The following is a 57,671-nucleotide window of genomic DNA, read 5'->3' as shown; positions in this document are numbered from 1 at the left end:
CACGGTATGCCTGGCACAACGCGGCGGTCTTTTCGCGGATAAATCCGCTCCTACAGGCGCACCTCACCGCCGTAGGAGCGGATTCATCCGCGAAGGCCGCTCTCACGGTATGCCTGGCATAACGCGGCGGTCTTTTCGCGGATAAATCCGTTCCTACAGGCGCACCTCACCCCTGTAGGAGCGGATTCATCCGCGAAGGCCGCTCACGGTATGCCTGGCACAACGCAGCGGTCTTTTCGCGGATAAATCCGCTCCTACAGGCGCACCTCACCCCTGTAGGAGCGGATTCATCCGCGAAGGCCGCGCCACGAATATCAGCCCGTAACATCGGTCACTGAAATCTTCCTGTCCTTGCGGCCACTGATCCACTCATCCACCTGGCCTGCAAATTCGGCTGGTGCCTTGCGGCCCAGCTTGCGGGCCAGGTCCAGGATGGTCTGCTGGGCCAGGGCCTCTTCCATGCGCTTTTGCGCGGTTTGCATGGCGCCATGCACCGCGCAGCCGCCGTCCAGCGCCCAGGCGGGCGGGGCGCCTTCGAACAACGCGCAACGGCCACGAATTTCCCGGCAATCAAAGATCAGCTTCTGCCCGTCGATGGCATTGACGATGTCCAGGATGCTGATTTCATCGGCCGGCCGGGCCAGCCTGAAACCGCCTTTGACGCCTTCAGTCGCCGCTACCAGTTTGGCCTTGGCCAGCTTGGTGAAAATCTTCGCCAGGTAATCCTGCGGCACGCCTTGCAGTTCGGCCAGGTCGCGCACGCTGGCTTCACGGCTCTCGCCACCGCTGCCGACCAAAAACAACAGGCAATGAATGCCGTACTCAACGCCCGCGCTGTAAAGAGACATTTTAATCTCCGACTAATCAAGTCGCCATTCTAGCAACAGCCCTGCGCGCTGGCAACGAACCACCGGTCACCTCGATTTCAACCTAACCGCGCCATGATCATTGGGGTAGAGCATTTACACAAGCGGATCTGAGGGTGTGGCAGTCGCGTGCTGAAAAAAACCATTGCCACGAATAACTACGACAATTATAGTCGTAGTTGCTGGGCCGGCACAGGCCATCCATTTCGGGAGTCAACAATGAAGCAGCACATCTTGGTTATCGGCGCAGGTTTTGGCGGCCTCTGGACGGCATTGAGCGCCACCCGCCTGTTCGACCTGCACGGGCACACCGACGCGACGGTGACCGTGCTGGCCCCTCAAGCCGAACTGCGGGTGCGCCCGCGTTTCTACGAACCACAGGCCCACACCCTGGCAACGCCACTGGGCGAGTTGTTCGAGGCGGTCGGGGTTAACTTCATCAAGGGCGCGGCGCACACCGTGGACGTTGCGCACAAGCAGGTAGGCTACGTGGATGCGGCAGGCGCCGAGCAGGTTTGCGCGTACGACAAACTGGTATTGGCCAGCGGCAGTGGCCTGGCCTTGCCCAACACCCCGGGGGTGGCCGAGCATGCCTTTGACGTCGACCAGATCGAGCAGGCCGTGCGCCTGGAAAGCCACCTCAAGGCCCTGGCCGACCAGCCCGCCAGCAAGGCGCGCAACACGGTAGTGGTGGCCGGTGGCGGCTTCACCGGGATCGAAACCGCGACCGAAATGCCGGGGCGCTTGCGCGAGATTCTTGGTGAACAGGCCGACGTCGAGGTGTTCATCGTCGACCGTGGGCAAAAGGTCGGCGCCTCCATGGGCGCCGAGATCAGCCAGTACATCGCCCACGCCAGCGAAACCTTGGGCGTGCAATGGGCGTTGGGCGCTTCGGTGGTGGCGGTGGACGCCCACGGCGTGAGCCTGAGCAACGGCCAGCGCATCGAAGCCAGCACCGTGGTCTGGACCACCGGTGTGCGCGCCAGCGCCTTGACCGAGCAGATCCCCGCCCAGCGCGACGCCTTAGGCCGCCTGCATGTGGATGAGCACCTGAAGGTCATTGGCCAGGACGACATTTTCGCCACCGGCGATGTGGCTTACGCCGCTACTGATGACCTGGGCAACCACGCGCTGATGACCTGCCAGCACGCCATCGTGCTGGGCCGCCATGCCGGCAACAACGTCGCCGCGCAACTGCTGGGCGTGCCCCCTACGGCGTACCGCCAGCCCAAATACGTGACCTGCCTGGACCTGGGCGCCTGGGGCGCGGTGTACACCGAGGGTTGGGATCGCCAGGTGAAATTGACCGGGCAGGAAGGCAAGGCGTTGAAGACCCAAATCAATACCGTGTGGATCTACCCGCCGGCGGCTAACCGCGAAGCAGCGTGGGCGGCGGCGGATCCGTTGATACCGATTGCCTAGAAGAATAGGTCGGTAGGGCGCAATGCATCGGCATAGGGCGATTGAGCATTGCGAGCGTGCTGCTTGATCACCTGCTTGAGGATGTCGATGAACGCGCTGGCCGCCTTGCTGCGGACATTGCCCCGCCGGGCGGCGATGCCGAAGATGCGCGAGGTGGAGCTTTTGAAGGCACTGAAAGGCTCGACGATCGAGGCAAAGCTGGGGGCTTTGAGCAACACCCCGGGCAGCACCGTGAGGTAGTCGGTCTGGGCCAGCAGGGGGAATAGCAAGCCGGCGGACTGGATGCTGACAATATGGCTGGGCTGCGGCGACACCCGGAAGTCGCGGTGCAGCTCCTTGATGAAATTAATGTGCCAGGCAGCGGGAAAATTGGCCAGCCACCTCATGGAGTTGAGCGTGTCGATGGACGTGGCATCACGCTGCGGGTGCCCCTTTCGCCCAACCACGTGGCTTTGGTAAGACAGCAACGGTTCGATGGAAAACTCATTCTCGCTGATAAACCGGCTGGCCTGGATAATCGCAAAATCCAGGTAACCATCGCGCAGGTGCGGCAGTGAAATACCGTGCAGGCCTTCGTAGATCTCCAACTGTACGTTGGGGTATTGCGCCTGAAACAGGCTCAGGCATTCGGGCAGGAAGGCAAAGTTGATGGTGGGCGTCAGGCCGATGCGCAGCCGCTCGACTTGCCCGCTGCGGATCAACGCCAGGTCGGCGTTGGCTTTTTCGATTTCGCTCAGTATCAGCCTGGCATGATGCAGCAGGCTTTTACCGGCATCCGTGAACCGCACGCCGGTGTGGGTGCGCTCCAGCAACTCCACCCCTTGTTGCAGTTCCAACTCTCGCAGCGTACGGGTGATGGCGGCCTGCGTGAGCCCCACCGATTTTGCCGCCGCGCGAATACTTCCTGTTTCTGCTACGGCCACAAGGGCCACGAACTGGTTGGTTTTCATGGTGCCTGATGACAAGGAAAAGTTGTCACCAAGCCTAAACGTTGTCTTTTCGCGGCGTCAAGGATGGTCAGAATGAAGCCTGACTTGATAGGGAAGGGCACCATGACCGTACTAGCGGAAATTGAACACATTCGCGATGAAATGATCGCCATCCGGCAGCACATTCACGCGCACCCTGAATTGGGCTTTGAAGAGTTCGGCACCAGCGACCTGGTGGCCAGCAAGCTTGAGGCTTGGGGCTACACGGTGCATCTGGGGCTGGGCGGCACGGGGGTGGTCGGCCAGTTGCGCCGCGGGCCAGGCCCGACCATCGGGCTGCGGGCCGACATGGATGCACTGCCCATCCACGAAGAAACCGGTTTGAACTACGCCAGCGTGAACGAAGGGAAAATGCATGCCTGCGGCCACGACGGGCATACCGCGACCTTGCTGGCGGCGGCCAAGGTACTGGCCACCAGCAGGAACTTCAGTGGTACCGTGAACCTGATTTTCCAACCCGCCGAAGAAGGCTTGGGTGGGGCGCGCAAGATGGTGGAGCAGGGCCTGTTCGAACTGTTTCCCTGCGACGCCATCTTTGCGATGCATAACATGCCGGGGCACCCGCTGGGCAAGTTCGGCTTCCTGGCGGGCCCGTTCATGGCCTCTTCCGACACCGTCACGGTGACCGTGCTGGGCAAGGGTGGCCACGGCGCGGTGCCTTACAAGGCGATCGACCCGGTACTGATTGCCTCCAGCATTGTGCTCAACTTGCAAAGCATCGTGTCGCGCAACATCGACCCGCTGGACATGGCCATCGTCAGCGTCGGCTCGCTGCAAGCGGGCAAGGCGGCCAACGTCATCCCGTCCACCGCCAAACTGGAAATCAGCGTGCGCTCGCTCAGCGCTGCCACGCGGGACTTGCTGCAGGCCCGCATCACCGCGCTGGTGAAAATGACCGCGCAAGGCTTGGGCGGTGACGCACAGGTGCATTACAACCGTCGGTACCCGGTGCTGGTCAACCATCAAAAGGAGACGGAGCTGGCCATCGCTGCGGCGTTGGACTGGGTGGGCGAGGACGGGCTGATCCAGAACATGCGCCCGCTCACCGGCAGTGAGGACTTCGCCTTCATGCTGCAACATTGTCCGGGATCGTACTTGATCGTAGGCAATGGTGATGATGAGGGCAGTGTGATGTGCCACCATCCCGAGTTCGATTTCAACGATCAATGTTTGCTGATGGGCGCTTCGTATTGGATCAAGCTGGTTGAAAAAATGCTGCCTGCCCGGCCATCGGTTCTCTCGTGAGGCTCACCCCCATGGACAACACCACACTCATGCCGCCAGCCGTGTCGGCACAGCCCAGTGCACCACTGGCCGGGCGGCGCAAGAACATTGCCGCCGTGACGATCGGCAACGGTCTGGAGTTCTACGACTTTACCGTCTACAGCTTCTTCGCCACGGTCATCGGCAAGCAGTTTTTCCCGGCCGAAGGCGCCAACCAATTGCTGTTGGCCTTTGCCACCTATGGCATTGGTTTCTTTATGCGCCCATTGGGCAGCATCCTGTTGGGGCAGTACGCCGATCGGGTCGGCCGCAAAGCCGCCATGCTGCTCACACTGTGGCTGATGGCGATTGGCGCATTGCTGTTCGTGCTGACCCCCAGCTACCAGCAGATCGGCATCGCGGCGCCCTTGTTGATTGTGTTCGCGCGGCTGCTACAAGGCTTTGCCATTGGCGGCGAGGTGGGCGCTTCCACCTCTTACCTGCTGGAAAAAGCCGGCAAGCACGAACGCGGCTACTTCACCAGCTGGCAGTTTTTCAGCCAGGGCCTGAGTGTGCTGCTGGGCGCAGTGGTCGGGCTTTCGGTCAATTACCTGCTGACCCCCGAGCAGGTTCAGAGCTGGGGCTGGAGGCTGCCGTTCGCACTGGGGTTGTTGGTGATTCCGGTAGGGGCCTACATGCGCCGACACCTGCAAGAGAGTGACCAGGTCAAGCATCAGGCCAGCCATCGCTTGAGTTGGAATCTGCATCGGCGCCCGTTGCTCGCAGGCGTGTTGATTGCGATTGGTGGTACATCGGGGTCGTACGTGATTTTGCATTACCTCTCCAATTATGCCGTGGCACAACTGCACCTGCCGTTGACGGTGGGTATCTGGACCGGCTGCGCCGCCGGTGCCGTGCAGGTTGCGCTGGCGATCAGTGCCGGCCGGGCCTGTGACCGAGTGGGTCGCAAGCGCCAGATCCTCTGGTCGCGCCTGGCATTGCTGGCGTTGATTTACCCGGCGTTCATGCTGCTCGAGCACTTCCCCGGGTTACCCATGCTGGTCGCGGTGGCCAGCACGCTGTCAGCCCTGTTGGTGTTCAACATGGTGCCCTCGCTGGCGCTGCTCGCCGAGATCTTCCCGCCTGCAGTACGGGCGACCGGCCTGTCGGTAACTTACAGCGTGAGCAGCATCATTTTCGGTGGCTTCGCGCAGTTCTTCTGCACGTTGTTGATCTCCCTCACCGGCAACCCCAGTGCGCCCGCGCTGTACTTGATGGGCTGCGGGTTGCTGTCGTTGATAGGCCTGATGCTGGTCAAAGAGCCGGTACAACGCTAAATCCCTGTGTTCTCACCCTGGACAAGAAGAATGAATAACACTGTTAAGCGGCGTGCGTCGTCGTGCCGGTCAGGTTTGCGCGTCTCACTTCTGGCCACTTCGATTTTTTGTGCGGCGGTGTCAGATGCCGCGATGGCCGATGAAAGCCAGGTTCGCCCGGTGGCCAACGAGGCGCGGGTCAATGCGTTATTGCAGAAGATGACGGCGGACGAAAAATTCAACGTCATTCGCGGCCTGACCGAGGATGACAGGACCAATCAGGGCCAGGCGGGGTACTTGCCCGGTGTCCCGCGGCTGGGGGTGGCCGCACTGCGGCTGGCCGATGGGCCGCCCGGCATCCTGACCCGCAAGGCGTCGATCATCCCGACCTCGACCATGGGGCTTGCGGCCACCTTCAGCAAACAGGACGCCTATGACAACGGCGTGCTGATCGGCACCGAGGCCAAGCGCCTGGGCATCGACATCGCGCTTGAGCCCTTCATCAACATGTTCCGCGACTCGGGCTTTCGGCGCGGCTGGAACACCTTTGGCGAAGACCCGCTGCTGACCGGCGCGATGGGGGCCGGCATCATCAAGGGCATCCAGGCCCAGGGCGTGATGGCCCAGGCCAAGCATTTCGTCGGCTATGACATGACCGGCTTCGACGTGACGATCCCCGAACAGGCGCTGCACGAGGTTTACCTGGCGCCGTTCCAGGACGCCATCGACGCCGGGGTGGCCTCGATCATGTGCGCCTACAACAAGGTCAACGGCGAGTTCGGCTGTGGCAATGCGCAGTTGTTGGAGCATGTATTGCGCGGCCAAATGGGCTTCAAGGGCTTCGTGACCTCCGACTGGGGCGGCGTGCACAGTGCCCAGTACATCAAGCGCGGCATGGACATGGAAATGCCCGGGCGGATCGATGAGCACCACCCGTTCTGGGACATCATGCGCTCCTACTACGACAACACCGCGCAGCAGCAACCGGCGTTGCATACCTCCATGGGCAGCATGAAAAAGGTCTTCGCCCGGCCCATGCCCGAGGAGTGGATGGTGGGCAAGCGCCCCGTGGTGCTGTTGGGGCAGTTTCCCAACGACGAAAAGCCCAGCAATATGTTCGAGGCCCTGCGCGACCACACCGTGGCGCAAAAGGACATCGACACCGCTGCTGGGCGCATCCTGGGGCAAATGGAGCGGTTCGGTTACCTGGATCACCCCGGGCATCAACCCCAGGCTACGCCCGTGACGCTCGCGATGATGGAGATCGCCCGGCGCACCAGCGAACACTCGGCGGTGCTGCTGAAAAACGATGACCACGTGCTGCCCCTCACGAAAAAAGACCTGGGCGCACTGGCCATGATTGGCCCCGGTGCCGTGCAACCGGTCGCCCTGGGCATCTCGGCCGAGCACGCAATCGGCATACCCGCCTTGCAGGTAGGGCCGGCGAAGGCACTCGGCACCCTTGAGCCTGATGCCGTGATCACCGTGGCGGTTGCCAATGACATGACCGGGGTGGCCATCGCTGCCGACAAGGTATCGTTCCAGGGGCAGCCGGGCTGGGTGCGCAGCGAAGCGGGGCAAACCGTGCGCGACCGCCAGTTGGCCTTTGCCGACAGCACCGGCAACGCGCTCAAGCCTGGGGCTCTGCCTGTGTGGCAAACCCATCTGAACATCGACCAGGCCGGTGATTACGACCTCAACCTGCAGATGCTCGGCGCCGGTGCGGTGTTGAAGGTGGATGGGGTGGTGGTCGGCGAGAGCAGTTCGTTGAAAAACGCATTGCACGGCGATGTGGTGCACCCGGGGCAAGACGCCTTGATGCCCACCACCGACGGCCTGAACAACGTGCGGCGCAGGGTGACCCTGAGCCAGGGCGAGCATTTGCTGGAAGTCTCGACCTACAGCGACACTTCCCAGGCACCGGTGCAGGTGCGCTTGAACTGGGTGACGCCGGCCATGCGCGCAGACACCCGGGCCAAGGCGATTGCCGCTGCCAAGGGCGCCAACAAAGTGGTGGTGTTCGCCTGGTCGCGCAGTGACCCGCAATTTGGCCTGCCGGGCGACCAGGATGCGCTGATCGAGGAGATCGCGGCCATCAACCCCAACACCATCGTGGTACTGAACACCAGTACCCCGGTCGCCATGCCGTGGTTGGGCAAGGTCAAGGGCCTGGTGCAAATGTGGTGGACGGGTGACGAAGGGGGGCAGGCCACCGCGAATCTGTTGGCCGGCAAGGCCAACCCCGGCGGCCGCTTGCCCTTTACCTGGGGCAAAACGCTGCAGGACTACCCGGCGACAGACCCGCGTTTTCCCGAGCGTGGCCAGCAACTCGATGGCGTGGTGCATTACACCGAGGGGCTCAATATCGGGTATCGCTGGTTCGAGGCGCAACACAAGGCACCGCTGTTTGCTTTCGGCTATGGCCTCAGTTACACGCAGTTCGATTATGGCGATCTGAAAACCCGGCACCTGGCCAATGGCGATCTGCAGGTCGACTTTCAGCTGACCAACCACGGCAAGGTCGCCGGTGACGACGTGCCCCAGTTGTACCTGGGGCCGCCGCAGCGCTTGATCGACGGCGCCGAATTCGCGCCGAAAACCTTGGTGGGCTTCGATCGGGTGACGTTGGGGGCAGGGCAGACGCGGCACGTCTCGATCCAGGTGCCCCTGCGCAAACTGCAGTACTGGTCCGTGAAAGACCAGGCCTGGCGGCTTGCGGCAGGCACGCGGGACCTGATGCTGTCGACCTCGGCGGATCAGGCTGCGGTGACTCAGGCGGTCCAGTTCTAACAGGCGGCACTCCTAAAAATAAAAACAACCATTCCAGGGCCGCTGTTCAGGCGGCTCCTCCAAGAAAGCGCAGTACCCGTGCCTGCGGGTATTGCCAGGGCATGATCAATGAAGTCTTCGTCTTTACGCACGGTATTGCGCGGCGCAGCCGTGCGCCATTTTTGCCTGTTGATGGGCTGCACGGCGCTGGGTGGGGCGGCGCCGGCCTGGGCCATCGACCTGATCAACAACGGTACCGATCGCCTGGAGCTGCACGCCCAGGGCATCTTTGCCTCCAATGACAAGGTCTATATCCAGGGCCGGCACACCGGCAGCATCGGGCACCGTATCAACATGATTTACGGCCGCAAGCTTAACGATGACTGGACACTGGGCATGCGCCAGGAGTGGGCGTACGACCCTTTCTATTACGACGGGTCCAATGCCCACACCAAGCGCTTCCAGTACGTGTTTCTGAAAAGCGCCCGGTGGGGGCAGTTGAACGTTGGCCAACAAAAGTCGCTGACGTTCGACATGGTCGGGTCGATCACCGATTGGTACCTGGGTTACGGGACCAAGGGGCAGGGCACGTTCAATGGTTATGGCGGTAATCAGTTGCTGGGTTTTTCCCGACCTAAACGCACCGTGTATTACCGGGTCAAGCGCGGCGCGTTCGAACTCGGGGTGATGGCGGGGGGCAGCACCGGCCCCGTGCACAACTCGGTGAGCAGTGCCAGCGTGGGCTCCAGTACGTTTTTGGACAGTACGCGGGATGGCTTGTACCAGGTCGGCACGATCTGGCACCCCTCGTCCAAGTGGTCGTTGCGCCTGGCCTACGGTCATACCGACATGACCGAACGCGGAGTCAACGCGCAGGGCGATATCACCACTCGGCATCCGGATGCAGAGGGGTGGTTGTCGGGTATTACCTACACCAGCCACCCTTGGTATCACGCCTTGGTGTATGGCCAATACCGTAACTTGAATGCCTCGGCGGCCGGTGCCAGCGGATACCAGAAAGCGACCGCACTGGAGAGTTACAGCAGCTATTCGTTCCCGGAAATGGGCGAGCTGGGCTTCTTCAAGGCCTACGGTGGCATCAACTTGCTCTCGGATAAAACCAGTGCCGGCCAGAGCGGCTATTCGGTGGCAGGCTTCGCGCTGATTACCTTGCATGACCATTTGGCCATTGGGTTGGAACGCAAGTTCGACATGGCAAAAAACAAGGCGGGTCAGGCCACGGGCGAGGACGAATACGAGCTGGTCGCCAAGTATTACTTTTGAGTGGAGCGCCAGGCGTTGTCAGTGTTCACCGGCAGCCCTGGCGTGCGACGGAATGTCACGGTAAAGGTAGTCTTGCTCAGTGTTGTACGATAACGTATGTCAAAACTTTACGCCGTACATCCCTGACAAGAAAACCGATAGAGAGATGCGCTTGTGAACATCCGCAGTATCGAAGTCATCCGCCTCAGTATTCCTTTCACTGCCGGCACCGCCGAGCGCAAGACCCAAGGCCAGGTGCAGGACGACGACGCGTTCAACGCCGCGTCACCACGGCACCGGCGCATGGAAAGCCTGATGCTGAAAGTCACCACCGACACAGGTTTAGTGGGATGGGGCGAGGCTTTTGGCCATGGCGCCAACCCGGCGACCTTCACGGCGCTGACCGACATGGTGGCGCCGCTGTTCATAGGCAGCGCCGTGGCCGACCACCTGCACAGCATGGAGGTGGCGCGCCGGGCCTTGCACGGTTTCGGCAGCACGGGGCCGGTGCTGTATGCGCTCTCCGGCATAGACATTGCGCTGTGGGACCTGGCTGCCCAGGCTGCGGGGCAACCGTTGTATCAATACCTGGGCGGTACGCTCAGGCCGTTGGAACTCTACGCCAGCCTGGTGAGCTACGGCGGCGACCCGCAAGAGGTTCACCGCCAGGTAAGCCGGGCCCGCGCCCAAGGCTTTCGCAAAATCAAACTGCACGAAACCCGCGTCGAGGCCATTGCCGCCGCGCGCGCGGCGCTGCCCGTGGCCGAAGGCGAATTGATGGTGGACGTCAATTGCCCCTGGACAGTGGCGCAGGCGAGCGAGGTGGCCGAACAGCTGCGGGGGCTGGAGCTGACCTGGCTGGAAGAGCCCGTGTGGCCGCCTGACGATGCCCATGGCCTGGCCACGGTTCGCCGCCAGGGCGTGCCGTTGTCGGCGGGTGAAAACGCGGCCGGGGTAAATGGCTTGCGGGCGCTGTTCGAGCAACAGGCGATCGACGTGGCGCAACCCAGCGTTGCGAAGATTGGCGGCATCGGCGCGATGCTGGAGGTGTTCCAGTTGGCTCGCCAGTACGGCGTGCGGGTGGTGCCGCACTGTTTCTACTACGGCCCGGGGCTGTTGGCCGTGGCGCACTTGTGCACCTTGCTGCCGCAAGACGTGGCGGTGGAAGTGCCGTTCATCGAGTTCGAGCGGTTGCTGTACCCGGCGCTGGATTTCAAGCCGGCCCTGTCACTGGAGCCGCTGCCGGGGCTTGGGTTCACACCCGACCAAGCCGTCATCGACCACTACTGCAGCGCCCGCACACTGATCGACTGAGCTGCACCCTCATTACAATAAAGGCCATATAAAAATGATAGGCAACTACCGCTGGAGAATCGCCGGGCTGCTGTTTTTTGCCGGCATGCTCAACTACCTCGACCGCGCGGCACTGTCCGTGGTGGCGCCACTGCTCAAGACTGAACTGCACATTGATGACGCCCAGATGGGTTTTATCTTCAGCAGCTTTTTCATCGGCTATTGCGCGTTGTGTTTCATTGGCGGTTGGGCCGCCGACAAATACGGGCCCAAGCGGGTATTCGCTTGGGCAGCGGGCACCTGGTCGATCTTTTGCGGCCTCACGGCCTTGATCACCGGCTACCTGCAACTGCTGGTGTTCCGGGTGTTCTTTGGCATGGGGGAGGGGCCGATGGGCACCACCACCAACAAGGCGATTACCAATTGGTTCCCCCGTGAAGAGGCGGGCCGGGCGCTGGGCTTCACCAACTGCGGGCAGCCCCTGGGCGCGGCGTTGGCCGGGCCGGTGGTGGGTTTGGTGGCATTGAATTTCGGTTGGCGCGTCTCGTTCGTGGTCATTGCCGTACTCGGTGCGATGTGGCTGGCCGCCTGGCTGGTGATGTTCAAGGACACCCCGGACCAGCACCCCAAGGTTAATGAAGCCGAGCGCGAACTGATCCGCACCAGCCGCGCGGAACCGGTGGTGGAAGGCGTGAAGGAGGGCCGCAGCCTGGCCAGCTACATCTTCTCGGCCCCGGTGCTGGCGGTGGCCACCGCGTTCTTTTGCTTCAACTACGTGTTGTATTTCTTCCTGACCTGGCTGCCCAGCTACCTGATGGATTATCAGCACCTGGACATCAAGAGCATGAGCATCATCGGCGTGATCCCTTGGCTGGGCGCGGCGGTGGGCTTTTTGGGCGGCGGCTTTGTCACCGACTGGCTGGGCCGGCGCCTGGGCAGCGTGATCCTGGCGCGCAAGCGCATGTTGATGGTAGGCCTGGGCGTGGCGGCGGCCTGCGTGCTGCTGACCACCCAGGTGTCGAGCCTGGGCTTGGCGGTGGCCTGCATCACCGTGTCCAGCGTGTTCCTGTTCGTGACGCCGCAGATCTGCTGGTCGCTGATCCAGGACATCGTGCCGAAAAACCGCGTGGGCGGTACCGGGGGGTTCGTGCACCTGCTGGCCAACTGCGCCGGCATCATCGCGCCGTCGTTGACCGGGCTGGTGGTGCAGTACGGCGGCGGTTACAACGTGGCGTTCGTGGTAGCGGCGGGGGTGTGTGCATTGGGGATGGTGGTGGTCATCGTGGCGGTGAAGGGGCCGTCGAGCGGAGCACCGGCAACCGTGAATTGTAGCCAGGGCTCTTGAAACTCCCGCGAAAGGTTGTAAGATGTCGTCACAGTCATACGACATCGTACAACTGTACGGTAACTTTCAATCCAGCTCTGCAACAGGCGAGGCGCGAACAACAATGAATCCACAAGAACTCAAGTCCATCATCTCCCAGGGTCTGCTGTCTTTCCCGGTGACCGATTTCAACGCCCAGGGCGACTTCCATCGCGCAGGCTACATCAAGCGCCTGGAGTGGCTGGCCCCCTACGGCGCCAGCGCGCTGTTCGCCGCCGGCGGCACCGGTGAGTTCTTCTCGCTGGCTGCCAGCGAATACAGCGAAGTGATCAAGACGGCGGTCGACACCTGCGCCACCAGCGTGCCGATCCTGGCAGGCGTGGGCGGTGCCACCCGCCAGGCCATCGAATACGCGCAAGAAGCCGAGCGCCTGGGCGCCAAAGGCCTGTTGCTGCTGCCGCACTACCTGACCGAAGCCAGCCAGGACGGCGTGGCCGCCCACGTCGAAGCCGTGTGCAAATCGGTGAAGATCGGCGTGATCGTCTACAACCGTAACGTCTGCCGCCTGAACGCCGTGCAGTTGGAACAACTGGCCGAGCGCTGCCCTAACCTGATCGGTTACAAGGACGGCCTGGGCGACATCGAACTGATGGTGTCCATCCGCCGTCGCCTGGGCGACCGTTTCAGCTACCTGGGCGGCCTGCCGACCGCCGAAGTGTACGCGGCGGCCTACAAGGCCCTGGGTGTGCCGGTGTACTCCTCGGCGGTGTTCAACTTCATCCCGAAAACCGCGATGGACTTCTACCACGCCATCGCCCGTGAAGATCACGCCACCGTCGGCAAGATCATCGATGACTTCTTCCTGCCGTACCTGGACATCCGCAACCGCAAGGCCGGCTACGCCGTGAGCATCGTCAAGGCAGGCGCCAAGATCGCTGGCTACGACGCAGGCCCGGTGCGCACCCCGCTGACCGACCTGACGGGCGAAGAGTACGAAATGCTGGCTGCACTGATGGACAAGCAAGGTCGTCAGTAATCCAAAACGCACCGCTCCCCCCTGTAGGAGCGGATTCATCCGCGAAAAGCACAACACGGTCATTCAGTAATACCGTGGCGTGATCTTCGCGGATAAATCCGCTCCTACGGTCTGAATTGCGGTGAGGCTTTCCCAGGCACGCCTGAGAATCACCCCAGTAGGAGCGGATTCATCCGCGAAGCCCACGCCGCGGAATGCCTGATTCACCGTGGCCTATCGCAAGCAAGCTTGCTCCCACATTGGCTGCAACTGTGGGAGCAACTGTGGGAGCAAGCTTGCTTGCGAATGGACGCTGAAAACCTCAGCCGCACTATTTGTCTGTAGGAGCGGATTCATCCGCGAAAGCCGTGACGCGGTATGCCTGATGCACCGCGGCGGGCTTTTCGCGGATGAATCCGCTCCTACCGGGTGGCTGCTACTTATTCGCCAAGCTGCTCACGCCGAAACTGCCCCGGCGGTAGCCCGTGGATCTGGCGGAAGCGCCTTGAAAAATACGCCTCGTCGGCAAACCCGCACAAGCGGGCTACCTCGCCAACGGGGCGTGTGCCGTTGAGCAGTTGGCTGCGGGCCATGTGCATGCGCCGTTCCAGCACCAGTTCGCTGAAGGTCTTGCCGATTTCCTTGCGCAACCAGTGGGTCAGGTAGGTGGGTGACAGGTAGGTGGCGGCGGCCACGGTCTTCAGGCTCAGGTCGGGGTCGGCCAGGTGCTTGCGCACGTACTCCGACATCCGCGTCAGCGCATCGCGCCGGCTGGCCTGGGCGGCGTTGCTGTCCGCCAGGGTTTTGAGCGGTTCGGCGTACAGCCCGCACACCGTGCCAATCAATTGCAGCAGCAAACCCTTGAGCACTTCGCGGGTGCCGAACTGGCGGTCGCGGTCCAGTTGCGCCATGCGTTGTAGCAGGGTGCAGACCTCGGCGAACGGGCCATCCTCCAGAATGAAATCCAGGTGCTCCTGAAAACGAAAGGGCGACAGCTCTGGCGCCAGCAAAATCGACACGTCCTCCAGGTCCAGCGGGTCGCACGGCAAATGCGGCAACAAGAAGGTCTGCGAGAAGTTGATCACCATGAAGTTGCCATCGGCCGGGTGCGGGATCAGGTGCATGCGGTGCGGCAAAATAAAGGCCAGGGCATTGCGCGGGAAGGGCCGCTCCACGTGGCCGATGTGCTGCACTGTATCGCCGCCCAGGTTGATCTGGATCTGAAAATATTCGTGGCGGTGCAGGGCGGTTTCGGCGCTGCGCGCGCGTTTGTCGCGGATGTAAAAGTCAGCCCGCTCGCTGCGTTGTTGCATGCCATAGGTCGGCACGCGGGGGGATGAGGGCATGGAAGGCATCGACGGCAGCTCCACCTTGAAAGCTAAACCCAGTATGGCGCGGATTGCGTCACCGGGTAGGTTTGATTTTTTGGGTAATCGTACGATGACCGCGTCTTAATTTCAAAATTCTCCTGAAAAAACCCGAACAGGCGAAGTCCAAAAACAGTCGCACCTTACAAATCATCGGGGCCGCTCTAGTACGGCATTTTTGCAGAAAATCAGCGCGAAAATACCCTCATCAAAGGCCGTGCGAATTTTTTGGATTATTGCGTTTAGCTCGCTCGCTTATGCATCAATCGATCTAACCGCGTGATTGATTTTTGATGGTTGTACGATCACCTTGGAAGTCGCTACCGATCGACATCTTCCAAAAATAACTAAAAGGTGCTCGTACAATGACGCCCCGTATCGACAGCTTTGCCAGTGTCCCCCCCGCCAAGGCCGCACACGCCAACCCCACCCTGGGCAGTACCGATGCGGCTCCCTCGCACCGCCTGCCTTCGCGCCGTCGCTGGTTCATGTTGTCGCTGCTGCTGATCGCGACCATCATCAACTACGTCGACCGCGTCAACATCTCGATCGCCGCCCCCTTCATGGCCAAGGACCTGGGCCTGGATAAGATCCAGATGGGCCTGGTGTTCTCCGCGTTCGCCTGGACCTACGCCCTGGCCCTGGTGCCGGCGGGGTTCGTGGCCGATCGCTTTGGCTCGCGCTTCACCTACGGCATCTCGTTGATCAGTTGGTCGGCGGTAACCGTCAGCCAGGGCCTGGTCGGCGGTTTCGCCTCTTTGTTCGGCTTGCGCCTGGCGGTAGGGGCGTTGGAGGCGCCCGCTTTCCCCGCCAACAGCCGGGCCGTGACGGTGTGGTTCCCGGCGCGTGAGCGGGGCCTGGCCAGCAGCATCTACGTGTGCGGTCAGTACCTGGGCACGGCGCTGTTCACCGGCGTGCTGCTGTGGCTGGCCACCACCTACGATTGGCGCCATGTGTTCTACAGCACCGGCGCCGTGGGCATCGTATTTGGCATCGTCTGGCTGTACGTGTACCGCGACCCGCTGAGCTGCAAGAAGGTCAGCAAGGAAGAACTCAAGTACATCGAGGATGGCGGTGGCCTGGTCAAAAGTAGCCAGGAGCGCACCAAGTTCAACTGGCGGCAGATTGCCGAGCTGTTTCGCTATCGGCAGATCTGGGCGATTTGCATCGGCAAGTTCGCCAGCACCTCGGCGTTGTATTTCTTCCTGACCTGGTTTCCCACTTACCTGATCGAAGAGCGCCACCTGACCATGATCAAGGTGGGGATCTTCGCCGTGCTGCCCTTCATCGGCGCCACGGTAGGCATCCTGCTGGCCGGTATCGTCTCCGACCTGATGATTCGCCGCGGTTGCTCCATGTCCTTTGCCCGCAAGCTGCCACTGGTGGTGGGGTCGATGCTGGGCATGTCGATCGTGCTGGTCAACTTCACCGACTCCAACGTGATCTGCATCGCCGTGCTCACCACCGCATTCTTTGCCCAGGGCATTGCTTCGGCGTCATGGGCGGCGGTGTCGGAAGTAGCGCCCAAGGAGCTGATCGGCTTGACCGGTGGGGTCACCAGCCTTGCGGCCAACATCGGCGGCATCGTCACGCCCATCGTGATCGGCGCCATCGTGCATGCCACCGGCACCTTCGCCTATGCGTTCTGGTTCATTGGCGGCGTGGCCTTGCTGGGCACCCTGTCGTACTCATTGCTGCTGGGCCGGCTGTACCGCATCGAGTTGAAAAGCGCTGCGGCGCAATGACCCTGTTTACTCCAAGACAAAGCGCCTTTTGTCCAACTTCTACCGCGACAACCCACGTACGCTGAACTCACACGCGCAGGTACCGAGGATCACCATGAACAGTTATGTGTTTACCCCCGCCCAACTGCCGACGCTGGCGGTTGAAGGCAGCGACCAGCGCTTCCCGATCAGCCGAGTGTTTTGCCTGGGCCGCAACTACCACTGGGGCGACTCCCAGGGCCAGGTGCGCCAGGCGCCGATTTTTTTCATGAAACCGGCAAGCTCGGTGATCCCGGCCCAGGGCGACATTGCCTTCCCGCCTTTGACTGAAGAGTTTTGCCACGAGATCGAGTTTGTCATCGCCATCGGCGAGGGCGGCTACGATATCCCTGAGGCCCGTGCGCTTGAACACGTATGGGGTTACGCAGCTGGCCTGGACCTGACCCGCCGTGACCTGCAAATGGCTGCCAAAAGCGCCGGCATGCCGTGGGACGGCGCCAAGGCCTTCGATGGCTCGGCGCCCATGACGCCCATCGTGCCGGTCGGCCGCTGCGGCCATCCAGACAGTGGCGAGGTGTGGCTGAGCGTGAACGGCGTAGAGCGCCAGCGTTCCAACTTGCACAGCCAGATCTGGTCGGTGAGCGAGGTGATCAGCCGGCTGTCGCAGTCGATCACCTTGTGCGCCGGCGACTTGATCATGACCGGCACACCGCCGGGCGTCGACGCGTTGCACCCCGGTGACCTCATCACCGCAGGCATTGACGGTGTCGGCCAACTGCAGGTGCGCGTGGCGTCACGCTGACTTATCCATTACCCACCAGGAGGTACAATAACAATGTCCAAACAACTCCCCGCAAAAGTAGCATTGGTCACCGGCGCTGGCAGTGGCATCGGCCGCGCCGTGGCCCTGGGCCTGTTGGAAGATGGCTACACCGTGGTACTGGCCGGGCGCCGCGCCGAGCCGCTGCAAGCGCTGGTGGACAGCGCCCGCGAGCAAGGCCGCAAAGCCCTGGCCGTGCCCACCGATGTGCGTGATGCGGCCAGTGTCGACGCGCTGTTCGCCACGGTGGAGGAGGTGTACGGCCGCCTGGACGTGATTTTCAACAATGCTGGCGTGAATGCCCCGGCCGTGCCCATGGACGAGCTGGACGTGGAGCACTGGCTCAACGTGCTCAACACCAACGTCACCGGCGTGTACCTGTGCTGCCGCGCCGCGTTCGGCCTGATGCGCCGCCAGCAACCCCAGGGCGGGCGCATCATCAACAACGGTTCGATCTCGGCCCACGTGCCACGGCCCTTCACCGCACCCTACACCGCCAGCAAGCACGCCGTGCTGGGCCTGACCAAGAGCCTGGCCCTGGACGGTCGCGAATTCGGTATCGCCTGCAGCCAGATCGACATCGGCAACGCCCTAACCGAACTGTCGGTGCGCATGACCAAAGGCGTGCGCCAGGCCAACGGCGAGATCGCCGTGGAGCCCATGGTCGACGTCAAGCACGTGGCCGACGCGGTGCGCTACATCGCCGGCCTGCCGCTGAGCGCCAACGTGCTGAACATGACCGTGATGGCCACCAACATGCCCTTTGTCGGGCGCGGTTGATCGGCGTGCTTCGCCAATTGAATTGAGGTTGTCATGAAACCAGAAGTCCTGCAGTTGAGCCCCATCCTGATCCCTGAAGTGCGCGCCACGCTTAACCAGTTGTTCACCCTGCACCTTTACTACGAGCAAGCCGACAAGGCCGCTTTCCTGCGCGAGGTGGGCGGCAATATCCGCGGGGTGATCACCGGCGGGCACACCGGCATCACCCAGGCGGTGATGGCGCAGTTGCCCAAGCTTGAGGTGGTGGCCGTCAATGGCGTGGGCACCGACGCGGTCGACCTGGCCTATGCCCGCGACCGTGGCATTCACGTCACGGCCACCATCGGCGCGTTGACCGAGGACGTGGCGGACCTGGCCATCGGCCTGCTGATTTCGGCCTGCCGTGGCCTGTGCACCAGCGACCGCTACGTGCGCGCGGGCCATTGGCCGGCGAGCGCCACGCCACTGGCACCGTTGCCGCTGGCCCGCCAGTTCAGTGGCATGCGCATCGGCATCGTCGGCATGGGCCGGGTAGGGCGGGCAGTGGCCACCCGCGCGGCGGCCTTTGGTTGCCCCATCAGCTACACCGACCTGCAAGCGATGAGCGATGTGCCGTACACCTTCGTCGCCGATCTCAAAGCGCTGGCCCGGGGCAGCGACGCGCTGATCCTGGCTGCGGCCGCCGACAAGGCCGAGGGCCTGATCGATGCCCACGTGCTCGCCGCACTGGGCAGCGAGGGTTACCTGGTGAACGTGGCGCGCGGCAAACTGGTCAACGAGCCCGACCTGGTGGCGGCGTTGCAAACCGGCACCATCGCCGGTGCAGCGCTGGACGTCTTCGTCGATGAGCCGCGCGTGCCTGAGGCGCTGTTTGGCCTGGAGACGGTGGTGCTGCAACCGCACCGGGCCAGCGCGACCGTGCAGACGCGCACGCGCATGGGCGAAATGGTGGTGGCCAGCCTGGTCGACGCTTTTGCGGGCAAGCAGCCAAAAAATTGCGTGACCGGCTAACCCTTCACAAGGAGACGTTTGATGAGCACTAACCAAGGCGATGTACTGATCTGGGGCCCGATGCATGCCAGCCTGATGCAGTCGCTTGAAGCCCACCACCGCGTGCACAAGCGCTGGGAGATCGCTGACCTGCCGGGCTGGGCTGCAGAGCACGGCGCTGCGATCACGGCGGTGGTGACCAGCGGCGTGTATGGCGCAGACAATGCGTTGCTCGATCAGTTGCCCAACCTGCAGGTCATCACCAGCTTTGGCGTGGGTTACGACGGTGTCGACACCCCCTACCTGGCCCGGCGCGGTATCAAATTAAGCAACACCCCCGATGTGCTGAACAACGCGGTGGCCGAAACCGCCCTGGCGCTGATGCTCAGCGTGTCCCGGCGCATCAGCGAAGCCGAGCGCTTCGTGCGCGCCGGTAAGTGGTTGAACAGCAAGTTCCCCCTGGGCCGCGACCTGACCGGCAAGACCTGCGGCATCGTTGGCCTGGGCAAGATCGGCAAGACCATCGCCCGGCGCGCGCAAGCGTTCGACATGCACATTGCCTACTACCGGCCTAGCGGGCCCTACGAGGGCGTGGCGCATACCCATTACGCAGACTTGCAGGCCTTGGCCCGGGCCAGCGACTACCTGGTGGTGATCGTGCCCGGCGGCGATGCTACCCAGCACCTGATCAACGCCCAGGTGCTCAAGGCACTGGGCCCCGATTCGTACCTGATCAACGTGGCGCGCGGTTCGGTGGTGGATGAACCGGCGTTGGTCGCCGCCTTGCTCGAAGGTGACATTGCCGGTGCCGGGCTGGACGTCTTCGAAGACGAGCCCCACGTGCCCCACGCTTTGCTGGGCCTGGACAACGTGGTGTTGCTGCCGCACATCGGCAGTGGCACCCATGAAACGCGCCAGGCCATGGCAGACCTGGTGTACGCCAACCTGAGCGGCTACTTCGCCACCGGTACATTGGTGACACCGGTGGCCTTGTAGGCACTGGGGGTTAAATCGCGCATCATGGGCACAGTCCGCCCAAGGGAGAGTTCGATGCGCGTTCTACCATCCATGATGTGCCTGGCCACCTTGTCATTGGGGCTGGGGGTTGCCGGCACGGCGCTGGCCAGCGACGAGCCGCAACTGGTCGAGTCCATCAATGCCTTCCGCAGCCAGCCGCAAAACTGCGGCAGCCAGGTCTCCCTGGAACTGCCGCCGCTGGCCAGTGACCCGCGCTTGATATTGCCGGCCAGCGGTGGCGGCGACTTGCAGCAGGCGCTGGCCAAAGCGGCGTACCCCATGGTCAGCGTACAGGCGATCACCTTGTCTGGCCCGCGTGATGCACAGGCGGCCATGCTCGCGGTGCAAGAAAGCTTTTGCCAAGTGGTGCTCAACCCACAATTCGTCGACATCGGCGTCAGCCGCCAAGACCGCGACTGGCGCATCGTGTTGGCGCGGCCGCTGTTGACTGCTCGCCTGGGCGCCTCAGAGGATGAAGGGCAAAAACTGCTGGGCCTGATCAACAGCGCCCGCGCCCAGGCGCGCCAGTGCGGCGGCCAACCCTATGCCGCCACCACGCCTTTGGCCTGGAACGCCACCCTGGCCCGCGCCGCCCAGGATCATTCGCGCGACATGGCCAACAACAACTATTTCGACCACAAGGACCGCACCGGCGGCACCCCGGGCGACCGCGCGGAACTGGCCGGCTACAGCGGCCAGCAGATCGGCGAAAACATCGCGGCCGGCCAAGACAGCGTGCGCAAGGTGGTCGATGGCTGGCTGGCCAGCCCCGGGCATTGCGCCAACCTGATGAACCCGGGGTACCGGGAGTTGGGGGCGGGGTATGCGGTAGACCCGAAAAGCGACTCGGGGATCTATTGGACGGGGATGTTGGGGGCGCCGATGTAGGGTGTTGGATTCAGGCCCTCACCCCAGCCCTCTCCCAGTGGGGCGGGGTTGGGGTGAGGGCCGGCCTCAGCGAAAATTTTCGCTCAGATAAAATTTGACATATTTGATTTGTGATCACATATTAGGGCCATAAGAATCACAACAAAGGCTTTGCTCCCATGACAGATCGCCCAACCCCCTTGCCGACCCTGCGCCCGGTGTCCCGCGACACCTTGCAGGACCAGGTCTATCGGCAGATCCGCGAAGCGCTCATGAGCGGTCGTTTCCAACCCGGTCAAAAACTCACCATCCGTGGCCTCGCCGAGGCGCTGGGTTCCAGCCCCATGCCGGTGCGCGAAGCCTTGCACCGCCTGAGTGCCGAAAACGCATTTGAAGTCACCGACACCGCCCGGCTGCGGGTGCGCATGATGACGCCTGCGCGGTTGCGGGAAATCCGCGACGCCCGCGTGGCGTTGGAAGGCTTGCTGGCCGAGAAGGCCGTCGCACTGTTGTGCGACGCTGACCTTGCCGACATCAAGGACCTGTGCCGGCAGATGCAGGAGGCGGCCGACAAGGTCGACGTGTCGCGCTACCTGTGGACCAACTTCGCGTTTCACCGGCGCATTTACGCGGTGGCCCAGGCCGAGTTGACCATTGCCGCGGTCGAGAACTTCTGGTTGCACATGGGCCCCTGCTTTGCCTTGGTGGCGCCCGACAAGGCGCACCTGCAGCGCTCGATGGAGGCCCACGACCGCATCGTCCAGGCACTGGTTGAGCGCGATGGCGCGGCGGCTCGGGCGGCGGTGACCGACGACATCATGCAGGCCGCCGATTCGCTGGCGCGCCTGATCGTTAAAAGCGACCGTTCGCGGTTGCCTGCCTCAGGAGTGAAGAAAGCATGAGTGTTCTCAACCGACTGATTCCCTATGCTGGCCTGCGCGTGCTGATTTCAGGCGGTGCGGCCGGGATTGGCGAAGTGCTCGCGGCGGCCTACCTGGAAGCCGGTGCCAAAGTGCATGTGTGCGACGTCAACGAAGCGGCCCTGGCCTCGTTTCGCGACCGTTACCCGGGCAGCGTTGCCACCCGCGCGGACGTGAGTGACCCGGCGCAGATCGAGGCGGTGTTCAAGGTTCAACGCGAGCAGTTCGGCGGCCTCGACGTGCTGGTCAACAATGCCGGCATTGCCGGGCCTACAGCCGGCATTGATGCCATCACCGACCAGGACTGGCAGCGCACCATCGACATCAACCTGACCGCGCAATACCGCTTCGCCCATCACGCCGTGCCCCTGCTCAAGGCCTCGCCCAATGCCCACCTGCTGCATGTCGCGTCGGTCGCGGGGCGCCTGGGTTACGCCTGGCGCACACCGTACGCCGCCACCAAGTGGGCGATTATCGGGTTGATGAAATCTCTGGCCAGCGAGTTGGGGGAAAGTGACATCCGGGTCAATGCATTACTGCCTGGCATCGTCGAAGGCCCGCGCATGGACGGGGTGATTCGCGCCCGCGCCGAGCAGCTCAACGTGCCCGAGGCCCAAATGCGCCAGGAGTACCTGAACAAGATTTCCCTGAAACGCATGGTCACCGCCGAGGACGTCGCCGCCATGGCGCTGTTCCTCTGCTCGCCAGCCGCACGCAATGTGACGGGCCAGGCGATCAGCGTAGACGGCAACGTCGAATACCTCTGACGACAACCGCCAGGGTTGGGGGCTGAATGCGCCCCGTGCAACCCACACACGATTCTCGCCAAGAACAACAACGGAGAACAGTCATGTCCAAAAAACGTCCGGTGATCATCACGTGCGCCGTTACCGGTGCGATTCATACGCCGTCCATGTCGCCTTACTTGCCCATTACCCCGCAGGAAATCGCCGAGGCCGCCATCGGCGCCGCCCAGGCGGGCGCCGCCATCGTTCACCTGCACGCTCGCGATCCGCTTGACGGGCGCCCCAGCCAGGATGTCGACCTGTTCCGCCAGTTCTTGCCGCAGATCAAGGCCCAAAGCGACGTGGTCATCAACATCACCACCGGCGGTGCGCCGACCATGGGCGTGGAAGAGCGCCTGCAACCGGTGGCGCAACTCAAGCCTGAACTGGCGTCGTTGAACATGGGCTCAATGAATTTTGGCCTGTACGAAATGCTCGACCGTTTCACCGAGTTCAAGCACGACTGGGAGCGGCCTTACCTGGAAGAGAGCGACGACCGCATCTTCCGCAACACCTTCCGCGACATTGCCCACATCCTCAACGCCTGTGCCGAGAACCGCACCCGGTTCGAAATCGAATGCTATGACATCGGCCACCTGTACACCGCCGCGCACTTCCTGCAACGCGGCTTGCTCAAGGCGCCGATTTTTATCCAGTCGGTGTTTGGCTTGCGCGGTGGTATCGGTGGCCATCCCGAAGACCTGGCGCACATGCGCCGTACCGCCGACCGGCTGTTCGGCGATGCCTACGAATGGTCGATCCTGGGCGCCGGCCGTAACCAGATCCCGCTGGGCACCATGGGCCTGGCCATGGGCAGCAACGTGCGCGTGGGGCTTGAGGATTCGCTGTGGGATGGCCCGGGCACGCTGGCGGCGTCTAATGCCGATCAGGTCAAGCGCATCCGTACCGTGATCGAGGCGCTGGGCGCACGCGTGGCGACCCCGGACGAAGCGCGCGAGATGCTGAGCCTGAAAGGGAAAAACGCCGTCGATTTTTAACCACGGCCACACGCTTAACAGCAGTCATCTCCCATAACAACAAGACCGAGGTGAACACATGCGTATCGACATTCTCGTCGATGTGAAAACGACACTGGGCGAAGGCCCGGTGTGGGACATCGAGCAACAACGCCTGTACTGGATCGACAGTTTTGACGGCAGGGTACTGCGCTGCACCGATGACGGCCGCGAGTTGCGCGCCTGGGACGTGGGGCAGAAAATCGGCTCCATGGCCCTGCGCCAGAACGGCGACGCGGCCATCGTCGCGTTGCAGGGCGGCCTCTACAACCTGGACCTGCCAAGCGGCGAGCTGCAACTGCTCGTCGACCCGGAGCCAGGGCACCCGAACAACCGCCTCAATGATGGCAAGGTCGACCGCCAGGGGCGGTTTATCTTCGGCTCCATGGACACCCTGGAAGAGCACGCCAGCGCCAAGCTGTATCGCCTGGACCCCGACCTCAGCCTGCACACGCTGGACGAAGGCATCATCGTATCCAACGGCCCGTGCTGGAGCCCCAGCGGCGAAACCTTCTACTTCGCCGACACCTGGTCCGGGGACATCTGGGCCTATGACTACGACAACGCCACCGGCGCCGTGGCCCGGCGACGGACGTTCGCCAAGGTTGACACCACAGGCGGCGGCGCGGCCGATGGGTGCACCGTGGATGCCGAAGGTTACCTGTGGCAGGCCCTGGTGTATGCCGGGAAGCTGGTGCGCTACAGCCCCGACGGCCAGGTCGACCGCATCATCGACATGCCGGTGAAAAAGGTCACCAGCCTGACCTTCGGTGGGCCCAACCTGGACACCCTGTACGTGACCTCCATGGCCAAGCCACCGCTGCCGCGTTTTCCCGCTGACGGCCAGCAGCGCGGTGCGTTGTTCGCCATTACCGGGCTGGGTGTAAAAGGCGTGGCCGAACGGCGCTTTGCCAGCTGAACCCCCGACCGACCGAACTGACGGTCAAGGACGACACAAACTCCTCCCTATAAGGCGCGCATGGCGCGCTGGAGACCCTCATGCAAAATAATAAGAATGCATCGTTGGGCAAGATTCATCGCTACTCGTGGGTGTCGTTGCTGGTGTGCTGGATGATCTGGATTCTGAACGCCTACGATCGCGAGATTGTGTTGCGCCTGGGGCCGACCATTTCCAAGCACTTCGAACTGTCGGCCGACCAATGGGGCACCGTGGCAACGGTGGTCATGCTGGCGCTGGCGGTGCTCGATATCCCAGGCTCGGTGTGGAGCGACCGCTATGGCGGCGGCTGGAAACGTGCACGCTTCCAGGTGCCCCTGGTGCTGGGTTACACCGCGATATCGTTTTTGTCGGGCTTCAAGTTCCTTAGCGCGCACCTGGCATCGTTCATCGCTTTGCGGGTGGGCGTGAACCTCGGCGCAGGTTGGGGCGAACCGGTGGGTGTGAGCAACACGGCCGAGTGGTGGCCGGTGGAACGGCGCGGCTTTGCCTTGGGCGCGCATCACACCGGCTACCCGATCGGCGCGATGCTCAGCGGTATCGTCGCCAGTTTCGTCATCACCACCTTTGGCGAAGAGAATTGGCGCTACGTGTTTTTCTTCGCCTTCGTGGTGGCGCTACCGCTGATGATCTTCTGGTCGCGTTACTCGACCGCCGAACGCATCACCCAGCTGTACACCGACATCGCCGCCAAGGGCATGACCGCCCCCGACAGCACGCCCTCGCCGAACGTCAAGGGCCAGGCCTGGAGCACTTTCAAGGCCACCCTGGCCAATCGCAACATCGCGCTGACCGCTGGCAATACCCTGCTGACGCAGGTGGTGTACATGGGCGTGAACATTGTGCTGCCGGCCTACCTGTACAACATCCTCAACCTGTCGTTGGCCGAGTCGGCCGGCATGAGCGTGGTGTTCACCCTGACCGGCATCATCGGGCAACTGGTCTGGCCGTCGTTGTCGGACATCATTGGCCGGCGCGTCACCCTGATCATCTGCGGGGTCTGGATGGCGGTGAGCGTGGGCGCGTTTTACTTCGCCAGCACCACGCTGATCATCGTCGTCGTGCAATTGCTGTTTGGCCTGGTGGCCAATGCGGTCTGGCCGATTTACTACGCGGTAGCGTCGGACTCCGCGCAACCCTCGGCGACCTCCACCGCCAACGGCATCATCACCACCGCCATGTTTATCGGCGGCGGCATTGCGCCGGTGTTGATGGGCAGTTTGATCACCATGGGCGGCGGCTGGACCAGCCTGGGCGGCTACACCGTGTGCTTCTTCGTGATGGCCGGTTGCGCACTGGGCGGGGCCTTTCTGCAGCTGTTTTCCCATCGCCCGGAAGTATTGGTGGCCCACCCGGGCATTTGAACTACGGCACCGCAACTGCGCTGTTCCGATTGACGATGTGACTGGAGGCTCGCCCCATGACAATGACAAAAACGCCTGATGTGCAGGCTGCACCCCGCGACACGGCAACCGTGAATAAATTGCTGTTCGCCAAACTCATGCCCCTGCTGATCGCCGCCTACGTGCTGAGTTTTCTTGATCGCACCAACATCGCCTTGGCCAAGCATCACTTGGATGTGGACCTGGGCATATCGGCGGCCGCGTACGGGTTGGGGGCAGGGTTGTTTTTCCTGACGTACGCGTTGTCGGAGGTGCCCAGCAACCTGATCATGCATAAGGTCGGCGCGCGGTTCTGGATCGCCCGGATCATGGTCACCTGGGGGTTGATTTCGGCAGCCATGGCGTTTGTGCAGGGCGAGACATCGTTCTACGTGTTGCGCCTGTTGCTGGGCATCGCCGAAGCCGGTCTGTTCCCGGGGGTGATGCTGTACCTGACCTACTGGTTTGGCCGCGAACAGCGCGCCCGCGCCACCGGTTATTTCCTGCTGGGCGTATGTTTGGCGAACATCATCGGCGGGCCCTTGGGTGCAGCCTTGATGCAACTTGACGGCGTGCTGGGCTGGCGTGGCTGGCAGTGGATGTTCTTGCTTGAGGGGCTGCCCGCCGCGTTCTTTGCCATGGTAGTGTGGAAAAAACTGCCCAACCGCCCCAGCGACGCCACCTGGCTAAGCCCAGCCGAAGCGCAGCAGATCGAGCGCCGGCTGGCAAGCGAAGCGCAAGAGGGCGCGGGGCAGTCGGGTCATTCCTTGAAGCAGTGCCTGACACCGCAAATACTGCTGGCTATCTTCGTGTACTTTTGCCACCAGATCACGATCTACACGGTGATCTTTTTTCTGCCGGGCATTATCGGCAAGTACGGCGATTTGAGCGCCTTGCAGATCGGCTTCCTGACCTCCTTGCCGTGGCTTGCAGCAGCGGCAGGCGCCATCGCACTGCCACGGTTTGCCAATAGCCCGCAGCGCTCGCGGCGCATGCTGGTGACAGGGCTGCTGACCATGGCCATTGGCCTTGGCATCGCTTCGCTGGCCGGGCCTGTGATCAGCCTGCTGGGGTTCTGCCTCTCGGCAGTGATGTTCTTTGTGGTGCAGTCGATCATCTTTCTTTATCCCGCTTCCCGCCTCAACGGCGCGGCGTTGGCGGGCGGGCTGGGCTTCGTCAACTCGTGCGGCTTGTTGGGCGGGTTTGTCGGGCCGTCGGTGATGGGGCTGATCGAACAGACCACGGGCAATGCCATGTATGGCTTGAAGGTGATCGCCGGGGTGCTGGTGGTGGCGGCCATCGCGGCGCTGCGTTTGCGCATGGGGCATGAGCAAAAAGGCCGTGTGGCAACCGGTTCATCCCAGGCGGCCACCGATTTTGGGAAAAGCGTTCATTGAGGGGGGCACCAGGCGTTTGTCACAAAACCCATACCTGATAATTAATCGCTGTAACGTCGTTGTCATCCCTCGCTCCTATATTCCTGCGACACAACCTGTAACGTTTGCCCGGTGTCGCAAATGCCCAGGCCAGACGCTCGCAGCGAATGCGCACGATGTACCCGGCCGGTAGGCCTGGGGGAGGAGAATGACCATGGATGCAACCCTTTCGCCCACGTTGCCGTTACAACCGCTGCCCGCCGGCAGTGCCACCCGCCTGCTGCGTCGCGGCGGTGTGGTGGTGCTGGTGCTGGCGGTGCACGCGTTGGTGTTGAGCGAGCTCAATCGTCCGTCGGCCACGGTGCCAGTCACGCCAGTGACGCGCACGATCTACGCCTCGGTGATCAATGAGCCGGCGCCTGCGCCTGCGGCCAGTGCCGCGCCGACGCCACCGCCACCGGTTGTGCCGGTCACACCTGCGCCGGTCGCTGCGGTGCACCCGGTGGCACGCCCCAAGCCGGTTGCCAAGCCACAGGTCGCGCAGCACCCGGTGGCGCCGGTCGCCACACCTGGCCCTACGGCCATCAGCACCCCGGCCGCCGCGCCCGTCGTGGCCGCCACGCCTGCGCCGCCACCGCAACCCAAGACCCTTACCCGTGGCGTGCAATACCTGCGCGAACCGCAACCGCAATACCCTGAAAGCGCCCGTGAAGACGGCCACGAAGGCACGGTGATTTTGCGCGTGCTGGTGGACGAGCACGGCAAGCCCGGGGCGATCGACGTGGTGCGTTCATCAGGCTTTGGCAACCTCGACGAGGCCGGCAGGGCGGCCGCACGCGGCGCATTGTTCAAGCCTTACCTGGAAGACGGCCATGCGGAGTCGGTCTACGTGATCGTGCCGCTCAGGTTCCAGCTCGACAGCTGATCGCCACCCCGGCAACACCCCCCAATTATCGAAGGGCCTCCCGGTCAGGGCGGCGCTCACTTCAAAGAAAGGAAAAGCACATGGAAACCGGATCGCTGAGCTTGAATGTGTTGTGGGAGCAGGCAGACCTCGTCACCCGTGGCGTGGCCCTGATGCTGTTGGTGATGTCGATCGCCTCCTGGTTCGTCATTGCCGACAAACTGGTGCGCCTGGCGTTGCACCGCCTGCGTTCGCCCAAGCTGTTGGCGGCGTTCTGGGGGGCACCCACCCTCAAGGACGGCGTGCAGCAACTGGGCCGCCACAGTGCCTATGCCGAGCTGACCCATGCCGGCGTTAGCGCCGCGCGCCAACACCGCGAAGCGCTGGACGGTGACATGCACCCGCCGGCCTTCAGCGACTGGCTGACCCGCGCACTGCGCCAGGCCACCCTGAGCGTGGGCGGGCAACTGCAGGGCGGCATGGCGATCCTCGCGACGGTCGGCTCCAGCGCGCCGTTCGTGGGGTTGCTGGGCACCGTGTGGGGCATCTACCACGCGCTGATGAAGATCGGCCTGACCGGGGACGCGAGCATCGACAAGGTCGCAGGCCCGGTGGGCGAAACCCTGATCATGACCGCCCTGGGCCTGGCCGTGGCCATCCCGGCCACCCTGGGCTACAACCTGCTGGTGCGCAGCAACAAGCAAACCCTGGGCGAGTTGGGCAAGTTCGCCTTCGAGCTGCATGACCTGCTGGTGATCGGCGCCCGCGCCACGCCACGCGGTGCCCAGCCTGCGCGCAGCACCTTCAACGCTCAGGCGGAGTACGTCTGATGGCCGGTGGACTGTTGGGTGGCGATGAGCTGGAAGAAGACAGCTTCAACCCCGAGATCAACACCACGCCGCTGGTGGACGTGATGCTGGTGCTGTTGGTGATTTTCATCATCACCGTGCCGGCGATCCAGCACGCGGTGAAAATCGACTTGCCCAAGGCTGCCGCGCAGCAAGACAACAAGCCGCCAGCCGCCGTGGACCTGGCCCTGGACAACAACGGCCACCTGCACTGGGATGATCGCGACATCGCCGACAGCGAGCTGCCGGCATTGATCGCCCAGGCCGCCGCCCGCCAACCCACGCCCGAACTGCACCTGCGCGCCGAGCGCAACACACCCTATGAAAAGGTGGTGCAGGTGATGGCCGCGGCGCAGACCGGTGGCCTGGACAAGATCGGCTTCGTGACCCAGGCCGTTAGCCCTTAACCCTCGCGTCGCCCCTCGCTTAACGCAGTTGGCAGGCCCCATGGCCTGCCACGGCGAGGTGCGCGCCACAGAAAACCAACAGGGCCCGCAGTGGCCGTTTTCGAAGGTGCAGTCATGTTTCGCAAAACCCCGTTGTACGTGCGTGCCGGTGCCGGTTTCGCCGCGCTGGCCCTGAGCTTGCCGAGCTTCGCCGCCGATGCGCCGCCGGCCATCGATGACAGTGTGCTGGCCACCTTGCCCCAGGTCACCGTGAAGGCGGCCAAGCGCAAACCCGCGCTGCACCAGAAGGCCTCCAGTGGTGCCCTGGGCAGCCACGCGGTGATCGACACGCCGTTCTCGATCAAGACCATCAGCAGCGAAGAGATCCAGGCGCGCCAGGCCGGAATCCTGTCGGAGGCGGTGAAGTACGACGCCTCGGTCACGTCCATCAGCTCCAGCTACGGCACCCACCCGGCCACCCTGGCGGTGCGCGGCCTGCCGCTGGACGACCTGAACGGCTACAAGGTCGACGGCATGGCCAACATCAACCGCGGCGTGGAAATGCCCCTGGAGATGTTCGAGCGGGTCGAAGTGCTCAAAGGCTTATCGGGCTTCATGTATGGCTTCGGCAGCCCCGGCGGTATCGTCAATTACGTGACCAAGCGGCCCACCGACAAGACCACCTTCAGCGTCGATGCCGGCTACCAGTCCGACAACCTCTACAAGGAGCACCTGGACACCGGCGGGCGCCTGGACGACCCGCGCTTTGGTTACCGGCTGAACGTGGTGCACGAGGAGGGCGACGCCGCCTCGGGCGGGGCCAAGGTCAACCGCACCGCAGTGGGCCTGGCGCTGAATGCACAGCTGAGCGATGACCTGAGCATCGACTTCGACACCCTGTACCAGCAGCGCAAGACCAGCGGCGGCACCGACATCATCGTCAACACCCAATACGCCTTGCCCAAGCCCATCGACGGCAGCAAGCGCCTGTACAGCAACGGCTCCTACACCGACGTCGACTACAGCCTGTCGACCTTGAGCGCGACCTACAGGTTCTCGCCCGATTGGCAGGGCAAGCTGGCCTACCGCTACAGTGACTCGAACCGCCGCTACGCCAAGGATCAGTACCAGATCTCCAGCAATAGCGGCAACTACTCCGACAAGGTCAGTTCCGAGTACCACGGCTACGACTACAACGACGTCATGGGCACGCTGGAAGGCAAGTTCACTACCGGCTGGTTCAGTCACGACCTGGTGCTGGGCAGCAGCTACTCCGAACTTAACTCGAACAAGTCGGTGAACACGCCCAAGACCACCGTGGGCAAGGGCAACCTGTACAACCCGACGATTTTTTCGGTGTACAACATCGACTACAGCGGCGGCACCTACGGCGACGACAAGATCAACGAAAGCGCAGTGTTCGCCAGCGACACCATCGGCCTGGGCGAGCATTGGTCCTTGCTGGCGGGGCTGCGCAACGAAACCTTCCGAGAAGAAACCCACGACTCGGCCACCTCCGACGCCACGCGCTACAAAGCCCGGCCGGCCACCCCGACCGTGGCGCTGATGTACAAGCCCACCCAGGACGTGACGCTGTACGCCAGCTACGTCGAATCCCTGGAAAGCGGTGGCACCGCGCCCAGTTCCACGGTCAACGCCGACCAGACCCAAGGCCCGCTGCGCAGCAAGCAATATGAGGTGGGCGTGAAGGCCCAGCAGCGCAACTGGAGTGCCACGGCGGCGGCCTTTCGCATCGATCGCGGCGCCGAGTACACCAACGCCGCCAACGTCTATGTGCAGAGCGGCACCATTCGCTACCAGGGCCTGGAGCTGAACGCCAGCATCGACCCCACGCCGGACCTGACCGTGGAAGGCAGCATCATGTCGCTGGACTCGGAGTACCGCGACGCCGGCGACGACGTGGACGGCAACCGTGCGGCCGGCGCTGCGCATTACCAGGCCGCGACTCAGATCACCTACCGCGTGCCCGTGGTGCCCGGCCTGTTCCTGCACACCGGCGCCCAGCGCATCGGCGAAATGGCGGTGGACTCGGGCAACGTCAACACGCTGCCGGCCTACAGCCTGTTCGACGCCGGCGGCGGTTATCGCCTGCGCCTCGCCGGCGGCCACGCGCTGACGTTCGGCGCCAACGTCACTAACCTTGCCAACAAAAAGTACTGGACCTACTACCAGGAAAACTACCTGCAGCCCGGTTCGCCCCGTACCCTTAGCCTCAATGCCCGTTATGACTTCTAGGCCCCTGATGATGAAATCGACTGTGTTGCACTGTGTGGGATTGGCGCTGGGCGTATGCCTGGCCCTGCCGGCATTTTCCGCGCCGCTGGACACCACCGGCTTGCGTTTGGACAAGGTGGTGCTGGTGATGCGCCACGGCATCCGCCCAGCCACCGATACCGCCGAACTGCAAAGCTGGTCGGCGAAGACCTGGCCGGCATTCGGTACCCGCGACGGGCAGCTGACCGCCCATGGGCGCGACGCCATCGAGCTATTGGGCCAATGGCAGCGGCACACCCTGGATGAACTCGGCCTGTTCAAGGCCGGCCAGTGCCCAGCGGCCGGCGATGCCTACGTGTGGTCCAGCCCGGTGGCGCGCACCCAGGCCACTAGCGCCGCGTTGCTGGCGGGGATGTTCCCCGGCTGCAAGGTGCCGGTGCAGCATGCCCGCGAGCGTGACGACCGACTGTTCCATGGCAGCGAAAATGGCCTGGCCCCGCTGGACCCGGCCCGTACCCAGGCAGCCATGGTGCAGGCCATGGGCGGCAGCGTGGATGCTGCGCGCCAGCATTACGCCGCACCGTTGTTGGCGATGCAGCAATTGGTGGGGGTGCCGACGCCCTGCGCGAAAAAAACCTGTGCCCTGAGCGAGCAGCCCTGGGCGCTGAAAAACAAAGGCGGCACGATCAAGCTCGGCGGCCCCCTGAGCGTGGGCGCGGCCATGAGCGAGACGATCCGCATGGAATACGCCGAAGGCCTGCCGCTGGACCAGGTGGCGTTTGGCGAGGGGCGCACGGCCGCCGACGTGTCGCGCTTGATGGCTTTGCGTTCAGGTAAATACGCGTTGAGCAACCACGTGCCCTACATCGCCCAGCGCGGTGCCTCGCAACTGCTCGGGCAAATCCTGGAGGCCTTGCAACCAGCCACCGCGGGTAGCCCGCCTGGGACGAAATGGCTGGCCTACGTGGGCCACGACAGCAACATCGCGCAGTTGCGCACGCTGTTGGGCTTTGACTGGAAGATTGCCGAATACCCGCAGAACGACGCAGCGCCAGGCGGCACGATCCTGTTCAAACGTTGGGTAAATGACCATACCGGCGAGCAGTTTGTCAGCTTGAGCTACGTGGCGCAGAGCCTGGACCAATTGCGCAGCTTGTCCACGGCGGCACCGTTTCAGGTGCAGTACCCGGGCTATGCGGGGGCGGCGTTGATGCCGTTGCAGGGGTTTGTCGCGGCGATGGAAAAACGCCTGGACCGCAGTGCGATGGAGGTGCAGCGGTATACGCAGTAAGGCGATGGCGTTGCGATGCGGCCTTCGCGGATAAATCCCGCTTGCGTAGGAGCGGATTTAACCGCGAAAAACTGCGCCGCAGTATGCCTGATTCAACGCGGTGGTCTTTTCGCGGATAAATCCGCTACAGGGGCGGATTTATCCACGAAGAAGCCGCCGCAGCCCTAATCCTTAATACTTCCAGCTCACCGAAGCCGTCAGGTTACGCGGGTCGCCAAAGTTGCTTTGGTTGTAGCGCGTGCTCATCAGGTACTTCTGGTTGGTCAGGTTGTTGACGTTCAGCTGCGTGCTCCAGTGGCTGTCGATGTCGTAGCGGGTCATCAGGCCCACCAAGGCATAGGCCTCTTGCTTGGCGTTCGGGCTGTCGTCGTTGGACACCGCGCTCTGCCAGCTGAGGCTGCCGCCCACCTTGACCTTCGGTGCCATCGGCAGTCGGTAAGTCACGTCCGAGGTAAAGGCGTGGCGGGGGATGAATTTGCGCGCGCGGTTGTCGTCGGCGTCGGTGATGTAGACGTAGGTGTAGCCACCGTTCACGTCAAGGCCTGGGTAGACTTCGCCCGAGGCCTGCAACTCGATGCCGCTGCTCTTGTACGACAGGCCGTCATACACGTAGCCGCCTTTGCTCGCGTCGTAGCCTGCATACGTGGCCACGTTGTCTTGCTTGGTGTGGAACACCGCCGCCGACACGTCCAGCTTCTTGTCCAGCAGCGAGCCCTTGATGCCGGCCTCGTAGCTTTTGCCTTCCAGCGGGGCGAGTACCTTGCCGGTGGGGTCCAGGTTGTATTGTGGGCTGTAGACCTCGGTGTAGCTGGTGTACAGCGCATACTCCGGAGTCAGGTCATACACCAGGCCCGCGTAAGGCGTTACCTTGCCGTGGATGCGCACGTTACGGCCGGTGCCGTAGTTTTCACCGTCGCTGTCGGCACTGAGCATGCGTGCACCGGTGATCAGGTGCAGGTCATCCATCAGGCTGAAGCGGGCGCCGGCGTACAGGCTCTTCTGGCGGTCGACGAAGTCCGAGGTGTCGGCGGCGTTGGCGATGTCGTAGGTGGGCTTGGGCACCGCACCGTGCAGGGCGCTGTCCAGGGACACGTCGGAGTAATACATCGAAGAGTCGTACAGCGAGCGTTCCTGGTTGTGCTGGCGCGCGTAGTTGGCGCCGAAGGTCAACTGGTGCTCGCGGCCGCCCAGGCTGAACGGGCCACTGAACGACAGGTCGCCGTCCAGCTCGTGGTTCTTGTCGTTGTACTTGGACGACAAGCCGCTGTAGCCGGTGCTGGAGGTGGTAGACCCCAGTATGTAGAACATCTGCGTGTCTTCGCGGTGCTCGGCGCCAGTGATGGTCAGCTTGGACTTCCAATCGTTGGCAAAGCTGTGCTCCCACTCGGCGAAGGCCTTGGTGGTGTGCACGTCCCAGTAAACCCACGGCTGGCCGATGTTGGAATGGGTGCTGCTGTAGTGCACCGCCTGGCCGTTGCCGTCGACCAGCGGCAGCGAGCCCCAGCTGGCGCCGTTGGCGTTGCTCTTCTGGTCTTCATAGCCCACGGTCAGCACGTCGCTGTCGCTGAGGTCGAACGCCAGCGTGCCGCTGAAAATATTCTTCTCGCGCGAGTAGTGGTCAAGGTAGGAATTGCTGTTGTCGTTGGCGTACACCACCCGGCCGCGGATGTTGCCCGAGTCAGTCAGCGGCCCGGACACGTCGATGTCCACGCGGCGCTTGTCCCAGGAGCCGCCCGTGACCTCGACCTTGGCTTGTGGGTCGTAGGTGGGGCGCTTGCGCACGAAGTTGACCGTGGCCGACGGGTTGCCCGCGCCGGACATCAGACCGTTGGCGCCGTGGATGATGTCCACGCTCTCATAAGGCGCCATATCGATGTCGCCCACCAGCAAGCCGTTGGTCAACGGCATGCCGGTGCCATCGGTCTGGAAGTTGGTGATGTCAAACCCCCGCGCGGTGAAGTAGGTGCGGTCGGTCTCGATCTTCTGCACGTTAACGCCAGGGGTGCTGGTCATCACGTCGCGGATGCTGTTGAGCTTGAAGTCGTCCATCTGCTCGCGGGTGATGGTGGTCACGCCTTGTGGCGTTTCCTGCGCGGTCAGGTTCAGCTTGGTCGCGGCCGCACTGGGCTTGCCTTGATACCCCTGGGTGACGCCATCCTGGCTGTCGGCAGTTGAGTTGATTGCCGTGGGGGCCAGGTTGAGCGTGGTGTCGGCGGCGTGGGCGGTGCTGAGCATGCCCAAGGCGATGATCGAAATGATCTGGGTGGGCAGGGGGGACAAGGTGCGCATGAACGGCCGATACTCCGGGCTTTTATGGGTATAAATGAGAGTGATTGGCAATTATGTTTCAGGTTGTGAGTGGGAATCAATCCCAAACGCACAAGAAGATTCAATCTTTTTTAATGTGTCGGAGTGCTTACGTTTCGGGGCCTGTAGGAGCGGATTCATCCGCGAAAAGAACACCTGAATTTCCTGACGCACCTCGGTGTGCTTTTCGCGGATCAATCCGCTCCTACGGGATCACCGCCCAGGGTTGGCCGTATCGCACAGTTCGAGCGCCGAGGCCTGTGCCGCATCCCGCTCGGCAATGGCCTTGAAGTCACTGTCGTCGGGCAGTTATGGACCTGACCTGATCGCCCATCCATAAACAAACGCCACCGCACCAATCGCCGCGCCCAATACGCACACCGCCAGCCAGCCCCACAGGGCATACACCTGCGTGGCAGCCAGCGCCCCCAGCCCACTGCCCACCGAGTAAAAGCACATGTAAGCGCCCACCAGCTGGCTTTGGTCATGGGGCTGGCTGGCGAAAATCAGGCTCTGATTGGTGACGTGCAGCGCCTGCACGGCGAAGTCGAGCAACAACACCCCGAGCAGCAAGGCTGACAGCGATGAGGGGCCCCAAGCCAGCGGCAGCCAGGACAGCGTCAACAGCGCCAGGGCAATAATAGTGGTGCGTGAGCCCAGCCCGCGGTCGGCCCAGCCACCAGCCTTTGCGGCGGCCAGTGCCCCGGCGACACCGGCCAGGCCCAACAGGCCGATCTGGGTGTGGCTGAGCGACAGGGGCGCGGCGCTCAGGGGCAGCACCATGGCGCTCCAGAACACGCTGAAATCGGCAAACACCAGTAACGCCAGCAGGCCGCGCCGGCGTAGCGTGCGCTGGGTAAGTAACAGCCTGAACAGCGACGCCAGCAGCGCCCGGTAGCGCAAGGGCGAGGCGGGCAACTGGGCGCGGGGCATCAGCCGGTACAGGGTGGCTGCCGACACCAGCATCAGCGTCGCGAACAGCAAAAACGCGACCCGCCAGCCGGCGAGGTCTGCCACCAACCCGGACACCAGGCGCGCCAGTAAAATACCCATCACCACGCCACTGGTGACCGTTCCGATCGCCTGGCCGCGTTGCGACGGCGAGGCGATGCTGGCGGTGAAGGCCACCAGCACCTGGATGACCACGGCCATCGAGCCGACGATTAGCATCGCCAGTAGCAGCACGCCCCAACTGGGTGAACAGGCTGCCACCAGTAAGGCCAGCGTAGACAGGCACAGTTGGCTGATGATCAGCGTGCGCCTGTCCAGCCGGTCGCCCAACGGCACGATCAGCACCAGGCCGGCTGCATAGCCCAGCTGGGTAAACGTCACCACTAAGCCAAGGTGGCCTTGGGGCACACCCAGGCTTGGGCCGATGGCGTCCAGCAGCGGTTGCACGAAATACACCGTGGCAACGGCCAAGGCGCAAGTGAACGCAAACAACACGGTCAGGCCATGGGTCAGGGTGGGGCGCGCGGGGGCATTCATGGTGAGGGGTTCCAGCAGAGAGGTTTTATTTTAAAACCAGATTTTGCCTTTTTAGCTTTTTAGGTTTTAAAATGCAACCACATTGGCTGGCAACCCTCGGAGATTCACATGGCGACAGATGACCCCCGGCAATGCCCGGTAGCGCGAGCATTGGAAGCGGTAGGCGAGCGTTGGTCGCTGCTGATCATCCGCGACGCCTTCGATGGCATGCGCCGCTTTGGCGAATTCCAGAAGAGCCTGGGCCTGGCGAAAAACATGCTGGCGGCGCGACTCAAGACGTTGGTTGAGGTGGGGGTGTTCGACGTCCAACCAGCCTCTGATGGCAGCGCCTACAAGGAATACGCACTGACCGACCGGGGCCGCCAGGTATTCCCCGTGGTGGTTGCGCTGCGCCAATGGGGCGAGCAGCAGTTATTTGCGCCGGGCGAAACCCACTCCCAGCTGGTAGACAACCAGCAAGGGCAGGCCGTGGCGCCGTTGCAGGTACGCGCGCTGGATGGCCGCCCGCTTGCACCAGAGGACTGCCACCGGCAACCGGTGGTCAAGGCTTGAGTGACTGCGCCAAAGGGTTGCCCGCAGCCCTTAGCTGGCGCATCGCGCTGTCCAGGTGGGCCCGCGCGCTGTCGTCACCAGCCCAAGGACTGGAACAGTGGCAAGACTGCATCGAGGGCAGCCAAGGTGGCGTCGGGGCGATAGTCGGCCAGTAACTGGCGACCGCTGCCGCAGTCGATCCACACGCACCGAAAGCCCATGTCGCGGGCGGCCGCGTGGTCCAGGTGGGGGCTGGCGCAAATATGCACCACCTGCTCGCGGCTCACGCCCAATTGCTGGTGGGCATGCTCGAACAACCTGGGGCCGGGCTTGTAGGCGCCGGCCTGCTGGGCGGTGATGACCCGGTCGATGGTGCCGCCCAGTTGCGCGACGTTGCCCGCGATCAGCGCGTCGTCGGTGCTGGACACAATGCACAGCTTGTAGCCGCGGGCCTTGAGCTGGCGTAGCGTCGCGACCACCTCGGGAAACGGCGGCATGGCCGGGATGGCGGCGGTGCTGCCGCTGAGCGCCGTGTTGCCCAGCCATCAGGTGTGCGAGGAATTACCGGCGGTGCCGGCCTCGGAGATGGCCCTGGTGAGCGGTGCGACGGTATTGGATGGGGTGCAGCGGGCGTTCGTGGGGTATGTGCGCGAGGTGTTGGCGTAACGTCGTAAAGCGGGCTGATCGCTAACCTCAGTAGCGCTTTTAGGCGCGGCGGTCTGGCGGCCGGGTTTATTTGCGAAAAGGGCGCTGCGGTAAGCCAGGGACTACGCGTTGCTCTTTTCGCGGATGAATCCGCTCCTACGGGGGTAGAATGGGCGTTTGGCTCAGTTGATCGAGGTCACCGCAGTGGATGTACAGCAGGGCTTCGTCCTGACCCGGCATTGGCAGGACACGCCCGCAGGCACCCAGGTGGAATTCTGGCTGGCGACCGATGACGGGCCGCGCCAGGTTCGCCTGCCGATTCAGCCCTCGGTGGCCTTTGTGCCGGCCGAGCAGCGCGGGCAGGCCGAGGTGTTGTTGAGCGCGGAGCGTGGCGTGGAGCTGCGCCCCTTGCAGTTGTGCGACTTTCATCACCGCCCGGTGCTGGGCCTGTATTGCCAGCAGCATCGCACCCTGATCGACCTCGACAAGCGCCTGCGCCAGGCCGGGGTGCAGGTGTACGAGGCCGATATCCGCCCGCCCGAACGCTACCTGATGGAGCGCTTTATTACCGCGCCCGTGCTGTTCAGCGGCACGCCGGATGCCAGTGGCGTCTTGCTGGACGCCCAGCTCAAACCCGCGCCCGACTACCGCCCCACGCTCAAGCTGGCGTCGCTGGACATCGAGACCACCGCCCAGGGCGAGCTGTACTCCATCGCCCTTGAAGGCTGCGGGCAGCGCCAGGTGTACATGCTGGGCCCGGCCAATGGCGATGCGGCGCAGGTGGATTTCGACCTGGAGTACTGCGACAGCCGCGTGGTGATGTTGCAGCGGCTCAACCACTGGATGGCGCTGCACGACCCCGACGCGATCATCGGCTGGAACGTGGTGCAGTTTGATTTGCGCGTGCTGCACGAGCACGCCCGGCGCCTGGCCGTGCCTTTGCGCCTGGGGCGCAATGGCGAAGAAATGCAGTGGCGCGAGCACGGCAGCCGCACGCACTTTTTTGCCGCGGCCGCCGGGCGCCTGATCATCGATGGCATCGAGGGGCTGCGCTCGGCGACCTGGAGCTTTACTTCCTTCAGCCTTGAAAACGTCGCGCAAACCCTGCTGGGCGAAGGCAAGGCGATCGATGACCCGTACCAGCGCATGGACGCCATCGACCGCATGTTCGCCCAAGACAAACCCGCGCTGGCACGCTACAACTTGCGCGACTGCGAGCTGGTGACGCGAATCTTCGCCAAGACCCAGTTGCTGACGTTCCTGCTGGAGCGGGCCACGGTCACCGGGCTGCCGGTGGATCGCAGTGGCGGCTCGGTGGCGGCGTTTACCCACCTGTACCTGCCGTTGATGCACCGCCAGGGCTTTGTCGCGCCGAACCTGGGCGAGCGCCCGCCCGAGGCCAGCCCCGGTGGTTTCGTGATGGAGTCAAAGCCCGGGCTTTACGACTCGGTGCTGGTGCTTGATTACAAAAGCCTGTACCCCTCGATCATCCGCACCTTTCTGATCGACCCGCTGGGCTTGATCGAGGGCCTGCGTGACCCCGGCGACGATGCATCGGTACCCGGTTTTCGCGGGGCGCGTTTTTCCCGAACCCGGCACTGCCTGCCAGCGATTGTCGAGCGGGTGTGGCAGGGCCGCGAGACGGCCAAGCGCACGCAGAACGCGCCGTTGTCCCAGGCCCTGAAAATCATCATGAACGCCTTCTACGGCGTGCTGGGCTCCAGCGGTTGCCGCTTTTTCGACACGCGCCTGGCGTCCAGCATTACCTTGCGTGGCCACGAGATCATGCGCCGTACCCGCGAGCTGATCGAAGGGCAGGGTTATGCCGTGATTTATGGCGACACGGACTCCACCTTCGTCTGGCTCAAGGGCCCCCACGGCGAAGCTGAAGCCGCCGCCATCGGCAAGGCGTTGGTGCAGTTGGTCAACGACTGGTGGCGCGAGCACCTGCACGTCGAACTGGGCCTTGAAAGTGCGCTGGAGCTGCAGTTCGAGACGCATTTCTCGCGCTTTCTGATGCCGACCATTCGCGGCGCCGAGGAGGGCAGCAAGAAGCGCTACGCAGGCTTGGTGACCCGCGTCGATGGCCGCCAGGAGATGGTCTACAAGGGCCTGGAAACCGTGCGCAGCGACTGGTCGCCGTTGGCCCAGCAGTTTCAGCAGGAGCTCTACCAGCGCATCTTTCACCGCGTGCCGTATCAGGACTACGTGCGTGACTACGTACGCCGCACCCTGGCGGGTGAATACGACGAGCGCCTGGTGTACCGCAAGCGCCTGCGCCGCGCCTTGGACGACTACGAGCGCAACGTGCCGCCCCATGTGCGCGCGGCGCGCTTGGCCGACGAGTACAACGACCAGCAGGGCCGTGTGCGCCAGTATCAGAACGGCGGCTGGATCAACTACGTGATCGCCGTGGCAGGGCCCGAGCCGCTGGAGGCAAGGGTGAGCGCGATTGACTACGATCATTACGTGACGCGGCAGTTGCAGCCGGTGGCGGATGCGATATTGCCATTTGTGGGGGATGATTTTTCGACGTTGGTGGGGGGGCAGATGGGGTTGTTTTGATGGATGCTGTTGACGCCTTACAGACCCTGAAATCATGAACCGCTATCACCAACTCCTCATCTTCCACAGCGTCGCCCAGCACACCAGCCTGGCTGGCGCTGCACGTGCCTTGAACGTCGCAGGCCCCACGGTCATGCGCGCCATGGCTGCGTTGGAGCAACGCCTGGGCGTCAGCTTGATCGAGCGCACCACTCAAGGCATTTCCCTTACCGAGGCCGGCCAGCGCTTCGCCGTCGACTGCGCCAAACTCTTGGCTCAGGTTGAGCAGGCCGACGCCTTTGCCAAAGGGTTGCAGGTGCACGCCAAAGGGCTGTTGCGGGTGGTGATGCCGCCCATACTCAACCCTTCGATCAGCGTGCCGCTGCTGCTTGATTATCTGGACCGTTACCCCGAGGTGAGCCTGCAGGTGGATTACCGGCCTGATTTGCCCAGTGCCCATGAACCGCCTTGGGACGTGGTGGTGTGGGCGGGGCAATTGCCCAGCTCCTCGTTGGTGGCGATCAGGGTAGGGCACCTGCCGGAGGGTGTGCCGGTGCAGGTGGTCTATCGCGACGGCCTGAAGGCCTCGGCGCGGGTGCGCAGCTTTGTCGACCTGGCGGTGCCGTGGTTGCGGGGCCATCAAAAATTAGTGGAATAGCATTCCAAAAATACAGTATGGTCCTTGCAAACCGCACAATAAGGAACGCACTGTGAAGCTGGCCATCGACTCCTACTGCTACCACCGCTACTTCGGCGAGGTGTACCCGCACCTGGAAACCGACCCGGGCCAGCGCATGACCTTGGAAGACTTTATCGAAAAGGCCCGGGGCCACGCCGTGCAAGGTGTGTCGATCGAATCATTCATGCTGGCAGATCGTTCCCCGGCGTACTTGGCGCAACTGCGCGAGCGGCTCCAAGCGGCTCAACTGGAGTTGGTGTGGGCCTGGGGTCACCCTCATGGGCTGGGTTCAGGCAATCGCCCCGAAGCGCTGGCCGAGCTGCTGGAGCATGTGGACATCGGCCGCGCCTTGGGCGCCCGTGTCATGCGCATTTGTGCCGGCGGGCGGCGGACCCGGCCTGAGACCTGGCTTGAACACAAGGCGCGGCTGGTGCCGTTGCTCAAGCAGGCCGCGGACTACGCGCAGGGCCAAGGCATGGTGCTGGCCATGGAAAACCACGTCGACCTGTACGCTGCCGAGGTGCTGGAGTTGCTCGACGCCGTCGCCAGCCCAGCCTTGGGCGTGTGCCTGGACACCGCGAACAATCTGCGCATGCTGGAAGACCCGATGCTGGTCATCGAGCAATTGGCCCCTCATGCCAAGGCCACTCACATCAAGGACATCACCGCCTACCGGGGCAGCCCGCGGGACTTCGGCTTTTGGCCCAGCGTGCCGGTGGGGCAGGGGCTGATCGATATACCGCGTACCTTCGAGCTGCTGCGCGAGCATGGCTTCGACGGGTTACTGGCGCTGGAGCTGGATTACCTGCACCCTGACCACGGGCCGGAGGATGCGGCGATCGCCAAGAGCCTGGCGTATATGCGCGAATGGCTTTGACACCCGTCACACAAGGCCGGCAACACGAATCTTAAAGGTCATGTGGGAGCGAGCTTGCTCGCGAAGCGCCGCGCGGGCGCTTCGCGAGCAAGCTCGCTCCCACATTTGTTGCATCGTGCCGTAGCCTGTGGGGTAGGTGTTGCCTGCCTTGGTAGTTGGCGCATGGCCTGCGCGATGGATAAAAAAAAGGCGCCCGAAGGCGCCTTGAAAATTCACCTCAACCGAGGGAGGCCAGGTGAAGCCGTTCAGATCGGTGCAGCGGTGGTAAGGCGCTGCGTGAACGGAATAGGGTGGGGGCTTACTTGCCCAGCTTGACCCGCGTCCAGCTGCGGGTCATGTAGCGTTGAATCGAGATCGGCAGGTCGGGCACCGCGTACAGGGTGGCCAGTACGTCCTGGGGCGGGTAGGAGCCCGGGTCGTCGCGGATGGCTTCGTCGACCAAGGGCGTGGCCGCCGCGTTCGCGTTGCTGTAGCCCACGCTGTTGGTGATTTCGGCCATGATCTCCGGGCGCATCAAGAAGTTCATGAACTTGTACGCGCCCTCGACGTTGCCGGCGTCCCGCGGGATGGCGACCATGTCGTAGAAACTGCCTGCGCCTTCCTTGGGAATGCTGTACTCGATGTGCGTCTTGCCGCCCACCTCCTGCGCCCGGGCCTTGGCCTGGTAGATGTCGCCCGAATAGCCCACGGCCACGCAGATATTGCCGTTGGCCAGGTCCGAGATGTACTTGGAGGAATGGAAATACGCCACGTAGGGGCGGATTTTCATGAACAGCCCTTCAGCCTCGGCGATCTGCTTTTTGTCCTGCGTGTTCACCGGGTAGCCCAGGTAATGCAGGGCCACCGGCAGCATCTCGGTGGGCGAATCGAGGAAGCTGATGCCACAGCTTTTCAACTTGGCGGCGTTCTCGGGCTTGAACAGCAGGTCCCAGGAATTGACCGGGGCGTCCTTGCCCAGCACGGCCTTGACCTTGTCAGGGTTATAGCCGATGCCGATCGAGCCCCACATGTACGGGAATGCGTGGGCGTTGCCCGGGTCGCTGGCAGCCACGTTGTTGAGCAGCGTGGTGTTCAGGTTTTTCCAGTTGGGCAGCTTGGATTTGTCCAGCGGCTGGTACACCCCGGCCTTGATCTGCTTGGCCAAAAAACTGTTGGACGGCACCACGATGTCGTAGCCCGACTTGCCGGCCAGCAGCCGCGCTTCCAGGGTTTCGTTGCTGTCGAACAAGTCGTAGACCACGCGGATGCCGGTCTCGGCCTCGAACTTCTTCACGGTGTCGGGGGCGATGTAGTCCGACCAGTTGTAAACCCGCAGCACCTGGTCATCAGCCTGGGCGGCAGTGGAAAACAAGCCCAGGAAGGACACGGCCAGGAGGGTCCTGCCAAACGTATTCATGTACAACTCCAATTCTTGTTACAGGTCGGGAAAACGCGGCCGCTTCAGGCGACCGCACCCGCCATTTTTTTCTTTGCAGGTGTTGCCTGTGGGGTATAGGACTCGCTGGCGGTCTGCTCCATGGCTTCTTGCAGGGCCCGCACGCGGTTCTTCTCGGCGCGGCGGCCGAAGTACCACACACCGAAGGTCACGAACGACACGGCCAACAGGATCAGGCTGGCGATGGCACTTGATTTCCGGTTTCACGCCCAGGCGCACCGCCGAGAACACTTCCATCGGCAGGGTGGTGGAGCCCGGCCCCGACACGAAGCTGGCCAACACCAGGTCATCCAGCGACAGGGCGAACGACATCATGCCGCCGGCCGCCAACGAGGGCGCGATCATCGGGATGGTGATCAGGAAGAACACCTTCAAGGGGCGCGCACCCAGGTCCATGGCCGCCTCTTCGATGGACAAATCCAGCTCACGCAGGCGCGCCGACACCACCACCGCCACATAGGCGGCGCAGAACGTGGTGTGGGCGATCCAGATGGTCATCACCCCGCGCTCCTGCGGCCAGCCCAGGGATTGGGCCATGGCTACGAACAGCAGCAACAGCGACAGGCCGGTGATTACTTCGGGCATCACCAGGGGCGCGGTCACCAGGCCGCCGAACAGCGTGCGGCCCTTGAAGCGGGTGACGCGGGTCAGCACGAACGCGGCCAGGGTGCCCAGCACCACTGCGGCGAACGCGGTGTAGCAGGCGATCTCCAGCGAACGGCCCACCGAACCCATCAGTTGCTTGTTGTCCCACAGGCCTGCGTACCAACGCACCGACCAACCGCCCCAGACCGTCACCAGCTTGGAGTCGTTGAACGAATAGATGACCAGGATCACCATGGGCAGGTAGATGAACAGCAGGCCCAGCACCAACATCAGCTTGGAAAACTCGAAACGTTTCATGCGCGCCCCTCCATCTCTTTGGCCTGGCTGCGGTTGAAGAGCAGAATCGGGATAATCAGGATGCCCAGCATGATCACGGCCAACGCCGAGGCCACAGGCCAGTCGCGGTTGTTGAAGAACTCTTGCCACAACACGCGGCCGATCATCAGGGTTTCCGGGCCGCCCAGCAGTTCCGGGATAACGAACTCGCCCACCACCGGGATGAACACCAGCATGCAGCCGGCGATGATGCCGTTCTTGGCCAGCGGCACGGTGATTTTCCAGAAGCTGTTGAAGGTGCTGGAACCCAAGTCCGACGCTGCTTCCAACAGGCTCTGGTCGTGCTTCACCAGGTTGGCGAACAACGGCAGGATCATGAAGGGCAGGTAGGCGTACACCACGCCGATGTACACGGCGGTGTTGGTGTTGAGGATCTCGATCGGGTTTTGGATGATGCCGGTCCACATCAAGAAGGCATTGAGCAGGCCGTTGTTGCTGAGGATGCCCATCCAGGCATACACGCGGATCAGGATCGCCGTCCAGGTCGGCATCATGATCAGCAGCAACAGCACGGTCTGCACTTCTTTCTTGGCCTTTGCAATGGCGTAGGCCATCGGGAAGCCGATCACCAGGCACATCACGGTGCTGAAAAAGGCCACCTTGAGCGAGCCCAGGTAGGCCGACAGGTACAGGTCATCGTCGGCCAGCAGGGTGTAGTTGCCCAGGTTCAACAGCACCTGGAGCTTCTGGTCGACGAAGCTTGCCAGCTCCGTGTACGGCGGAATGGCCAAGGCCGCTTCCGAGAAGCTGATCTTCATCACGATGAAGAACGGCAGCATGAAAAACAGGAACAGCCAGATGAACGGCACGCCGATGACGAGCTTGCGGCCACTGGGGATCAGCCGCTGCAGGGAGTTGAGAGTTTTCATGCGCGCAGTACCACGCCGCTGTCATCCTCCCACCAGACGTACACGGTGTCGTCCCAGGTTGGCCGGGCGCCACGGCGTTCGGCGTTGGCCATGAACGACTGCACCACTTTGCCGCTTGGCAGCTCCACGTAGAACACCGAGTGGCCGCCCAAGTAGGCGATGTCGTGCACCTTGCCCTTGGACCAGTTGTATTCGGCGGTCGGCTGGATCGTACTGACCAGCAGTTTTTCCGGGCGGATGGCGTAGGTGACGGACTTGTCTTCTACCGAGGTGCTGACGCCGTGGCCCACGTAGATCGGTTGGGCCAGGTCCTTGCAGCGGATCACCGCGTGGCCTTCCTGGTCATCGATCACGGTGCCGTCGAAGGCGTTCACGTTGCCGATGAACTCGCACACCATGCGGCTGACCGGGGCTTCGTAGATATCGATCGGGCTGCCGATCTGGGCGATCCAGCCCAGGTGCATGATGGCGATGCGCTGGGCCATGGTCATGGCCTCTTCCTGGTCGTGGGTCACCATCACGCAGGTCACGCCCACGCGTTCGATGATCTCTACCAGTTCCAGCTGCATTTGCGAGCGCAGCTTTTTATCCAGGGCGCCCATAGGTTCGTCGAGCAACAACAGCTTTGGCCGCTTGGCCAGGGAGCGGGCCAGGGCCACGCGCTGGCGCTGGCCACCGGACAGTTGGTGCGGTTTGCGCTTGGCGTACTGGGTCATGTGCACCAGCTTGAGCATCTCTTCGACCCGGGCGTCGATTTCGGCGGCAGCCAGGCGGTCTTGCTTAAGGCCAAAGGCAATGTTCTGCGCCACGGTCATGTGCGGGAACAATGCGTAGCTTTGGAACATCATGTTGATCGGCCGCTCGTAGGGCGGCAGGTCGGTAATGTCGACGCCGTCGAGCAGGATGCGCCCTTCGGTCGGCCGTTCGAAGCCTGCCAGCATGCGCAGGAGTGTGGATTTGCCGGAGCCGGAGCCACCCAGCAGGGCGAAGATCTCGCCTTGATGGATGTCCAGGGACACATCGTCCACGGCAATCGTCTCGTCAAACTTCTTGGTGACCCTATCGATCTTGACCAGCACCTTTTTCGGTTGCGGGTTGCCTTCTAGAGCCTTCCTGTAAATGCTGGAGGCGTTTGCCATGTGAAACTCCCAACAGGTGTTAGCAGCCCGGCCAAATCGGCCGAGCCTAATAGTTGATTTCAAATCCGCAGGGTGCGGACCACTTCAGCGCAGCCATCCTTGCTGCCTAGTGCTGCTTGTTGTTGTCGTGTTAACTCGGTCGAGCAGGCACGCGTTGCGGCGTGTCCTGGTCGGATGACGCGGGTGTGACGGGCTTGGCAGAAAAAATAGGCGTCGTCAGCGTGCGCTGCGTTGCTCGGCGCGTAGCCGGCAGGCATCGCCAAAGGCCTGGAAAATGCGCAAATAGGGCGGGTTGCTCAGCACCTGCCATTCGGGGTGCCATTGCACGCCCAGGGCGAATGCCTTGCTGCCTTCTATAGAAGCTGCTTCCACCAGGCCGTCGCCGGCCAAGGCCTCGACGCGCAAGCCGGGTGCCAGGCGATCGACGCCTTGGTGGTGCAGGGAATTGACCTGGATGACCTGGGGCAGGCCGATGGCTTGGAGCACGCCGCCTGGCTGCACGTCCACGTCGTGGGCGGCGGCATACTGCACCTCAAGGCTTGGGTGGGCGGGCTCGCGGTGGTCCATGTAGCTGCCGGTTTCCCGCACCTTCTGGTGCAGGCTGCCGCCAAAGGCCACGTTCATTTCCTGGAAGCCGCGGCAGATGCCCAGCACCGGAATGCCCGCGGCCACCGCTGCGCGCAGCAGGGGCAGCGTGGTGTGGTCCCGAAGGGGGTCGTGCACGGTGCCAGGCTGGCTGGCCGGGCCCTGGTAATGGAAAGGTTCGACGTTGGACGGCGAGCCGGTAAACAGCAAGCCGTCCAGATGCTCGAGCAGGCCGTCGGTGTCCGACAGTTCGCCCAGCGCCGGGAGAATCACGGGCAGCCCCTGTGCGGCCGTGCACACGGCCTCCAGGTACTTGCTACCGCTGGCGTGCCAGGCATACAGCCCGATCTCTTTGACGCACGCACTTACACCCACCAATGGCTTGATTGCCATTTTTATTCACCTCGAAAAACCACACTTGAACGAGCTTTTCGAGAGCTTAGCCTTGTTGATTTTTTTTAACAACCGTCCTGTAAAAAATTCAGCACGCGGCGTTGAATATCTTTGGTTATTTCATCTTTGCCGGCCTATTTGGCGCCTCCTGATCGGTTGAAAAACCTGATCAAGCCTCGTTTTGGTGCTCTTGACTTCCCCAAGCCTTTCGGATTGACTGGAATAGAGAAGGGCAGTGAACATAATAATTAACAGCAAAGGTGTTTCATCATGGCGGTCTCCCCGCGCGTTGTTCAGCTTAACGAAGCGAACACTTTCCTTAAGCAGCATCCCGAGGTTTTGTACGTCGACCTTCTGATTGCAGACATGAACGGCGTGGTCCGCGGCAAGCGTATCGAGCGCGCCAGCCTGCACAAAGTCTATGAGAAAGGTATCAACCTGCCGGCCTCGCTGTTTGCCCTGGACATCAATGGCGCAACAGTGGAAAGCACCGGCCTGGGCCTGGACATCGGCGATGCCGATCGTATCTGCTATCCCATCCCAGGTACCCTGAGCATGGAGCCCTGGCAGAAACGCCCCACCGCGCAATTGTTGATGACCATGCACGAACTGGAAGGCGAGCCGTTTTTCGCCGACCCGCGCGAGGTGCTGCGCCAGGTGGTCAAGCAATTCGACGACCTGGGCCTGACCATCTGTGCGGCCTTCGAGCTTGAGTTCTACCTCATCGACCAGGACAACGTGAACGGCCGGCCGCAGTCGCCGCGCTCACCCATCTCCGGCAAGCGCCCGGTGTCGACCCAGGTGTACCTGATCGACGACCTGGACGAGTACGTCGACTGCTTGCAAGACATCCTTGAAGGCGCCAAAGAGCAGGGTATCCCTGCCGACGCCATCGTCAAGGAAAGTGCCCCGGCCCAGTTCGAAGTGAACCTGCACCACGTCGCCGACCCGATCAAGGCCTGCGACTACGCAGTGTTGCTCAAGCGCCTGATCAAGAACATCGCCTACGACCATGAGATGGACACCACGTTCATGGCCAAGCCGTACCCGGGGCAAGCGGGCAACGGCCTGCACGTGCACATCTCGATCCTGGACAAAAGCGGCAAGAACATCTTTACCAGTGAAGACCCCGAACAGAACGCAGCCCTGCGCCATGCGATCGGCGGCGTGCTGCAAACCCTGCCGGCATCCATGGCCTTCCTGTGCCCCAACGTCAACTCGTACCGGCGCTTTGGTGCGCAGTTCTACGTGCCCAACTCGCCGAGCTGGGGCATCGATAACCGCACGGTAGCGGTGCGCGTGCCGACAGGCTCGGCGGACTCGGTGCGCATCGAACACCGCGTGGCCGGTGCCGACGCCAACCCCTACCTGCTGCTGGCATCGGTGCTTGCCGGCGTGCATCACGGCCTGACGAACCAGATCGAGCCGGGTGCACCGGTGGAAGGCAACTCCTACGAGCAGAACGAGCAAAGCCTGCCCAACAACCTGCGTGATGCCCTGCGCGAGTTGGATGACAGCGAAATTCTGGCGCGCTACATCGACCCCAAGTACACCGATGTGTTTGTCGCCTGCAAGGAAAGCGAGCTGGCCGAGTTCGAAAACTCGATTTCGGACCTGGAATACAACTGGTACCTGCACACCGTTTGACGTCAACCCCCTTTTATATTCGAGTGTATTGCCATGAGCACAACCCGTAGCGACTGGGAACAGCTGTACCAGTCCCTTACCCTGGAAGGCCGCGCGTTCATCGACGGCCAGTACGTGCCCGCTGCCAGCGGCGCCACCTTTGAATGCCTGAGCCCGGTGGACGGACGCTTCCTGGCGAACGTGGCCAGCACCGACGAAGCCGATGCCAATGCGGCCGTCAGCGCCGCGCGCCGCGCGTTCGAATCCGGCGTGTGGTCGGGCCTGGCACCTGCACAGCGCAAACGCACGCTGATCCGTTTCGCCGACTTGATCCTGGCCAACCAGGAAGAGCTGGCGCTGCTGGAAACCCTGGACATGGGCAAGCCGATCAGCGACGCCCTGGCCATCGACGTGCCCGCCGCCGCCAACGCGATCCGCTGGAGCGCCGAGGCCATCGACAAGATCTACGACGAAGTGGCACCCACCCCGCACGACCAATTGGGTTTGATCACCCGTGAGCCGGTGGGCGTGGTCGCGGCCATCGTGCCGTGGAACTTCCCCCTGATCATGGCCAGCTGGAAGTTCGCCCCGGCCCTGGCGGCTGGCAACTCGTTCATCCTCAAGCCATCGGAAAAGTCCCCGCTCACGGCGATCCGCATCGCCCAATTGGCCTTGCAAGCCGGCATCCCCAAAGGCGTGTTCAACGTGCTGCCCGGCTACGGCCACACCGTGGGCAAGGCCCTGGCCCTGCACATGGACGTCGACACCTTGGCCTTCACCGGCTCCACCGCGATTGCCAAGCAACTGCTGATTTATGCAGGCCAAAGCAACATGAAGCGGGTGTGGATGGAGGCGGGCGGCAAGAGCGCCAACGTGGTGTTCGCCGATGCACCGGATTTGCAAGCCGCAGCCCAAGCGGCCGCGGGCGCCATCGCCTTCAACCAGGGCGAAGTCTGCACCGCCGGCTCGCGCCTGCTGGTGGAGCGCTCTATCCGTGACACCTTCATCCCCCTGGTGGTGGAGGCGCTCAAGGCCTGGAAGCCGGGGCATGCCCTGGACCCTGCGACCAACGTCGGCGCCATCGTCGATGCGCGCCAGCTGGAAAACGTGCTGCGCTACATCCAGATTGGCAAGGACCAGGGCGCGCACTTGCTCGCCGGCGGCAACCGTACCCTGCAAGACACCGGCGGCTTGTACCTGGAGCCGGCGATCTTTGACGGCGTGGACAACGCCATGACCATCGCCGCCGAAGAGATTTTTGGCCCGGTGCTCTCGGTGATCACCTTCGACAGCACCGAGCAGGCCCTGCACATCGCCAACGACAGCATCTTCGGCCTGGCCGCAGGCGTGTGGACCCGCGACTTGAGCAAGGCCCACACCTTCGCCCGTGGCCTGCGTGCCGGCAGCGTCTGGGTCAACCAATACGACGGCGGCGACATGACCGCGCCGTTCGGTGGTTTCAAGCAGTCGGGCAATGGCCGGGACAAGTCCCTGCATGCGTTCGACAAGTACACCGAACTCAAGGCCACCTGGATCAAACTGTAACCACACCAATAAGAACAGGGCGGCCCCGATAGCCGCCCAGGACGTGACTCATGCAACCTTATGTAAACAGCTACTACGCCGACACCCGCAACAGCGGCCGTGAATTCCCTATTTTGGACCAGGTAGTCGAAACCGATGTGTGCATCATCGGCGCCGGCTACACGGGCCTGTCATCGGCACTGTTCTTGAGCGAGGCCGGCTACCGCGTCACGGTACTGGAGGCGGCCAAGGTCGGCTTCGGCGCCAGCGGTCGCAATGGCGGCCAACTGGTCAACAGCTACAGCCGCGACGTCGACGTGATCGAGGCCCGCTATGGTGCCCGCACCGCCGAAGTGCTGGGCAGCATGATCTTTGAAGGCGGCGACATCATCCGCGAGCGCATTGCCCAGTACGGTATCGAATGCGACTACCGCCAGGGCGGAATCTTCGCCGCGCTGAACCCCAAGCAACTGCGCGGCCTGGCCGAACAGAAGCGTGGCTGGGAGCGTTACGGCAACGATCAATTGCACATGCTCGATGCCACCGACATCGCAGGCCAAATCGGTTCCGATGCGTACGTGGGTGGCTTGCTGGACAAGTCCGGCGGGCACATCCACCCCCTGAACCTGGCGCTGGGTGAGGCGGCGGCCGTGATCAAGCTGGGTGGGCGCATCTACGAGCAATCGGGCGCGGTGGACATTCGCTATGGCGAACCGATCGTGGTCAGCACCGCCAAAGGCCAGGTGCGCGCCAAGTACCTGCTGATCGCCGGCAACGCTTACCTGAATAAGGACCTGGACACGCGGGTCACCAGCAAGAGCATGCCCTGCGGTTCGCAGATCGTGGTCACCGAGCCGTTGTCTGAAAAGGTCGCGCGTGAGCTGATCACAAACAACTACTGCGTGGAAGACTGTAACTACCTGCTGGACTACTACCGCCTGACCGCCGACAACCGCCTGCTGTATGGCGGTGGCGTGGTGTACGGCGCGCGCGAGCCCGATGACATCGAGCAGTTGATCTTGCCCAAGATCCTCAAGACCTTCCCGCAGCTCAAGGGCGTGAAGATCGACTACCGCTGGACCGGCAATTTCTTGCTGACCATGTCGCGCATGCCGCAGTTTGGTCGCGTGGAAAAGAACGCCTATTACATGCAAGGCTACAGCGGCCACGGCGTGACCTGCTCGCACCTGGCCGGCAAGCTGATTTCGGAGATGATCCGCGGCGACGCCGAGCGCTTCGAGGCCTTCGCCTCGCTACCGCACATGCCGATGCTGGGCGGGCGCACGTTCCAAGCGCCGCTCACGGCCATGGGCGCGGCGTATTACGCCCTGCGGGATCGCTTCGGGGTATAAACCGCGGCGAGCCTGCTGTCGGAGCGGATTTATCCGCGAAAAGAACAACACGGTCATCCAGCCATACCGTGGCGATCTTCGCGGATAAATGCGCTCCTACACCGGGGCCAAAACCCACGTGCCGGATCAAACATGATTTAATACTCAACGCTAAAAATCCCATTGAGTATTTTTCATATAAGGCTGACATGGACACGGGGACTCGACTCAAACTAGTGCGCGAAAGCTACCAGCTTTCCCAGCGTGAGCTGGCCAGGCGCAGCGGCGTCACCAATGCCACCATTTCCCTTATCGAACAGAACCGCGTCAGCCCCTCGGTCAGCTCCCTGAAAAAGCTGCTCGAAGGCATACCCATGTCGCTGGCGGATTTCTTCACCTTCGACGAACCGCCCCGCGAAGAAAGCTATATTTTCCGTAGCGCCGAGCAGCCTGACCTGGGCCGTCATGGCCTGCGCCTGCTGTTGGTGGGCGCCACTGTGCCCGGCCGGCAGATGCGCTTTTTGCGCGAGCAATACGCCCCCGGCGCAAGCTCCGGCGAAGAGCCGATCGTGCACAGCGAAGGCGAGGAGTGCGGGTTGGTCACGCGCGGTACCATCGAGCTGACCATCGATGGCCAGGTGAACATTCTGAACGCGGGCGATGGGTATTACTTCCCGACCACCTTGGCGCACCGGTTCCAGAACATCGGCCAGGACGAGGCCGAGATCATCAGCGCCAATACCCCGGCGAACTTCTAAGCCCGGCGCTGTTCTTTTCGTGATCTATCAAGGCACCGGTGTCAGCACCGGTTGCCCGGCGAAATGCGCCGCCAGGTTGTCCAGCACCAGGCGCAGCGTCGCCGCCACCGCCTCCGGCGAACGGCCGGCGATGTGCGGGGTCAGGATCACGTTGTTCAGTGCCTTAAGCTCGGTCGGGATGTCAGGCTCACCCTCGACCACATCCAACGCTGCCCCCGCCATTTCCTTGCGCTGCAAGGCCGCAATCAGCGCCTGGGTATCCACCACGCTGCCGCGCGCGATATTGATCAAAAACCCTTCGGGCCCCAACGCGCGCAGCACGCTGGCATCGATCAAGTGCCGGGTGCCTGTGCCACCGGGCGTGGCCACCACCAGAAAGTCGCACCACTGGGCCAGTTCCACCAGGGTGGGGCAGTAGCGGTAATGGCAGCCTTCTACCGGCAAGCGGTTGTGATAGGCCACCGCCATATCAAACCCCTGTGCACCGCGACGGGCGATCTGCTGGCCGATGTTGCCCAACCCCAGGATGCCCAGGCGCTTGCCGGAAATCATCGGGCGCGGTTGCCGCGCGCCATTCCACTCGCCACGGCGCACCGCGGCGTCGGCCTGGGGAATGCCCCGGGCCGCCGACATCAACAGGGTCATGGCGTGGTCGGCCACGCTGGCGTCGTTGGTGCCCGGGCCATGGGTGACGACGACGCCACGGGCCTGGGCGGCATGCACGTCAATCTGCTCGAAGCCTGCGCCCATGGCGCAGATGATTTCCAACTGCGCCATGGCCACCATCTCGGCGGCCGCAAGGCCGGTCGAACCGTTGGTCAGCACGGCGCTGATCTGCGCGCCCTGCGCCTTGATCGTCGCCTCCCGTGCAGCGCGGGTGGTGGCCAGGTGCAGTGCAAAGCCTGCGCCCGTCAGTTGCGCCAAGGCTTCAGGCGCCAGTTCGATCAGCACCAACAACGGGATGGCCATCGCAACGCTCCGGTGAGTTCAACGCTTAGGCGGCAAAACTGTACGGCCCGCCCTTTTTCAGCGCCGCCTGGTAGGCAGGGCGCGCCTGCAACCGTTTGACCCACGCCGCAAGGTGAGGGTAGGGGCCCAGTTTGCCCTGAGCCCGGGCAATTTCGCCAATGAAACTCATCTGGATATCCGCCGCGCTCAGTTCATCGCCCAGCAAGTAGTCGCGGTTGCTCAGGGCGGTGTCCAGGTAGCCCAGGTAATTGGCCACCTCCGAGTCGATGCGCGGCTGCAGCGGGGCACCGGCCGGGCCCAGGCGGCCGACGTAGAGGTTGAGCATCAGCGGCAGCATGGCCGAGCCCTCGGCAAAATGCAGCCATTGCACGTAGTCATCATAGGCGTCGCTGCCAGGCCCAGGTTGCAGGGCACCCTGCCCATGGCGGCGGATGACGTAGTCGATGATTGCCGCCGATTCGATCAGCGTGCGCTCGCCGTCTTGCAACACCGGCGACTTGCCCAGTGCATTGATCGCTTTGAGTTCGGGCGGCGCCAGGTTGGTCTGGGGGTTGCGCTGGTAGGTCTGCAGCGCATAAGGGATCGACAATTCCTCCAGCAGCCACAGAATTCGTTGCGAGCGCGAGTTGTTCAGGTGGTGGACGATCAGCATGGTCAGGTCCTTTGTACGGGCAGGAATACGTTAGGCGCCTGCGAATGAAACATGTTCAATCGCATGGCCGGTTCTTTTTGTCTGAAAAGTGTCTGAAAATCCACAGAAATGACACGTGCCAGTGGGCAGGCAGGGGTAAAAGTGCTTAAGCTTTCGCACAATGCTGGATCCAGGAGGCGAAAGGAATGTCAGCCGCAGAATTTTCCGACCTGATTGGTCTCAAGGCCCAGGCCTTTTCCGAGAGCGGCACCATCGAGCGCGTGCTGAATGCCTTGCGCAAGCACCTGAAGATGGATGTTGCCTTCGTTTCCCATTTTCGTGCCCAAGACCGCGTGTTCACCCACGTGGACGCGGCCGACCCTTCGCCCATCAAACAGGGTGACGTGTTGTCGCTGGACGTCGGCTACTGCCAGCGTGTGGTGGACGGCCGCCTGCCGGGGTTGATCGCCAATACCGCCGACGTGCCGTTGGCCATGAGCCTGCCGGAAACCGTGGCGCTGCCCATCGGTTCGCACATGAGCGTGCCGATCTACCTGAGCAACGGCAACCTCTACGGCACGTTCTGCTGTTTTGGCTACCAGGCCGACAGCAGCCTTAGTGAGCGCGACATGCAGGTGATGAAGGTGTTCGCCGAGCTGATCACCGACCAGATCGAAAGCGACTTGCGCCGGGTTCAGGATCGGGTGCGCAAGCACCGGCGCATTTCCGAGGTACTGGGCAGCGCTCAGCCGGCCATCGTCTACCAGCCGATCTTCGATGCCCGCACCTTGGCGGTGTCGGGCTGGGAGTGCCTGTCGCGCTTTACCAGCGAACCCATGCGCAGCCCCGACAAATGGTTTGAAGACGCTGCCGAAGCCGGCCTTGGGGTTGACCTGGAGTGCCGGGCCATCGAGCAGGCGCTGATTGGCCTGGCGACGTTGCCGGCGCACACCTACATGACGCTGAACTGCTCGCCGCAGCTGATCTTCAGTGGCCGCCTGGACGCCCTGCTGCAAGGCCACCCGGTCAATCGGCTGGTGCTGGAAATCACCGAGCATGCGGTGGTGTCCGATTACGTGCGCTTGCAGCATTCCCTGGAAGGCCTGCGCCGCAGCGGCGTGCAACTGGCGATCGACGACGCCGGTGCCGGCTATGCCAGCATGCGCCATATCCTGTTGCTCAACCCCGACATGATCAAGCTGGACATGAGCCTTACCCGGGGCATCGATCGCGACTCCAAGCTACGGGCCATGGCCTCGGCGATCATTGCCTTTGCCGCGCAAACCGGCAGCACGGTGGTGGCCGAAGGCGTGGAGACCGAGTCCGAACTTGAGGCGCTGCGCTCGCTGGGTGCCTCCAAGGTGCAGGGCTACCTGCTGGGGCGGCCGATGACATTGGCCGATGCTCAACAATTGACTGCCGCAAGCCTGGTGACATGAGTTGAGTGCAAGCCGCCGTAGCCTTCTGAAATCCATCGCCGCGCTGCCAGTGCTCGCTGTTTGCCCCACCTGGGCGCAGGCCGCAGAGCCTTGGCAGGCCCGCTTTGCGCAACTTGAAACCACCTTGGGCGGTCGCCTGGGTGTTTTTGCCCTCGATACGGCCACCGGTCGGCAACTGGCTTACCGTGCTCAAGAGCGCTTTGCGTTTTGCAGCACGTTCAAGTTGCTGTTGGCCTCGGCCATCTTGAAACGCAGTGAGCAAGACCGCGACCTGTTGCAACAGCGCCTGCGGTATAGCCAAAGCGAGGTGGTCAATTACTCCCCTGTCAGCGAAAAGCATGTCGGCGACGGCATGACGGTGGCCGACCTGTGTGCCGCAGCCCTGCAGTACAGCGACAACACCGCTGCCAATGTACTGATCAAGCACGTGGGCGGCCTTGCAGCCGTGAACGACTTTGCCCACGGCAACGGCGCGCCGAGCTTTCGCCTCGACCGCTGGGAAACGGCCCTCAACAGCGCCATCCCCGGTGACCTGCGCGACACCGTTGCGCCGCAGGACATGGCGCGCGCCCTACGGCATTTGGCCGTGGGCGATGGCCTGGCAAGGGCGCAACGCGTGCAGTTATGTGAGTGGCTAAAGGGCAACACCACGGGGGCTACGCGGATTCGCGCGGGCGTGCCGGCAGGCTGGGGCGTGGGCGACAAGACCGGTTCTGGCGACTATGGCAGTGCCAACGACCTGGCAGTGATCTGGCCGCCAGGCCGGGCGCCGTTGGTGTTGGCGGTGTACACCACCCGGCATGACAAGCAAGGTGAGTACCGCAGCGACGTGATTGCCGCGGCGGCAGCCATCGTGGTGCAGTGGCTGGGCTGAACGTCAGGTCGGGTCAAACACGAAAATCATCACGTTGCCCTGCTGGTAGCGCTTGCCATCCTTGGGCAACAGGTCGATTTCGTGTTGCTCTTCCGGGCTCTTGACCCGCATCACCACACCCACCGAGCCTTTCTGGCGTGCCTGGGCCATCCAGGCGCCAATGTCGTCCAGGCTTACCTGGCGGTCCTTGGCATCATCAAAGCCCAGGCCGTATTTGGTTTCGCCCGCGGTGTTGTACAGCGCCACTTGCGGGTTTTTGGTATGCCAGGCCAGGGCCGACGCCGCGCCCAGTTCGTTGCTCAGCAGCGTATGGGCCTGGGCCAACTCCTGGCTATGGGCGGCGATGAACACGTCGGGCATTTTATTGTCGACGATGCTGTTGGGCATCGCCGAAGGCAAAAGCCCCACCAGGATCAACATGCCCAAGGCTGGCGCCAGCCAGTAGCGCATGGGCTTGAACACTGCCACGCCATTGGCGACTACCCAGGCAACCAGGCCCAGCACCAGCAGCGTCAAGTGCAGCGGTTCGTTGAGGTACACCGGGTGTTTCTTCAGTTGCAGGAACGCCAGTGCCGCCAGGGCGAGCACGCCGATGCCCAGGTTGAGCACTGCGTTGCCGCGCAACAGGGTGGTGCGACCACGCTCCAGGGCGTCGATCAATGCCTGCCCCATCAGCAGGGCCAAGGGCAGCAGGCACGGCATGATGTAGGTGGGCAACTTGCCTTTGCTCAGGCTGAAAAAGGCCAGGGGCAGCAGCAGCCACATCAGCAGGAAGGCGGTTTTGGGCTGCACGCGCTGCTGCCAGGCAAGCTTGGCGCTTGAGATCAGCAACAGCGCCCATGGCAGGCTGGAAACGACCAGCAGCGGCACGTAGAACCAGAAGGGGCGGGCGTGCTGGGCATCATCGCCGGCAAAGCGACGAATGTGTTCATGCCAGAAGAAAAACCGCCAGAAGTCGGGTTCGCGCAGGTGCACGGTCA

The 57,671-nt window shown here is 62.9% G+C and carries 48 protein-coding genes and 2 pseudogenes (1 of these 50 only partly in view); 36 read left to right on the top strand and 14 right to left on the bottom strand.

All coding sequences use genetic code 11. The features are described from left to right. Positions 1 to 314: 314 nt before the first annotated feature. Entirely contained in the window at positions 315 to 848 is a 534-nt protein-coding gene (locus L9B60_RS28910) for an RrF2 family transcriptional regulator (protein WP_249674538.1), read from the bottom strand. 237 nt (positions 849 to 1,085) lie between these two features. Here L9B60_RS28910 and L9B60_RS28905 point away from each other — a divergent pair, with 237 nt between their 5' ends. Continuing rightward, positions 1,086 to 2,288, top strand: a complete 1,203-nt coding sequence (locus L9B60_RS28905; protein WP_249674537.1) for an NAD(P)/FAD-dependent oxidoreductase — start codon at positions 1,086 to 1,088, stop codon at positions 2,286 to 2,288. On the opposite strand, the gene L9B60_RS28900 is transcribed toward L9B60_RS28905, so the two are convergent. Then, positions 2,285 to 3,238, bottom strand: coding sequence for a LysR family transcriptional regulator (locus L9B60_RS28900; RefSeq protein WP_249674535.1), 954 nt, complete (start codon positions 3,236 to 3,238; stop codon positions 2,285 to 2,287). The two genes, L9B60_RS28905 and L9B60_RS28900, sit on opposite strands and share 4 nt — an antisense overlap. A gap of 102 nt (positions 3,239 to 3,340) precedes the next feature. Here L9B60_RS28900 and L9B60_RS28895 point away from each other — a divergent pair, with 102 nt between their 5' ends. The 7 genes from L9B60_RS28895 (at position 3,341) to kdgD (ending at position 13,481) form a co-directional block, all read left to right on the top strand. Further along, positions 3,341 to 4,522 carry a M20 aminoacylase family protein gene (locus tag L9B60_RS28895; RefSeq protein WP_249674534.1) on the top strand — a complete coding sequence of 394 codons (1,182 nt, stop codon included), beginning with the start codon at positions 3,341 to 3,343 and terminating at the stop codon, positions 4,520 to 4,522. An 11-nt stretch (positions 4,523 to 4,533) separates the two neighbouring features. After that, positions 4,534 to 5,817, top strand: coding sequence for an MFS transporter (locus tag L9B60_RS28890; RefSeq protein WP_249674532.1), 1,284 nt, complete (start codon positions 4,534 to 4,536; stop codon positions 5,815 to 5,817). Positions 5,818 to 5,949: 132 nt separating this feature from the next. Continuing rightward, positions 5,950 to 8,586: a glycoside hydrolase family 3 protein gene (locus L9B60_RS28885; protein ID WP_249674531.1), complete on the top strand. Its 2,637-nt coding sequence runs from the start codon at positions 5,950 to 5,952 to the stop codon at positions 8,584 to 8,586. Between the two features lie 108 nt (positions 8,587 to 8,694). After that, positions 8,695 to 9,849, top strand: coding sequence for a porin (locus L9B60_RS28880; protein WP_249674530.1), 1,155 nt, complete (start codon positions 8,695 to 8,697; stop codon positions 9,847 to 9,849). Positions 9,850 to 10,002: 153 nt separating this feature from the next. Next, positions 10,003 to 11,142, top strand: coding sequence for a mandelate racemase/muconate lactonizing enzyme family protein (locus L9B60_RS28875; protein ID WP_249674528.1), 1,140 nt, complete (start codon positions 10,003 to 10,005; stop codon positions 11,140 to 11,142). A gap of 34 nt (positions 11,143 to 11,176) precedes the next feature. Beyond that, positions 11,177 to 12,466, top strand: coding sequence for an MFS transporter (locus L9B60_RS28870; RefSeq protein WP_249674527.1), 1,290 nt, complete (start codon positions 11,177 to 11,179; stop codon positions 12,464 to 12,466). A 103-nt stretch (positions 12,467 to 12,569) separates the two neighbouring features. Continuing rightward, complete coding sequence (gene kdgD / locus L9B60_RS28865) at positions 12,570 to 13,481, top strand: 5-dehydro-4-deoxyglucarate dehydratase (protein WP_249674525.1); 912 nt, start codon at positions 12,570 to 12,572, stop codon at positions 13,479 to 13,481. Positions 13,482 to 13,900: 419 nt separating this feature from the next. Here kdgD and L9B60_RS28860 read toward each other — a convergent pair whose 3' ends face one another. Further along, positions 13,901 to 14,806, bottom strand: coding sequence for a helix-turn-helix transcriptional regulator (locus L9B60_RS28860; RefSeq protein WP_249674524.1), 906 nt, complete (start codon positions 14,804 to 14,806; stop codon positions 13,901 to 13,903). Positions 14,807 to 15,315: 509 nt separating this feature from the next. Here L9B60_RS28860 and L9B60_RS28855 point away from each other — a divergent pair. The 17 genes from L9B60_RS28855 to L9B60_RS28775 all read left to right on the top strand — a co-directional run bounded on the left by L9B60_RS28855 (position 15,316) and on the right by L9B60_RS28775 (position 33,105). After that, positions 15,316 to 16,572 (top strand): MFS transporter, encoded by a 1,257-nt coding sequence (locus L9B60_RS28855; RefSeq protein ID WP_249680212.1) that lies wholly within the window; start codon positions 15,316 to 15,318, stop codon positions 16,570 to 16,572. 88 nt (positions 16,573 to 16,660) lie between these two features. Further along, complete coding sequence (locus L9B60_RS28850; RefSeq protein ID WP_249680209.1) at positions 16,661 to 17,353, top strand: fumarylacetoacetate hydrolase family protein; 693 nt, start codon at positions 16,661 to 16,663, stop codon at positions 17,351 to 17,353. A gap of 33 nt (positions 17,354 to 17,386) precedes the next feature. After that, the gene (locus L9B60_RS28845; RefSeq protein WP_249674523.1) at positions 17,387 to 18,151 is read left to right on the top strand and encodes an SDR family oxidoreductase; all 765 of its coding nucleotides are present in this window, start codon (positions 17,387 to 17,389) and stop codon (positions 18,149 to 18,151) included. Between the two features lie 33 nt (positions 18,152 to 18,184). Then, on the top strand, positions 18,185 to 19,141 hold the full coding sequence (locus tag L9B60_RS28840; RefSeq protein ID WP_249674521.1) for a 2-hydroxyacid dehydrogenase: 957 nt from the start codon (positions 18,185 to 18,187) through the stop codon (positions 19,139 to 19,141). A gap of 21 nt (positions 19,142 to 19,162) precedes the next feature. Beyond that, complete coding sequence (locus L9B60_RS28835; RefSeq protein WP_249674520.1) at positions 19,163 to 20,116, top strand: 2-hydroxyacid dehydrogenase; 954 nt, start codon at positions 19,163 to 19,165, stop codon at positions 20,114 to 20,116. A gap of 54 nt (positions 20,117 to 20,170) precedes the next feature. After that, positions 20,171 to 21,025: a CAP domain-containing protein gene (locus L9B60_RS28830; RefSeq protein WP_249674518.1), complete on the top strand. Its 855-nt coding sequence runs from the start codon at positions 20,171 to 20,173 to the stop codon at positions 21,023 to 21,025. A gap of 158 nt (positions 21,026 to 21,183) precedes the next feature. After that, positions 21,184 to 21,906 carry a GntR family transcriptional regulator gene (locus L9B60_RS28825; RefSeq protein WP_249674517.1) on the top strand — a complete coding sequence of 241 codons (723 nt, stop codon included), beginning with the start codon at positions 21,184 to 21,186 and terminating at the stop codon, positions 21,904 to 21,906. Further along, on the top strand, positions 21,903 to 22,691 hold the full coding sequence (locus L9B60_RS28820) for an SDR family oxidoreductase (protein ID WP_249674515.1): 789 nt from the start codon (positions 21,903 to 21,905) through the stop codon (positions 22,689 to 22,691). The genes L9B60_RS28825 and L9B60_RS28820 overlap by 4 nt, the downstream gene beginning before the upstream one ends. 83 nt (positions 22,692 to 22,774) lie before the next feature. Beyond that, complete coding sequence (gene kce / locus L9B60_RS28815; protein ID WP_249674513.1) at positions 22,775 to 23,707, top strand: 3,5-dioxohexanoate:acetyl-CoA acetone transferase; 933 nt, start codon at positions 22,775 to 22,777, stop codon at positions 23,705 to 23,707. 58 nt (positions 23,708 to 23,765) lie between these two features. Continuing rightward, positions 23,766 to 24,644 carry an SMP-30/gluconolactonase/LRE family protein gene (locus L9B60_RS28810; protein ID WP_249674511.1) on the top strand — a complete coding sequence of 293 codons (879 nt, stop codon included), beginning with the start codon at positions 23,766 to 23,768 and terminating at the stop codon, positions 24,642 to 24,644. Between the two features lie 80 nt (positions 24,645 to 24,724). Continuing rightward, the gene (locus L9B60_RS28805; RefSeq protein ID WP_249674509.1) at positions 24,725 to 26,047 is read left to right on the top strand and encodes an MFS transporter; all 1,323 of its coding nucleotides are present in this window, start codon (positions 24,725 to 24,727) and stop codon (positions 26,045 to 26,047) included. A gap of 62 nt (positions 26,048 to 26,109) precedes the next feature. Then, positions 26,110 to 27,462 carry an MFS transporter gene (locus tag L9B60_RS28800; protein WP_438866161.1) on the top strand — a complete coding sequence of 451 codons (1,353 nt, stop codon included), beginning with the start codon at positions 26,110 to 26,112 and terminating at the stop codon, positions 27,460 to 27,462. Between the two features lie 193 nt (positions 27,463 to 27,655). After that, on the top strand, positions 27,656 to 28,366 hold the full coding sequence (locus L9B60_RS28795) for an energy transducer TonB (RefSeq protein ID WP_249674506.1): 711 nt from the start codon (positions 27,656 to 27,658) through the stop codon (positions 28,364 to 28,366). An 80-nt stretch (positions 28,367 to 28,446) separates the two neighbouring features. Continuing rightward, positions 28,447 to 29,175: a MotA/TolQ/ExbB proton channel family protein gene (locus L9B60_RS28790; protein ID WP_249674504.1), complete on the top strand. Its 729-nt coding sequence runs from the start codon at positions 28,447 to 28,449 to the stop codon at positions 29,173 to 29,175. Then, positions 29,175 to 29,600: an ExbD/TolR family protein gene (locus L9B60_RS28785; protein ID WP_249674502.1), complete on the top strand. Its 426-nt coding sequence runs from the start codon at positions 29,175 to 29,177 to the stop codon at positions 29,598 to 29,600. Before L9B60_RS28790 ends, L9B60_RS28785 begins: the two co-directional genes overlap by 1 nt. A gap of 114 nt (positions 29,601 to 29,714) precedes the next feature. After that, positions 29,715 to 31,835, top strand: coding sequence for a TonB-dependent receptor (locus tag L9B60_RS28780; protein WP_249674500.1), 2,121 nt, complete (start codon positions 29,715 to 29,717; stop codon positions 31,833 to 31,835). A 7-nt stretch (positions 31,836 to 31,842) separates the two neighbouring features. Further along, a complete protein-coding gene (locus L9B60_RS28775) occupies positions 31,843 to 33,105 on the top strand; it encodes a histidine-type phosphatase (RefSeq protein ID WP_249674497.1) in 1,263 nt (420 codons plus the stop codon). 171 nt (positions 33,106 to 33,276) lie between these two features. Here the strand turns inward: L9B60_RS28775 and L9B60_RS28770 are convergent, their stop codons facing one another. Together L9B60_RS28770 and L9B60_RS28765 are read right to left on the bottom strand one after the other, a co-directional pair. After that, positions 33,277 to 35,394 (bottom strand): TonB-dependent siderophore receptor, encoded by a 2,118-nt coding sequence (locus tag L9B60_RS28770; RefSeq protein WP_249674496.1) that lies wholly within the window; start codon positions 35,392 to 35,394, stop codon positions 33,277 to 33,279. A 327-nt stretch (positions 35,395 to 35,721) separates the two neighbouring features. Then, on the bottom strand, positions 35,722 to 36,900 hold the full coding sequence (locus tag L9B60_RS28765) for an MFS transporter (protein WP_249674494.1): 1,179 nt from the start codon (positions 36,898 to 36,900) through the stop codon (positions 35,722 to 35,724). Between the two features lie 108 nt (positions 36,901 to 37,008). Between L9B60_RS28765 and L9B60_RS28760 the strand changes: the two genes are divergently transcribed. Next, positions 37,009 to 37,452: a winged helix-turn-helix transcriptional regulator gene (locus L9B60_RS28760; protein WP_249674493.1), complete on the top strand. Its 444-nt coding sequence runs from the start codon at positions 37,009 to 37,011 to the stop codon at positions 37,450 to 37,452. Between the two features lie 74 nt (positions 37,453 to 37,526). On the opposite strand, the pseudogene L9B60_RS28755 reads toward L9B60_RS28760, so the two are convergent. Then, positions 37,527 to 37,943, bottom strand: a pseudogene (locus L9B60_RS28755) (HAD-IA family hydrolase); the annotation flags it as partial. On the opposite strand from L9B60_RS28755, the gene L9B60_RS28750 reads away from it, so the two are divergent. From L9B60_RS28750 to L9B60_RS28735, 4 genes are all read left to right on the top strand, one after another. Beyond that, positions 37,927 to 38,097, top strand: coding sequence for a hypothetical protein (locus L9B60_RS28750; RefSeq protein ID WP_249674491.1), 171 nt, complete (start codon positions 37,927 to 37,929; stop codon positions 38,095 to 38,097). The pseudogene L9B60_RS28755 and the gene L9B60_RS28750 sit on opposite strands and share 17 nt — an antisense overlap. A gap of 183 nt (positions 38,098 to 38,280) precedes the next feature. Then, positions 38,281 to 40,641, top strand: a complete 2,361-nt coding sequence (locus tag L9B60_RS28745; RefSeq protein ID WP_249680207.1) for a DNA polymerase II — start codon at positions 38,281 to 38,283, stop codon at positions 40,639 to 40,641. 34 nt (positions 40,642 to 40,675) lie between these two features. Further along, a complete protein-coding gene (locus L9B60_RS28740) occupies positions 40,676 to 41,278 on the top strand; it encodes a LysR family transcriptional regulator (RefSeq protein WP_249674489.1) in 603 nt (200 codons plus the stop codon). Between the two features lie 52 nt (positions 41,279 to 41,330). Further along, a complete protein-coding gene (locus tag L9B60_RS28735) occupies positions 41,331 to 42,176 on the top strand; it encodes a sugar phosphate isomerase/epimerase family protein (RefSeq protein WP_249674487.1) in 846 nt (281 codons plus the stop codon). A 298-nt stretch (positions 42,177 to 42,474) separates the two neighbouring features. Here L9B60_RS28735 and L9B60_RS28730 read toward each other — a convergent pair whose 3' ends face one another. The 5 genes and pseudogenes from L9B60_RS28730 to L9B60_RS28710 form a co-directional block, all read right to left on the bottom strand. Then, entirely contained in the window at positions 42,475 to 43,572 is a 1,098-nt protein-coding gene (locus L9B60_RS28730; protein WP_249674485.1) for a polyamine ABC transporter substrate-binding protein, read from the bottom strand. A gap of 44 nt (positions 43,573 to 43,616) precedes the next feature. Continuing rightward, positions 43,617 to 44,514 (bottom strand): annotated as a pseudogene (locus L9B60_RS28725) (ABC transporter permease subunit). Further along, entirely contained in the window at positions 44,511 to 45,392 is an 882-nt protein-coding gene (locus tag L9B60_RS28720; RefSeq protein WP_249680205.1) for an ABC transporter permease subunit, read from the bottom strand. Before L9B60_RS28720 ends, L9B60_RS28725 begins: the two are co-directional and overlap by 4 nt. 26 nt (positions 45,393 to 45,418) lie before the next feature. Beyond that, the gene (locus tag L9B60_RS28715; protein WP_249674483.1) at positions 45,419 to 46,561 is read right to left on the bottom strand and encodes an ABC transporter ATP-binding protein; all 1,143 of its coding nucleotides are present in this window, start codon (positions 46,559 to 46,561) and stop codon (positions 45,419 to 45,421) included. A gap of 216 nt (positions 46,562 to 46,777) precedes the next feature. Further along, positions 46,778 to 47,539, bottom strand: coding sequence for a gamma-glutamyl-gamma-aminobutyrate hydrolase family protein (locus L9B60_RS28710; protein WP_249674482.1), 762 nt, complete (start codon positions 47,537 to 47,539; stop codon positions 46,778 to 46,780). 270 nt (positions 47,540 to 47,809) lie between these two features. Between L9B60_RS28710 and L9B60_RS28705 the strand changes: the two genes are divergently transcribed. The 4 genes from L9B60_RS28705 (at position 47,810) to L9B60_RS28690 (ending at position 52,778) form a co-directional block, all read left to right on the top strand. Then, entirely contained in the window at positions 47,810 to 49,186 is a 1,377-nt protein-coding gene (locus L9B60_RS28705; protein WP_249674480.1) for a glutamine synthetase family protein, read from the top strand. 33 nt (positions 49,187 to 49,219) lie between these two features. After that, on the top strand, positions 49,220 to 50,710 hold the full coding sequence (locus tag L9B60_RS28700) for an aldehyde dehydrogenase (RefSeq protein ID WP_249674478.1): 1,491 nt from the start codon (positions 49,220 to 49,222) through the stop codon (positions 50,708 to 50,710). Between the two features lie 50 nt (positions 50,711 to 50,760). Then, on the top strand, positions 50,761 to 52,041 hold the full coding sequence (locus L9B60_RS28695; protein WP_249674477.1) for an NAD(P)/FAD-dependent oxidoreductase: 1,281 nt from the start codon (positions 50,761 to 50,763) through the stop codon (positions 52,039 to 52,041). 188 nt (positions 52,042 to 52,229) lie between these two features. Next, the gene (locus tag L9B60_RS28690) at positions 52,230 to 52,778 is read left to right on the top strand and encodes a cupin domain-containing protein (protein WP_249674476.1); all 549 of its coding nucleotides are present in this window, start codon (positions 52,230 to 52,232) and stop codon (positions 52,776 to 52,778) included. A gap of 27 nt (positions 52,779 to 52,805) precedes the next feature. On the opposite strand, the gene L9B60_RS28685 is transcribed toward L9B60_RS28690, so the two are convergent. Next, entirely contained in the window at positions 52,806 to 53,747 is a 942-nt protein-coding gene (locus L9B60_RS28685) for a 2-hydroxyacid dehydrogenase (protein ID WP_249674474.1), read from the bottom strand. Between the two features lie 25 nt (positions 53,748 to 53,772). Then, on the bottom strand, positions 53,773 to 54,399 hold the full coding sequence (locus L9B60_RS28680) for a glutathione S-transferase family protein (protein ID WP_249674472.1): 627 nt from the start codon (positions 54,397 to 54,399) through the stop codon (positions 53,773 to 53,775). A gap of 185 nt (positions 54,400 to 54,584) precedes the next feature. On the opposite strand from L9B60_RS28680, the gene L9B60_RS28675 reads away from it, so the two are divergent. Together L9B60_RS28675 and bla are read left to right on the top strand one after the other, a co-directional pair. Further along, on the top strand, positions 54,585 to 55,817 hold the full coding sequence (locus tag L9B60_RS28675) for a sensor domain-containing phosphodiesterase (RefSeq protein WP_249674471.1): 1,233 nt from the start codon (positions 54,585 to 54,587) through the stop codon (positions 55,815 to 55,817). A 1-nt stretch (position 55,818) separates the two neighbouring features. Beyond that, entirely contained in the window at positions 55,819 to 56,691 is an 873-nt protein-coding gene (gene bla / locus L9B60_RS28670; protein WP_438866032.1) for a class A beta-lactamase, read from the top strand. Between the two features lie 3 nt (positions 56,692 to 56,694). Here the strand turns inward: bla and arnT are convergent, their stop codons facing one another. Further along, on the bottom strand, positions 56,695 to 57,671 hold the 3' portion of the coding sequence (gene arnT, locus L9B60_RS28665) for a lipid IV(A) 4-amino-4-deoxy-L-arabinosyltransferase (RefSeq protein ID WP_283780543.1). The gene runs 730 nt beyond the window's last position; 977 of the gene's 1,707 nt are visible here — the last part of the coding sequence; the start codon falls outside the window, past its right edge; it ends in the stop codon at positions 56,695 to 56,697.

The sequence above is a fragment of the Pseudomonas abieticivorans genome, from assembly GCF_023509015.1.
In the GTDB taxonomy this organism is placed as follows: domain Bacteria; phylum Pseudomonadota; class Gammaproteobacteria; order Pseudomonadales; family Pseudomonadaceae; genus Aquipseudomonas; species Aquipseudomonas abieticivorans.
This window is presented reverse-complemented; position numbering and strand designations above follow the sequence as displayed.

What these genes read in the sequence shown, in the direction of transcription:
- L9B60_RS28835 (WP_249674520.1), top strand. Translation starts at nt 19,163, where the DNA reads ATGAGCACTAACCAAGGCGATGTACTGATCTGGGGCCCGATGCATGCC.
- L9B60_RS28905 (WP_249674537.1), top strand. Translation starts at nt 1,086, where the DNA reads ATGAAGCAGCACATCTTGGTTATCGGCGCAGGTTTTGGCGGCCTCTGG.
- L9B60_RS28795 (WP_249674506.1), top strand. Translation starts at nt 27,656, where the DNA reads ATGGATGCAACCCTTTCGCCCACGTTGCCGTTACAACCGCTGCCCGCC.
- L9B60_RS28910 (WP_249674538.1), bottom strand. Translation starts at nt 848, where the DNA reads ATGTCTCTTTACAGCGCGGGCGTTGAGTACGGCATTCATTGCCTGTTG.
- L9B60_RS28805 (WP_249674509.1), top strand. Translation starts at nt 24,725, where the DNA reads ATGCAAAATAATAAGAATGCATCGTTGGGCAAGATTCATCGCTACTCG.
- L9B60_RS28845 (WP_249674523.1), top strand. Translation starts at nt 17,387, where the DNA reads ATGTCCAAACAACTCCCCGCAAAAGTAGCATTGGTCACCGGCGCTGGC.
- L9B60_RS28870 (WP_249674527.1), top strand. Translation starts at nt 11,177, where the DNA reads ATGATAGGCAACTACCGCTGGAGAATCGCCGGGCTGCTGTTTTTTGCC.
- L9B60_RS28775 (WP_249674497.1), top strand. Translation starts at nt 31,843, where the DNA reads ATGATGAAATCGACTGTGTTGCACTGTGTGGGATTGGCGCTGGGCGTA.
- L9B60_RS28680 (WP_249674472.1), bottom strand. Translation starts at nt 54,399, where the DNA reads ATGCTGATCGTCCACCACCTGAACAACTCGCGCTCGCAACGAATTCTG.
- L9B60_RS28860 (WP_249674524.1), bottom strand. Translation starts at nt 14,806, where the DNA reads ATGCCCTCATCCCCCCGCGTGCCGACCTATGGCATGCAACAACGCAGC.
- L9B60_RS28730 (WP_249674485.1), bottom strand. Translation starts at nt 43,572, where the DNA reads ATGAATACGTTTGGCAGGACCCTCCTGGCCGTGTCCTTCCTGGGCTTG.
- L9B60_RS28800 (WP_438866161.1), top strand. Translation starts at nt 26,110, where the DNA reads ATGACAAAAACGCCTGATGTGCAGGCTGCACCCCGCGACACGGCAACC.
- L9B60_RS28810 (WP_249674511.1), top strand. Translation starts at nt 23,766, where the DNA reads ATGCGTATCGACATTCTCGTCGATGTGAAAACGACACTGGGCGAAGGC.
- L9B60_RS28760 (WP_249674493.1), top strand. Translation starts at nt 37,009, where the DNA reads ATGGCGACAGATGACCCCCGGCAATGCCCGGTAGCGCGAGCATTGGAA.
- L9B60_RS28895 (WP_249674534.1), top strand. Translation starts at nt 3,341, where the DNA reads ATGACCGTACTAGCGGAAATTGAACACATTCGCGATGAAATGATCGCC.
- L9B60_RS28685 (WP_249674474.1), bottom strand. Translation starts at nt 53,747, where the DNA reads ATGGCCATCCCGTTGTTGGTGCTGATCGAACTGGCGCCTGAAGCCTTG.
- L9B60_RS28820 (WP_249674515.1), top strand. Translation starts at nt 21,903, where the DNA reads ATGAGTGTTCTCAACCGACTGATTCCCTATGCTGGCCTGCGCGTGCTG.
- L9B60_RS28695 (WP_249674477.1), top strand. Translation starts at nt 50,761, where the DNA reads ATGCAACCTTATGTAAACAGCTACTACGCCGACACCCGCAACAGCGGC.
- L9B60_RS28715 (WP_249674483.1), bottom strand. Translation starts at nt 46,561, where the DNA reads ATGGCAAACGCCTCCAGCATTTACAGGAAGGCTCTAGAAGGCAACCCG.
- L9B60_RS28705 (WP_249674480.1), top strand. Translation starts at nt 47,810, where the DNA reads ATGGCGGTCTCCCCGCGCGTTGTTCAGCTTAACGAAGCGAACACTTTC.
- L9B60_RS28790 (WP_249674504.1), top strand. Translation starts at nt 28,447, where the DNA reads ATGGAAACCGGATCGCTGAGCTTGAATGTGTTGTGGGAGCAGGCAGAC.
- L9B60_RS28830 (WP_249674518.1), top strand. Translation starts at nt 20,171, where the DNA reads ATGCGCGTTCTACCATCCATGATGTGCCTGGCCACCTTGTCATTGGGG.
- L9B60_RS28710 (WP_249674482.1), bottom strand. Translation starts at nt 47,539, where the DNA reads ATGGCAATCAAGCCATTGGTGGGTGTAAGTGCGTGCGTCAAAGAGATC.
- L9B60_RS28700 (WP_249674478.1), top strand. Translation starts at nt 49,220, where the DNA reads ATGAGCACAACCCGTAGCGACTGGGAACAGCTGTACCAGTCCCTTACC.
- L9B60_RS28825 (WP_249674517.1), top strand. Translation starts at nt 21,184, where the DNA reads ATGACAGATCGCCCAACCCCCTTGCCGACCCTGCGCCCGGTGTCCCGC.
- L9B60_RS28690 (WP_249674476.1), top strand. Translation starts at nt 52,230, where the DNA reads ATGGACACGGGGACTCGACTCAAACTAGTGCGCGAAAGCTACCAGCTT.
- L9B60_RS28750 (WP_249674491.1), top strand. Translation starts at nt 37,927, where the DNA reads ATGGCCGGGATGGCGGCGGTGCTGCCGCTGAGCGCCGTGTTGCCCAGC.
- L9B60_RS28675 (WP_249674471.1), top strand. Translation starts at nt 54,585, where the DNA reads ATGTCAGCCGCAGAATTTTCCGACCTGATTGGTCTCAAGGCCCAGGCC.
- L9B60_RS28900 (WP_249674535.1), bottom strand. Translation starts at nt 3,238, where the DNA reads ATGAAAACCAACCAGTTCGTGGCCCTTGTGGCCGTAGCAGAAACAGGA.
- L9B60_RS28855 (WP_249680212.1), top strand. Translation starts at nt 15,316, where the DNA reads ATGTTGTCGCTGCTGCTGATCGCGACCATCATCAACTACGTCGACCGC.
- L9B60_RS28880 (WP_249674530.1), top strand. Translation starts at nt 8,695, where the DNA reads ATGAAGTCTTCGTCTTTACGCACGGTATTGCGCGGCGCAGCCGTGCGC.
- kdgD (WP_249674525.1), top strand. Translation starts at nt 12,570, where the DNA reads ATGAATCCACAAGAACTCAAGTCCATCATCTCCCAGGGTCTGCTGTCT.
- L9B60_RS28840 (WP_249674521.1), top strand. Translation starts at nt 18,185, where the DNA reads ATGAAACCAGAAGTCCTGCAGTTGAGCCCCATCCTGATCCCTGAAGTG.
- L9B60_RS28765 (WP_249674494.1), bottom strand. Translation starts at nt 36,900, where the DNA reads ATGAATGCCCCCGCGCGCCCCACCCTGACCCATGGCCTGACCGTGTTG.
- L9B60_RS28740 (WP_249674489.1), top strand. Translation starts at nt 40,676, where the DNA reads ATGAACCGCTATCACCAACTCCTCATCTTCCACAGCGTCGCCCAGCAC.
- L9B60_RS28890 (WP_249674532.1), top strand. Translation starts at nt 4,534, where the DNA reads ATGGACAACACCACACTCATGCCGCCAGCCGTGTCGGCACAGCCCAGT.
- L9B60_RS28780 (WP_249674500.1), top strand. Translation starts at nt 29,715, where the DNA reads ATGTTTCGCAAAACCCCGTTGTACGTGCGTGCCGGTGCCGGTTTCGCC.
- L9B60_RS28770 (WP_249674496.1), bottom strand. Translation starts at nt 35,394, where the DNA reads ATGCGCACCTTGTCCCCCCTGCCCACCCAGATCATTTCGATCATCGCC.
- kce (WP_249674513.1), top strand. Translation starts at nt 22,775, where the DNA reads ATGTCCAAAAAACGTCCGGTGATCATCACGTGCGCCGTTACCGGTGCG.
- L9B60_RS28785 (WP_249674502.1), top strand. Translation starts at nt 29,175, where the DNA reads ATGGCCGGTGGACTGTTGGGTGGCGATGAGCTGGAAGAAGACAGCTTC.
- L9B60_RS28885 (WP_249674531.1), top strand. Translation starts at nt 5,950, where the DNA reads ATGGCCGATGAAAGCCAGGTTCGCCCGGTGGCCAACGAGGCGCGGGTC.